The sequence below is a fragment of the Desulforhopalus vacuolatus genome, from assembly GCF_016918505.1.
Classification (GTDB): Bacteria; Desulfobacterota; Desulfobulbia; order Desulfobulbales; family Desulfocapsaceae; genus Desulforhopalus; species Desulforhopalus vacuolatus.
The window spans coordinates 115344-168748 of record NZ_JAFFPZ010000006.1 but is presented as its reverse complement, the minus strand read 5'-3'; the positions used below and the strand labels follow the sequence as shown (position 1 = coordinate 168748).

The 53405-nt window shown below is 49.5% G+C and carries 42 protein-coding genes and 1 tRNA gene; 18 read left to right on the top strand and 25 right to left on the bottom strand.

Going from position 1 to position 53405, the window contains the following annotated elements; translation table 11 throughout:
• Positions 1-192: 192 nt before the first annotated feature.
• On the top strand, positions 193-798 hold the full coding sequence (locus JWG39_RS06100) for a TetR/AcrR family transcriptional regulator (RefSeq protein WP_205218491.1): 606 nt from the start codon (positions 193-195) through the stop codon (positions 796-798).
• Between the two features lie 400 nt (positions 799-1198).
• Here the strand turns inward: JWG39_RS06100 and JWG39_RS06095 are convergent, their stop codons facing one another.
• A complete protein-coding gene (locus JWG39_RS06095; RefSeq protein WP_205218490.1) occupies positions 1199-2569 on the bottom strand; it encodes a transposase in 1371 nt (456 codons plus the stop codon).
• Between the two features lie 445 nt (positions 2570-3014).
• On the opposite strand from JWG39_RS06095, the gene JWG39_RS06090 reads away from it, so the two are divergent.
• Positions 3015-4223 (top strand): MFS transporter, encoded by a 1209-nt coding sequence (locus JWG39_RS06090; protein ID WP_205218489.1) that lies wholly within the window; start codon positions 3015-3017, stop codon positions 4221-4223.
• A 430-nt stretch (positions 4224-4653) separates the two neighbouring features.
• Here JWG39_RS06090 and panD read toward each other — a convergent pair whose 3' ends face one another.
• From panD to JWG39_RS06070, 4 genes are read right to left on the bottom strand one after another with little or no spacing between them, the layout of a single operon-like run.
• Positions 4654-5037: an aspartate 1-decarboxylase gene (gene panD / locus JWG39_RS06085; RefSeq protein WP_205218488.1), complete on the bottom strand. Its 384-nt coding sequence runs from the start codon at positions 5035-5037 to the stop codon at positions 4654-4656.
• Complete coding sequence (panC, locus tag JWG39_RS06080; protein WP_205218487.1) at positions 5037-5897, bottom strand: pantoate--beta-alanine ligase; 861 nt, start codon at positions 5895-5897, stop codon at positions 5037-5039. The genes panD and panC overlap by 1 nt, the downstream gene beginning before the upstream one ends.
• The gene (gene panB / locus JWG39_RS06075) at positions 5894-6736 is read right to left on the bottom strand and encodes a 3-methyl-2-oxobutanoate hydroxymethyltransferase (RefSeq protein ID WP_205218486.1); all 843 of its coding nucleotides are present in this window, start codon (positions 6734-6736) and stop codon (positions 5894-5896) included. The genes panC and panB overlap by 4 nt, the downstream gene beginning before the upstream one ends.
• Positions 6737-6753: 17 nt before the next feature.
• Complete coding sequence (locus JWG39_RS06070) at positions 6754-7644, bottom strand: Rossmann-like and DUF2520 domain-containing protein (protein WP_205218485.1); 891 nt, start codon at positions 7642-7644, stop codon at positions 6754-6756.
• Between the two features lie 1173 nt (positions 7645-8817).
• On the opposite strand from JWG39_RS06070, the gene JWG39_RS06065 reads away from it, so the two are divergent.
• The 5 genes from JWG39_RS06065 (at position 8818) to JWG39_RS06050 (ending at position 14144) form a co-directional block, all read left to right on the top strand.
• On the top strand, positions 8818-10545 hold the full coding sequence (locus tag JWG39_RS06065; protein ID WP_205218484.1) for a 2-oxoacid:acceptor oxidoreductase family protein: 1728 nt from the start codon (positions 8818-8820) through the stop codon (positions 10543-10545).
• On the top strand, positions 10542-11210 hold the full coding sequence (locus tag JWG39_RS06060) for a thiamine pyrophosphate-dependent enzyme (protein ID WP_205218483.1): 669 nt from the start codon (positions 10542-10544) through the stop codon (positions 11208-11210). The genes JWG39_RS06065 and JWG39_RS06060 overlap by 4 nt, the downstream gene beginning before the upstream one ends.
• Before the next feature lie 1255 nt (positions 11211-12465).
• Positions 12466-13350 (top strand): replication initiation protein, encoded by an 885-nt coding sequence (locus tag JWG39_RS06055; protein ID WP_205218482.1) that lies wholly within the window; start codon positions 12466-12468, stop codon positions 13348-13350.
• A gap of 119 nt (positions 13351-13469) precedes the next feature.
• Positions 13470-13592: a hypothetical protein gene (locus JWG39_RS16740; RefSeq protein ID WP_275888968.1), complete on the top strand. Its 123-nt coding sequence runs from the start codon at positions 13470-13472 to the stop codon at positions 13590-13592.
• Positions 13593-13994: 402 nt separating this feature from the next.
• On the top strand, positions 13995-14144 hold the full coding sequence (locus JWG39_RS06050) for a hypothetical protein (protein WP_205218481.1): 150 nt from the start codon (positions 13995-13997) through the stop codon (positions 14142-14144).
• Between the two features lie 167 nt (positions 14145-14311).
• On the opposite strand, the gene JWG39_RS06045 is transcribed toward JWG39_RS06050, so the two are convergent.
• The 12 genes from JWG39_RS06045 to JWG39_RS05990 form a co-directional block, all read right to left on the bottom strand.
• On the bottom strand, positions 14312-14452 hold the full coding sequence (locus tag JWG39_RS06045) for a hypothetical protein (protein ID WP_205218480.1): 141 nt from the start codon (positions 14450-14452) through the stop codon (positions 14312-14314).
• Between the two features lie 348 nt (positions 14453-14800).
• Positions 14801-15367 carry a shikimate kinase gene (locus JWG39_RS06040; protein ID WP_205218479.1) on the bottom strand — a complete coding sequence of 189 codons (567 nt, stop codon included), beginning with the start codon at positions 15365-15367 and terminating at the stop codon, positions 14801-14803.
• A gap of 324 nt (positions 15368-15691) precedes the next feature.
• Positions 15692-16306, bottom strand: coding sequence for a LysE family translocator (locus JWG39_RS06035; RefSeq protein WP_205218478.1), 615 nt, complete (start codon positions 16304-16306; stop codon positions 15692-15694).
• A 418-nt stretch (positions 16307-16724) separates the two neighbouring features.
• Positions 16725-17369: an ATP-binding protein gene (locus JWG39_RS06030; RefSeq protein ID WP_205218477.1), complete on the bottom strand. Its 645-nt coding sequence runs from the start codon at positions 17367-17369 to the stop codon at positions 16725-16727.
• Between the two features lie 12 nt (positions 17370-17381).
• Positions 17382-17735 (bottom strand): response regulator, encoded by a 354-nt coding sequence (locus JWG39_RS06025; protein ID WP_205218476.1) that lies wholly within the window; start codon positions 17733-17735, stop codon positions 17382-17384.
• 47 nt (positions 17736-17782) lie between these two features.
• Positions 17783-19564, bottom strand: coding sequence for a sensor histidine kinase (locus tag JWG39_RS06020; RefSeq protein WP_205218475.1), 1782 nt, complete (start codon positions 19562-19564; stop codon positions 17783-17785).
• A 134-nt stretch (positions 19565-19698) separates the two neighbouring features.
• Positions 19699-20028 (bottom strand): NifB/NifX family molybdenum-iron cluster-binding protein, encoded by a 330-nt coding sequence (locus JWG39_RS06015; protein ID WP_205218474.1) that lies wholly within the window; start codon positions 20026-20028, stop codon positions 19699-19701.
• A 4-nt stretch (positions 20029-20032) separates the two neighbouring features.
• Complete coding sequence (locus JWG39_RS06010) at positions 20033-21376, bottom strand: sigma-54 interaction domain-containing protein (RefSeq protein WP_205218473.1); 1344 nt, start codon at positions 21374-21376, stop codon at positions 20033-20035.
• A gap of 736 nt (positions 21377-22112) precedes the next feature.
• Positions 22113-23588 carry an SLC13 family permease gene (locus JWG39_RS06005; RefSeq protein WP_205218472.1) on the bottom strand — a complete coding sequence of 492 codons (1476 nt, stop codon included), beginning with the start codon at positions 23586-23588 and terminating at the stop codon, positions 22113-22115.
• 108 nt (positions 23589-23696) lie between these two features.
• The gene (locus JWG39_RS06000; protein WP_205218471.1) at positions 23697-24137 is read right to left on the bottom strand and encodes a response regulator; all 441 of its coding nucleotides are present in this window, start codon (positions 24135-24137) and stop codon (positions 23697-23699) included.
• A 91-nt stretch (positions 24138-24228) separates the two neighbouring features.
• The gene (locus JWG39_RS05995) at positions 24229-25458 is read right to left on the bottom strand and encodes a response regulator (RefSeq protein ID WP_205218470.1); all 1230 of its coding nucleotides are present in this window, start codon (positions 25456-25458) and stop codon (positions 24229-24231) included.
• Positions 25459-26190: 732 nt separating this feature from the next.
• Positions 26191-27336 (bottom strand): hypothetical protein, encoded by a 1146-nt coding sequence (locus JWG39_RS05990; protein WP_205218469.1) that lies wholly within the window; start codon positions 27334-27336, stop codon positions 26191-26193.
• A 772-nt stretch (positions 27337-28108) separates the two neighbouring features.
• On the opposite strand from JWG39_RS05990, the gene JWG39_RS05985 reads away from it, so the two are divergent.
• The 11 genes from JWG39_RS05985 (at position 28109) to JWG39_RS05935 (ending at position 42627) form a co-directional block, all read left to right on the top strand.
• Complete coding sequence (locus JWG39_RS05985; RefSeq protein ID WP_338032186.1) at positions 28109-29662, top strand: ABC transporter substrate-binding protein; 1554 nt, start codon at positions 28109-28111, stop codon at positions 29660-29662.
• Positions 29663-29821: 159 nt separating this feature from the next.
• Positions 29822-30799: an ABC transporter permease gene (locus JWG39_RS05980; protein WP_205218468.1), complete on the top strand. Its 978-nt coding sequence runs from the start codon at positions 29822-29824 to the stop codon at positions 30797-30799.
• Positions 30796-31719, top strand: a complete 924-nt coding sequence (locus JWG39_RS05975) for an ABC transporter permease (RefSeq protein WP_205218467.1) — start codon at positions 30796-30798, stop codon at positions 31717-31719. Before JWG39_RS05980 ends, JWG39_RS05975 begins: the two co-directional genes overlap by 4 nt.
• A 57-nt stretch (positions 31720-31776) precedes the next feature.
• Positions 31777-32715, top strand: coding sequence for an ABC transporter ATP-binding protein (locus tag JWG39_RS05970; protein WP_205218500.1), 939 nt, complete (start codon positions 31777-31779; stop codon positions 32713-32715).
• On the top strand, positions 32712-33725 hold the full coding sequence (locus tag JWG39_RS05965) for an ABC transporter ATP-binding protein (RefSeq protein ID WP_205218466.1): 1014 nt from the start codon (positions 32712-32714) through the stop codon (positions 33723-33725). The genes JWG39_RS05970 and JWG39_RS05965 overlap by 4 nt, the downstream gene beginning before the upstream one ends.
• Positions 33726-34225: 500 nt before the next feature.
• Positions 34226-35038: a Cof-type HAD-IIB family hydrolase gene (locus JWG39_RS05960; RefSeq protein ID WP_205218465.1), complete on the top strand. Its 813-nt coding sequence runs from the start codon at positions 34226-34228 to the stop codon at positions 35036-35038.
• Positions 35039-35549: 511 nt separating this feature from the next.
• A complete protein-coding gene (locus JWG39_RS05955) occupies positions 35550-35963 on the top strand; it encodes a hypothetical protein (RefSeq protein ID WP_205218464.1) in 414 nt (137 codons plus the stop codon).
• Between the two features lie 45 nt (positions 35964-36008).
• Complete coding sequence (locus tag JWG39_RS05950) at positions 36009-37322, top strand: outer membrane beta-barrel protein (protein ID WP_205218463.1); 1314 nt, start codon at positions 36009-36011, stop codon at positions 37320-37322.
• A gap of 14 nt (positions 37323-37336) precedes the next feature.
• Positions 37337-38155 carry a polysaccharide biosynthesis/export family protein gene (locus JWG39_RS05945; RefSeq protein ID WP_205218462.1) on the top strand — a complete coding sequence of 273 codons (819 nt, stop codon included), beginning with the start codon at positions 37337-37339 and terminating at the stop codon, positions 38153-38155.
• Between the two features lie 133 nt (positions 38156-38288).
• Positions 38289-40547, top strand: a complete 2259-nt coding sequence (locus JWG39_RS05940; RefSeq protein WP_205218461.1) for a GumC family protein — start codon at positions 38289-38291, stop codon at positions 40545-40547.
• 103 nt (positions 40548-40650) lie between these two features.
• Positions 40651-42627 carry an O-antigen ligase family protein gene (locus JWG39_RS05935; RefSeq protein ID WP_205218460.1) on the top strand — a complete coding sequence of 659 codons (1977 nt, stop codon included), beginning with the start codon at positions 40651-40653 and terminating at the stop codon, positions 42625-42627.
• 330 nt (positions 42628-42957) lie between these two features.
• Here JWG39_RS05935 and JWG39_RS05930 read toward each other — a convergent pair.
• From JWG39_RS05930 to JWG39_RS05895, 8 genes are all read right to left on the bottom strand, one after another.
• A tRNA-Arg gene (locus tag JWG39_RS05930) sits at positions 42958-43034 on the bottom strand.
• A gap of 216 nt (positions 43035-43250) precedes the next feature.
• On the bottom strand, positions 43251-43757 hold the full coding sequence (locus JWG39_RS05925; RefSeq protein ID WP_205218459.1) for a DciA family protein: 507 nt from the start codon (positions 43755-43757) through the stop codon (positions 43251-43253).
• 216 nt (positions 43758-43973) lie between these two features.
• Positions 43974-45302, bottom strand: coding sequence for a type I glutamate--ammonia ligase (gene glnA, locus JWG39_RS05920; protein WP_275888967.1), 1329 nt, complete (start codon positions 45300-45302; stop codon positions 43974-43976).
• Between the two features lie 230 nt (positions 45303-45532).
• Positions 45533-48118 (bottom strand): [protein-PII] uridylyltransferase, encoded by a 2586-nt coding sequence (gene glnD, locus JWG39_RS05915; RefSeq protein ID WP_205218457.1) that lies wholly within the window; start codon positions 48116-48118, stop codon positions 45533-45535.
• 2 nt (positions 48119-48120) lie between these two features.
• Complete coding sequence (locus JWG39_RS05910; protein ID WP_205218456.1) at positions 48121-48459, bottom strand: P-II family nitrogen regulator; 339 nt, start codon at positions 48457-48459, stop codon at positions 48121-48123.
• 779 nt (positions 48460-49238) lie between these two features.
• Positions 49239-50345: an S-methyl-5-thioribose-1-phosphate isomerase gene (gene mtnA, locus JWG39_RS05905; protein WP_205218455.1), complete on the bottom strand. Its 1107-nt coding sequence runs from the start codon at positions 50343-50345 to the stop codon at positions 49239-49241.
• Between the two features lie 25 nt (positions 50346-50370).
• Entirely contained in the window at positions 50371-51798 is a 1428-nt protein-coding gene (locus JWG39_RS05900) for a mannose-1-phosphate guanylyltransferase/mannose-6-phosphate isomerase (RefSeq protein WP_205218454.1), read from the bottom strand.
• A 193-nt stretch (positions 51799-51991) separates the two neighbouring features.
• The gene (locus JWG39_RS05895) at positions 51992-53350 is read right to left on the bottom strand and encodes a phosphohexomutase domain-containing protein (RefSeq protein WP_205218453.1); all 1359 of its coding nucleotides are present in this window, start codon (positions 53348-53350) and stop codon (positions 51992-51994) included.
• Positions 53351-53405: the final 55 nt, after the last annotated feature.

Sequence of the window (53405 nt, the reverse complement as noted above, 5' to 3'; positions counted from 1 at the left end):
TTTTTGTTTATATTACAGTATGTTACTGACTATAATTGTTTATTCATTCGTCAATAATGTAAATACCAAAAGTAGCCATTTTCATAACAGGTCAGGTTGCTTTTTCTATTCTCGGACAGGCTCCTAGGGACTATATATGCTACATTTTACTACATTACAAATGAATCTATACAATACGACTGGAGGTTCATTATGACAACAGAAGAAAAATGCAACCGCGGGAGACCGCGTTGTGCAAAGACCCACCACGCCATTTTACAGGCAACCCTTGAACTGATCGCAGAACAGGGGTACGCCGACCTGCGCATTGACGAAGTGGCAAAGCACGCCGGAGTGGGCAAGCAAACCATCTACCGCTGGTGGAGAAACAAGGCAGAGCTGTGTATTGAGGCGCTGCTGGAAGAGATTCACCACACCCGCCTGCCCGACCACCCGCAGGGCAACACCCTGCGTGATGATCTGCTGGAACTCGCTTCCGCTATCAGCCGTCGCCTCAACACGCCCACCGCACGCAACCTGCTGGTGGGTGTTATCTCCGCCTCACGGGTGGAGGATGGTTCGCTGGCCTCCTTCCGCCTGCAGTTCCTTGAGACACGACGGGAGGCGATACGGGAGATTTTCAACCGCCATGAAAATAATGTGCGTCTGCGCAGCGGGTTCGATCTGGAACTGGCCGTAGACATGCTGCACGGTCCGATGTGGTATCGCCTGCTGATGGATCACGGCCCGCTTGATGAGGCCTTTGTCCGAGCGCTGGTGGAAGGGGTGGTGCGGCTGGCTGTGGAAGAGGAGAGGTAAAGAAGGAGAAAGGAGACGGGAGACGGGAGACGGGAGGCAGGGAAAAGCAAAAACTGGAACAGCGGAAAGACTTTTTGCCAACGAATAACTGCTCGAATAAGGCGAATAAGGGCAAAAGACAAAGAATTTTACCGCGAAGGACGCGAAGGACGCGAAGAGTAAAGACAGAACAACAGCTATTCCCGGCTGGAGCTAAAAAACGGCCTAAAATTGATTTTCGTACCATCGGCTGTGAATTCAGCACAAAACCAAACAGTATAATGAGGTTTTTGACCAACAATATGCAACTCGGGTGGGAACCAGCCGTATTTATGACGTCTTTTCGACACACTAATCCATTTGCCCCTGTCGATATTTTTCAAGCAGGGATCTCATTTTTTATATCAGTCCGATTATACCGTCAGTATTGCAGCGGAACCGGATTGTACACCAACAGGGAACGATATAAATCCTCCATATTTTCGATGTAAAACTCCCGAAATTTACTGCGTACATTTTCCCAGAATAATCTTTTCGTCTTAAAGATCTTGCAGGCAGCCTGAAACAGAGAGCAACATAACTGCAGGATCTGATCAATGAGAAAGGCCAACATCATGAGGAGAACAAAGACTTCAGTCAGGTGTTTCTTGCCGAGGCCAAAATTGTGATCGAAGTGATACCCCTGATTTTTCAAGGTGTTGAATGTTTCATTTTCAATCTTCCACCTGGCACGGGCACCACGCATAAAATGAAAAATATTCTCTTCGGTGATGGTCAAATCGGTAACCCAGGTGAAGTGTTGTGTTTTGCCGGTCTTACTGTTTTCTTCCCAGTATTCGACAAAAGTAACCCTTGTATCCTGGTGTGATTTATTGAGAGGAGCGTTATAAACAACACGAAAGCAATGCGTTAAGTGGGGCGTATTCTGTTTGGTTACTGTAAATTCTATGCCCTCTCCCCTGGCCACGGCATCGTCTACGTAGTGAAAAAGAAACTGATGATCTCCCGGCTTTGCGCCCAGGATATAATGGAGATTATTAGCCTCAAGATCTTCTATATGCGGTGCGTTGGAACTTAAAGCATCCTCGTTGACAATGAACTGAAGGTGTGGATGGTCCTGCCGTAGTTTGCCGAGAAAACGCCGCACCGCATTACGTTCACAGTCCATTTTTTTCTCGCCGTCCTGTTTCCTGATGGTTTCCGGTGGCAGGACAATGACCTCTTTATGATCAGGGTGAACAACAGCTGCGCCGACTGTTTGAAGATAATACGTAATCTTGCCGCTCTTCCGATGTTTTTTTTCGAGGCAGGCATCAGAATGTCGGGAATCCGAAGAAAAATAACCTGTGCCGTCGAGATTGAGGAGATAGCAGCCTTCCATAAAGACAAATTTTTCTAAGATCTTACCGCGCTGCAATTGCCGGAAGGCATCCTTAAACAGTGGCCGGAGATCATTAGGATTGACCCCGTCGAGGATCTCCCGCATTGAGGTATCGCAGGGAATACTGCCCATCCCATAGATGGACATAAGATTCTGACAACTACGAAATCTCCGTTGATCAAAAACGAGTAACGAGGGGTCTTTTAGCGAAAACATGGCAAAACCGGCCATAAGTGAATCGGCAAGAGTGTGGCTAACAGTACCTGTACGATGGTCTCGAATCCCTGCAAAACCGGTGTGCATATCTTTAATAAGCGCGTCGGCATTCAGGTGTTGGCGAAGTTTGATGTCTTCAGTTTGGGCCATTTTTCGTCTGTGGCTTTTTATAGTTTCTTTTATGTGACGGGACATTGCAGCCTCCTTGTAAGGTTTTAATATTGCTTACAAAAAGACGATTACAATCGCATCGATATGTCAAGGGAAATTTTACCTTGATTCCTGAAATGTTTACGAAGACTTTTTTTAAAAACTACGCTATTGCTGGGTTTCAGGGGTGTCCGGGAACCGCTGACAGAACAACAACAGCAAATCTCTGTTTAGTTTTAAAATCTTTTCCCCTTCTCCTGTCCTGCCCGCCTTAATTAAATAAAATCTTTGTCCTTAAATCTTTTTCGCCTTTCTTCGCGTTCCTTCGCGTTCTTCGCGGTAAAAAATCGTCTTACCGTCTTTTGCTTTTCCCTTTCTCCTGTCTCCCTTTTTCCGTCCCTCCTGCCTTTGAATCTGCCAATACAAAATATAAATGGTATAAAACGTTCAAAATCTTTTTTTAACCGAATTTCTTCACAAGGAAGCAGCAATGGCAAATCGTCAGGATATTGAAATAAAGAAACGCCAGATCACGATTCTGGCAGCCGGTCATCTGGCCACAGATCTCAACCAGGGGGCGCTGCCCGCCCTGCTCCCTTTTTTCATATCGACCTACGGTCTCTCCTATACTGCAGCGGCAGCCATAGTGTTTGCGGTCAACATGTCCTCAAGTATTATCCAGCCGATGTTCGGTCTCGCCGCAGACCGCTTTGCCAAACCATGGCTTCTTCCGCTGGGAATGATGCTGGGCTGTCTGGGACTCGGCCTGTCCGGGCTCTGCACATCATACCCTGTGCTTCTGGTTCTTGGGGTCATAAGCGGAATTGGCATCGCAGCATATCATCCACAGGCGGCACGACTTGTTAATCTCGCTGCGGGGGATCGTAAAAATACGGCGATGAGCTTTTTTGGTGTTGGCGGCACAATCGGATTTGCTGTGGGACCGCTTATTGCTTCAACAGCAGTCGTGCACTGGGGCCTTCCTGGAACGCTGGTTCTTCTTATCCCGGCAACGATTATGTCCATTGTCGTAATTTCACAATTTTCGTTATTTGAAGAACTTGAAGCAGCCGGGGCACGACTTAAAAACGCCGCGTCCGCCGTTGTTCTTAAAGAAAACTGGAGTGCTTTTGCACGGATAGGGGCGATGGTGAGCCTTCGTTCCATCGTTTTTTTCGGGCTGAATATCTTTATCCCAATCTACTGGATAAAGGTTTTCGGTCAATCTCACCTGGCAGGAGCGGTTGCCCTCTCCATCTTTTCAGGTTCCGGCATAGTCGGGAACATTACTGGCGGCAATCTCGCCGACCGTTATGGGCAGAGACGGGTGGTCATAATCGGCTTTCTCGGCCTGTCCATTCTTCTCCCGCTTTTTGTTGCCATGGACAGCCTGGTGGCGGCAACGATTTTGCTGATCCCCCTGGGGGCCGTCATCTTTGTAACATACAGTCCCACCATCGTCCTCGGACAGAGATATCTGCCCGGCCGTGTCGGGCTCTCTTCCGGCGTCACCATCGGTCTTGCCGTCGCCGTTGGCGGTGGAGCGGCCCCCCTTATCGGCAAGCTGGCAGACATCTATGGCGTCTGGACGGCGTTCTCCTCTCTTACGCCTCTTCCTGTTTTAATCTTTCTTATCGCCTTAACACTGCCTGCACCCGCATCTGAAGAGGTGCGGATTATAGAGACAAAAAATATTTAGACAGGAAAAGCAAAAAGCGGAAAGACATCTTTTCACCGCGAAGAACACGAAGGAACGCGAAGAAAGGCGAAAAACATTTGAGAACAAAACGGAAAAAGGGAAAAGACAACAAAGCAAAAGACTTTTTGCCAACGAATAAAAGCTCGAATAAGGCGAATAAAAACTTTTGAGACAAAAAGCATAACTTATTAAAAAAGTTATAAAAAAAAATAAAGAATTTCACAACGAAGGACAAATTCCCTGTTTTTTTAAAAAATCTTTGTCCTTAAATCTTTTTCGCCTTTATTCGCCTTATTCGAGCAGTTATTCGTTGGCAAAAAAATCTGTTGTCCTGTCTTTTGCCTTTCTCCGTCCTTTCCGCTTTTCTTCGCGTTCCTTCGCGTTCTTCGCGGTAAATAATTGTCTTACCGTCTTTTACTTTTCCCTTTTTTCAGGCAATCTGCCCATGTTTTTCGTAATGGGTTATCCTGGTGATTTCATTGTCATCGTCAACAAAGACAACCTGGGGCTTAAAGGTTCCGACCTCTTCACTGTCAACTTCGCAATATGCCATCAATATAATTTTGTCACCCACATGCACACAGCGTGCAGCAGCACCATTCAAACAGACTGTTCCAGAGCCTTTTTCACCTGCTATAGTATAGGTTTCAAAACGGGCACCATTGTCAATATCGACAACCTGTACTTTTTCATATTCGTACATGCCACCGGCTTCAAGCAGATCTGAATCAACGGTAATACTGCCCACATAATCCAGTTCAGCCTGTGTTACCGTCATCCGATGAATCTTCGCTTTCAGCATGTGTACTTTCATTATATTCTCCCTGCCTGGATCTTCCAGGTGAAGTTATCAATTAACCGTATTTTCCCGACATACACCGCAATGGCAATAAGGACATCGGCGTTCATTTCACTGACCGGCTGCATAGATTTACTGTCCACAACTTCAATGTAATCCACTCTGGCCAGGGGCCGGGACTCAATCGTATTGCGAATCATTCCCGTAAGAACAGAAATCTGACGTTCCCCGGCCCGCATCGCATCCTCAGCACCAGAAAGTGCGGCATGCAGAACAGTCGCAGCCTGTCGTTCTTCCATATTTAAATAAGCATTGCGGGAACTTTTCGCCAGCCCGTCAGGCTCACGAATAATAGGACAGCCAATAATTTGCACAGCAAAGTTAAGATCCTGTACCATCTGACGTATTACCGCCAGCTGCTGCGCATCTTTTTCTCCAAAATACGCCATATCAGGAGTGACGATATTAAAGAGTTTGCTGACGACAGTACACACACCACGAAAATGGCCGGGCCGTCTTTTCCCGCATAAATTTTCGGTAATCCCTGTCATATCGACAAATGAAGAGAAGTCAGAGCCATACATTTCATCGACATCTGGATGGAAGATACAGTCAGCACCAGCATCCTGCGCTGTTTTTCTGTCATGTTCGATATCACGGGGATAGGCGTCGAGGTCTTCACCAGGGCCAAACTGTATAGGGTTGACGAAATCACTGACAATGACCCTGTCATTTTGTGAACACGCCTCCTTTATTAAACTTGCATGACCTTCATGCAGATACCCCATGGTAGGAACCAGACCAACCCGAAGTCCAGCTCTCTTCCACTCTTGAACCTTTTCCCGTACTTCCTGAACAGTGATCAGAATATTCATTTTTTCTCTCGTTTTTTTAACGTGTCAATCACTTCATCATCAATGGCATAGGTATGTTCCACGCCGGGAAATGTCTGTGCCTGGACATCAGCAATATAGGTCTTGAAGGCCTCTGTCATGCGCTCAGACAGATTTTCATAATGTTTCACAAATTTAGCCGAGACCTCGTTATACATCCCCAGCATGTCCTGATACACCAGAATCTGCCCGTCACACTGTGCACCGGCTCCGATTCCTATGGTCGGGATGGAAAGCTCTGCGGTAACAAGCGCCGCAAGTTTTGCAGGAACACATTCTAAAACGACAGAAAAAGCCCCCGCCTTTTCAACCGCGAGGGCCTGATCAAGAAGATTTTGTGCTGCCTGTTCTGTTTTTCCCTGAACTTTATACCCGCCAAAGGCATTAATTGACTGGGGAGTCAGTCCCAGATGCCCCATAACAGGAATGGACGCACGGGTAATAGCGGTAATGTGCTCGCAGACTTCAAAACCACCTTCAAGTTTTACCGCATTGGCACCGCCCTCCTTAATCAGGCGTCCGGCATTCACCACCGCATCATAGACGCTGGTCTGGTAGGACATAAAGGGCATATCTGTTACGACAAAAACGCTGCTGACACCTCGTGCAACAGCGGCACTGTGATGTATCATATCTTCCATGGTCACAGAGAGGGTATTTTCATATCCCAGACAGACCATCCCCAGTGAATCACCGACTAAAACAGCATCAATACCTGACTGCTCCATAATTTTGGCGGTGGCGTAATCATAGGCTGTCAGCATGGAAATTTTCTTGCCGCTGGTTTTGCATTTCTGTAGTGAAACGATGGTGTTTTTCATCAGATGCCCCTTTCTTCTCAGAGTTGGATATATTCATCAAGCAGGGAAAGTAACGGGGAATAATCCTTATCATTCCCCTTACGGGATTCAGCAAGAGTAACTAATTCTCTGGACAACAGAGCGTATACTTTTCTTCTGTTACCCTTCAGTACAGCGAGATGTTTTTCTACTGTCTTTATATCAGCACGCTCAACAGGCCCGGTAAGACTTTCACGGGGCCCCCGGCTGAGGATAGTATTAATATTGTTTTGAATCAGGGGTGCCAGTGCTTTTCCGGAATCCTCTGGAGAGAAACCACAGTCAGCAAGCAACTCCATACTTTGATTGATAAGTGCCAGGACAAAATTACTCGATATGACAGCGGCCAGATGATATTCAGCCTTCTTCGCTCCGTCTATAATCGTGGTGCTATTACCGCAGGCACTGATTACACCCTGCACGATATTTCGGGTTTCCGGATCACCTTCCAGCGAGAAAAAGGCCTCCTGCAGTTTTTCATACGAGGTGAACGTGTCAGCAAAGGCGAGCATGGGGTGCAGCGAACAGGTATACGCCCCCATTTCAGACAGGACAGTAAGGGCTTCAGCGGTAAGAGAACCACTGCAATGGCAAAAAATCTTATTGTTGAGATCAATGCTTTCATGCCTGGCCTGCCGGGCAATTTCTTCAGCAGCCACAGTGATCTGATCATCCGGGACAGTAATAAAAATCAGCTCAGCGTCAGTGAGCAGGCGGGACAGAGAAAGCACCCGGGTGCTTGTAAAAGCTGCTGCCTCTCTGGCAGAAAGGAGACTCCTGCTCTGGTAGCCGATAACGTTCAGACCATGTAAAGAGAGGTGTTTTCCGAGTGAACATCCAACCTTGCCCGCACCAATAAAAGCAATTTTTACTTTTTGTTTTTTGTCCATAGCTGTTTAACACATAAAAGAGGGGGAGATTAACGACATGAGAACCTTGAAATGAGCGGGATTTTATCTTGATTTTTTGTCATAAGGACAGCTTCAAACAGGGAGCTGAAAACAGCCTGTCGGCCTTTTGCCCATCTTCTTCGTTACAGTCAAAAAATTATCCTCGGAGGGAAACGCCAGACTCCGATATCAAAGGTATCCCTCCGATAAATTTTCTCCTGTGCCTCGAATATAAACAAGATACAAGCTGTTTCAAGGAACCCACAATTGTCCTTACTACGGATAACAACATCCGTCAACAGCTGCTCCCGGCCCGACGTTACAAACGAATACAAAAGCAGGGGGGACAGGAAAAGGGAGACGGGAGAAAGGAGACAGGAGAAGGGGAAAAGCAAAAGACGGTAAAGCATTTTTTTTACCGCGAAGAACGCGAAGGAAGGCGGAAGAAAGGCGGAAAAGACAGGGAAAAGCAAAAGATAGGACAACAGATTTTTTTGCCAACGAATAAAAGCTCGAATAAGGCGAATAGGGCAAAAGACAATTTTTATCGCGAAGGACGCGAAGGACACGAAGAAAGGCAGAAGAAGGAGACGGGAGAAGAAGGAGGCAGGAGACGGGAGAAGGGAGAAGGGAGAAAGGGAAAAGCAAAAGCAAAAGACGGAAAGACAAAGACCGGGTAGCCAGCGGAACACGTTAAACCCGCGAAAGTTTTTATATAAAAAAGTCCTTTCGCTGTTCCGTCTTTCACAAGAACACCTCGAAACATCCTCATCCCATAACGAACCTCCTCAAGTTTTGTTGCCCTGCTTTTTCCTGTCTCCTGTCTCCTTTCTCCCGTCTCCCTTTTTCCCTTTGCCTTATTCGAGCTTTCCTTAGGCAAAAAGTCTTTTGTCGTTCCAGTTTTTGCTTTTTCCCGTCTCCCTTCTCCTGCCTCCCGTCTCCCTTTTTGCTTTGATATAATTGATGTTTTCCGTGTCCTTCCGTGTTTTCCGTGGTAGCAAACAGGGGCTGTTTTCAATCAATTTTTTGCCGGAAAGTCGGTAAATCTGGTAGATTGCACAAAATCAGGGTATCTTGAAAAAATAGGAATTTCTTTCAAATTGGGGGAGGAAATCTGTATCTTCTCTTGACTTCATAATGCAGAAATCAATTTTTTCTCTTCAGCGATTGCCCATGAGCATTAAACGACGCAACGATTTTGTTATCCGTTTCTCTGACAGTGAAGGAGAGTCGGCCCGCACCTTTGGCCATCTCTTTGCCCGTGCCGTCTTTCTCGCCGGGGTACCTGCCAGCCCAAAATTCATATCCTCTGCAGACTGCCGCCAGCCCGGTCTCTGCGATGTCCGGGTTAATGAGCGCTCCTACCTCGCCCGCAGTGAGGCGACAGACATGGCCGTTGCGCTTCATCCGCCGGTCTTCACCAGCGCCTATGAAAAAGTCGCCGAGGGCGGATATTTCCTCTATAATTGCGATTTTCCACTGCCCGGAGAGTGCGAACGGGAAGACATTATCGTTCTGCCCATTCCCGCCACCACCCTGAGCAGAGAGCTGGCCGCCCCCCCCGCCTCTGCTGTTGATCTGATCCTCCTTGGCGCCCTCAGTTTCTTTCTTGACCTTGAGGCCGCCCCGCTTCTCTGTCTCTGCAGAGGGAAAGAATCAGGAGCTGCCATCACCAGGGGCCGCGCCTGGGCAAAAGCCAACTACCCGGTGCGCACCTGTCAACTCTCCATTAAAAAGAGTCGCGCCGTACGCAACGGCATTTTTATCAGCGGGGCCACCGCCACCGCCCTTGGCGCAATCTACGCCGAAGCGAGTTTCCTCGCCTGGCATGACAACCGCACCTTTGCCGACGAGTACACCTCTCTTGTCCATGAATACTGCGGAGACTCCTCCCGCGTTATCTCTCTGCACGCCGGAAGTGGCGGCGATGCGCTCGGCAATGTGCTCGGCGCGACATGGCGGGGCAAACGGGCCTTTACCATTACATCCTCGCTGGCGCAGATGAGTCAGGCACTGGGGTTTGCCTGTTTCGCCGAACTGCCGGCGGTGATCGTTAACGTGCAGACCGCTCCCGGCATGAACCGCCGCACCATGCAGGGCGATATTCTCACCGCAGCCTGCGCCGCCCGCGGCGACACCCGCTACCCCCTCCTCTTCCCCTGTAATCCCCACGAATGTTTCACCATGACCGCCGAGGCCTTTAATCTTGCCGATTCTCTGCAGACACCGGTACTGGTAATGAGCGACTATGATCTGCATAACAGTCTCTCCGTTACGGAACCCTTTCACTGGAATGACAAGGCCGGAACCGACCGCGGCTGGCTGGTGAACACAGAGGATCTGGAGAAGATGAACAATCGCTGGGCCCGTTACGGGAACGGGGAACGGGACGGTGTCTGCCCCCGTACCCTGCCTGGCAGTCACCGCAACCGTGGCGCGTGGGTTGCCTCGAAAGTCGCTCACGACAAGTATGGTGACTTCACCGAAGCACCTGACAACTACGAGGACAACCTTCGTCGTCTGCTGAAAAAATGGGAGAGCTCCAAGGCGCTGCTGCCCGCCCCGCACTCCGCCTTTCGTGATCCGGAGAATCGCCTCGGCATTCTCTTCTACGGCTCCAGCACCCATGCCGCGTACGAGGCCGTGGGCCGTTTCTCCACACGGGATATCCGCTTCAACACCCTGCGCATCCGCTCCTTCCCCTTTCATTATGAGTTGGAGGACTTTATTCGCGACCACCGGAGAGTAGTTCTCGTGGAGCAGAACCGCGACGGCCAGATGCTTCAGCTGCTGGTCAACGAACTGGGTTCTCCGGCGGAGAAGATAGAGCTGCTGCAGAGTTATGACGGCCTGCCGATAAGTGTGGACTTTATTGAGAAACAGCTCGGGAGGATATTGTGAGCGAATATAAAAGGGAAGAGTATGACGGCACCCTCCCCTGCGCCGGAGAGTGCGGAAATCTGCAGGTATATGAGGCACTGATGGAGGCATGCTTTGAGCTGAAGATACCACCCCACCGGGTAGCCCGCTTCACGACCATCAACTGCGCCGCAGCCCCGGCCTGCTTCCTTGGGCAATCCTGCGGCGTCGCCGCCCCGCCGGGACTACTTGCCTCCATGGCCATCGGCTCCTGCACTGCCGGAAACAATCTGCTTACCATCTGCATAAGTGATGGAGAAAACTGCACCCCGGGAATATTACTTAACGTTCTGCAAAGCGGAGTACACCTCGCCTGGATTCACCTTCCCGGCGACGGTGAAAGCAATTTGCCCTCCTGTGAAATAAAGAGTGCCAGCTGCTGCGGTCGGGAGAGCGGCAGACTTGTCGAGGCGATAAAGAGAACCCTGCGTCAGCCCGGTTTCAGTTATCTTGAGATTGTGGCAGGAGATATTTGTGAACTGCCCGCCGACAGGACAAGCGCAGAGGCAGCCGACAAGGCGGCAGTGGAAGATCCCGTCTCTCCAGGCAATGCTGTATTGCAACAGATTAACGAGACGTTCCGCATGGCTGCCTGTCGGCTGCCCCGGCCCGGTTCTGGAAAACCTCTCGGGCAGGAAGACTCCTGAAGGGTAGGTTGAAAAAGGGAGAAAGGAGACGGGAGACGGGAGACGGGAAAAAGCAAAAGACGGAACAGCGAAAGGACTTTTTGCCAACGAATAAAAGCTCGAATAAGGCGAATAAAGGCAAAAAGCGGAAAAGCAATTTTTACCGCGAAGAACGCTAAGGACCGCGAAGGAAGGCAAAAAATATTTGAGAATAAAGAGGTAATTGAAACTAAAACGGGAAGGACGGGAAAAGCAAAAAATGTAATTGGTATGAGTAATCGCCAAAAAAGATGTCTACGCAGTTGCGTTCTCTGGTCAATACAAAATGTAAATAGTATTGTATAGAGAAACTTTAGCGTGTTTCGTGTGTTTCGTTGGCTATCCAGTCTTTTGCTTTTCCCTGTCTCCTGTCTCCAAGCGAGGGAAAACCTTGCTTCACTCGCTGGTTGACGTGCTGATCAAATAAGACCCTGAAACGCAACATGAGCCACCGGAAAAATGGTAATGCACCCCATGCGCCTTTGTTAAAATGTCCCCAAATTCCCGTGGAATGTCCCGTATTAAAAATTTAGGGGATATTTGTTATTGTCCCTTAAAAATAAAAAAGGGACAATAACAGTAAGATTTGATCCAGATTTGTTGCCACATTATCTGCAGTTCCCGGGTACCCCTGAAACGCGGCAATAGCGTAGTTTTTCAAAAAAATCTTTGTAAACATTTCAGGAGTTAAGGTAAATTTCCCCTTGACATGGATTATTGCCTGTTTCCTCCGAATTCTTGCAACGCTGCAACTGAAAGCATCAAAATTGGCCGAGAATGAGTCTATTTTGCCGCCTGAGCCGTTTTTTGGGGAGGTATTGGTAGGAAGAAGGTTGGTAGATTTTAAAAATCAAATACAGGGCGTTTAAAACGCTTTTCCTTCTCAGAAGAGTCTTTAAAAAAATACTGCATAATAACGAATGCTTGTTCTATAAAGACACTAAACTGGTCTTATTTGATCTCTTGCCTGTTCTCGCGTGCGCTTCTTTATATTCATACATTCTCTTTTCTTGCGCGCGCGATCGCGCGTTGATCAAATATAACTATCTGTAATTATTGTATATTTTATACTCCCTTTATTTGTTAAAATGTCCCCAAATTCCCGTGAAATACCCCTAAATTCCCGTGAGATGTCCCCAAAACCCCGTGGGAATGTCCCCAAAAACCCGTGAGAGGTCCCGTATTGAAAATTTAGGGGATATCTGTTATCATCCCTTAAAATAAAAAAGGGGACAAAATGAAAAAAAAGCAACTTTCTTTATTTCCTCCACAAATAGTTAGGAAATCTAATGCTCTTTGCCGTTGTTCATGGTCTGCCGAATCAGTTTGGGAGGCTCGCCTTGTTGCTCTTGTCGCGTCAAAAATAAAAAAGAGTGATGTGGAATTTCAAACTTACGAAATTTCTGTATCTGAAATAATGCAAAACAAAGGGGGATGTGACTATAAAATAGTTGATAAAGCTACCGAATACACTATGTCACGGGTCATAAAAATAAAAAATGCAGAAACAGGTGGGTGGGCGAAATATAATCTTTTCAGTAAATGTGAATACAATCCCAAAAAGGGGACAATAACAGTAAGATTTGATCCAGATTTGTTGCCACATTATCTACAGCTAAATAAAAAATTTGCCCAATATGATTTACTTGAATTTGTTGTGTTGTCAAGTGTCTACAGTCAGCGTCTCTATGAAATACTTAAATCATGGGATGACAAAGAAAGTGTTGAAATAGAAACTAGTGAGCTACATAAAATGCTTAATTCTCCTGTTTACCTTACCAAAAATTTCGGTAAATTTAGAGAGAAAGCTTTAAATAAAGCAAAAGAAGAAATAAACAGAAAAACTGCTCTGAAATTCAGCTGGGAAGCAAAGAAAAAAGGCAGGACTTTTCATTCAATTATTTTTTCATTTGTAAAGATAAAAGAGGAAGGGAAGTCCAAAGAATTAAAAGAGGGAGATATATACCAAACAGTAAAATCACATAATGGAGTATATTGGAAATATAAAGTTGCAAAAGATGGTACAGGATCACCGATACAGGGAGGAATGTACCCTTTAAGCAAATATGAGATTCAACAGCATATCAAAGAAGGTAATCTAAAAAAAATCAGAAAAAAATAAACTTCTCTAAGAAAATGTTATCCATTCCTATTAAATTATGCCCCGTTTAAGGCGGCCCAATCCCGGTTGCATCTGCTATCTGTTCTTAATAATTCTGGGGATTACTACCAGTTTATTCCATGCGTTACAAATCATTCCACCGTTATCGTTACGTTTATCGTCACCGTGTAGACAAGGCATGCCTTGTCTCTACATTATCGCCGGAATCACTGTTGTGCCGATTTTTCACCAATGATGTGTAAGGTCACGGTTATCACCCCGTGGTGACAATGTGGCGTGTATGTTTCGCGGGTTATCGGTGTTCCTGTTCGGTTACGGTTGTACCGTTATTGTTACGTTTATCGTCATCGTGTAGACAAGGCATGCCTTGTCTCTACATTATCGCTGGAATCACTGTTGTGCCGATATTTCACCAATGATGTGTAAGGTCACCGTTATCACCCCGTGGTGACAATGTGGCGTGTATGTTTCGCGGGTTATCGGTGTTCCTGTTCGGTTACGGTTGCACCGTTATTGTTACGTTTACCGTCACCGTGTAGACAAGGCATGCCTTGTCTCTACATTATCGCCGGAATCACTGTTGTGCCGATATTTCACCAATGATGTGTAAGGTCACGGTTATCACCCCGTGGTGACAATGTGGCGTGTATGTTTCGCGGGTTATCGGTGTTCCTGTTCGGTTACGGTTGTACCGTTATTGTTACGTTTATCGTCATCGTGTAGACAAGGCATGCCTTGTCTCTACATCATCGCTGGAATCACTGTTGTGCCGATATTTCACCAATGATGTGTAAGGTCACGGTTATCACCCCGTGGTGACAATGTGGCGTGTATGTTTCGCGGGTTATCGGTGTTCCTGTTCGATTACGGTTGCACCGTTATTGTTACGTTTATCGTCACCGTGTAGACAAGGCATGCCTTGTCTCTACATTATCGCTGGAATCACTGTTGTGCCGATATTTCACCAATGATGTGTAAGGTCACGGTTATCACCCCGTGGTGACAATGTGGCGTGTATATTTCGCGGGTTATTCGGTGTTTCGTATTCGGTTACGGTTGCACCGTTATTGTTACGTTTATCGTCACCGTGTAGACAAGGCATGCCTTGTCTCTACATCATTGCCGGAATCACTGTTGTACCGATTTTTCACCGATGATGATGTAAGGTCACGGTTATCACCATTGCGATCAATTTTACATCCTGTTTATTCATTTGTAATCGCCAAGAAAGATGTCCACGCAGTTGCGTTCTCTGGTTAATACAAAATGTAAATGATATAACAACAGCAATTCCCTGTTTAATTTAAAAAATATTTTTCCTTAAATCCTTTTTGCCTTTATTCGCCTTATTCGAGCTTTTATTCGCTGGCAAAAAAATCTTTTCGCTGTTCCACCTAAATGTTTCTGCCTTTCTTCGTGTTCCTTCGCGTTCTTCGCGGTAAAAAATGCCTTACCGCCTTTTGCTTTTCCCTTTCTCCCGTCTCCTTTCTCCCGTCTCCTTTCTCCCCTTTTCCAGCATTTTTTTGAGAATTTCTTCCGCCACCGCGCTGACACTCCTGCCGTCGGTGGTAATGCGAGAAAAACGGCCGTATCCTGCCTCTCGCTCAGCAAGCAGAGTGCGAATCTTCTCTTCAGGATTTTCCACGTTGAGCATGGGCCGTTTCTCAATTCCCCTCGCCAGCACTCGCCGAAGGATCTCCTCCGGGTTGGCAACAAGAGTAAAAATACAGCTGTTTGTGCCAAGGGCCTCAGCACTGACCGGATCCAGCAGCATCTTTCCGCCGGTGGCGATCACCAGCTCCTCTTCCCGTGCCAGCTCGACAGCGGTCTGCTGTTCCAGCTTACGGAAAAAAGCTTCACCCTCAGTGGCGAAGATGTCAGCCACCGACTTTCCCTGCCGTTCTACGATCAGGTCATCAGTGTCGATAAAACGGCGTCCCAGTTTTTTTGCCAGCAGATGCCCCACCGTGCTCTTGCCGCAGGCCATGAATCCGGTAAGGACAATATTTTTCTTCATTACACTCCTTTAGGGTCTTTGAATATGAACAAGATATAAGGTTCTTTAAGGTATTATGGTGAAAGACGGAACGACAAAAAGGGAAAAAGAAAAAGAGGGAGAGGGAGAAAGGAGGCGGGAGACGGGAGGCGGGAAAAAGCAAAAGCCGGAACAGCGAAAGGACTTTTTTGCCAACGAATAAAGGCTCGAATAAGGCGAATAAAAGCATTTTATATATAAAAATCTTAGTATGTTTAGCGTGTTTCGTTGGCTGCCTGGTCTTTCGCTTTTCGCCTTTTGCTTTTCCCTTTCTCCCGTCTCCTTTCTCCTTTTTTCCGTCTCCTTTTAGAAAGAAAAAACAATTTTCACGGCGACGACAATTAGTACCACCCCGGTGATACGGTCGATAAGCACTGCCCGCGCGCGCAGCATCTCGAGAATTTTCCCGCTGGAGATAATGACAACCACAAAGGTATACCAGCCGCCATCGGTAATGACCGGCGTGAGAACGGTGAGGAATTTACCGGCAGTAGTAGTCTCCTGGCTGACGACCTGACTGAAAAGAGCGAGGAAAAAGAGGCCGATTTTGGGGTTGAGAGCAGAGATCATGATGCCGTCCCGCATTGCCTCAAGCGGCCGCTGCTGCTTCCCTTCAGTGAGTGTGGCGGAGATTCCTCCCCTTGAATGGAGAGCCTTCCAGCCGAGCCAGGCGAGATAGCAGGCTCCGGCGATACCGATACAATGGAAAAGGATCGGTATGTTTTTCAACACAATAGCAAGACCAAGCACGGTGAGCAGGGCATAAATGCAAATGCCGCAGGCGTGACTCCAGGCAGTAAGCACTCCGTTGAGACGACCGCCGCCGAGAGTGTTGCGCACCACAACAGCGAGACTTGGCCCAGGCGACATGGCACCGAGAAGGGCAACAGCAAAAAGTGAGAGCCAGTCTGAAAAGGTCATTTTCTTCCTTGAATTATTGATAAAACAGACATGTTACACATACAAAAAAACAAAGACAAGGGAAAGGGGAGACAGGAGACAGGAGACAGGAGAAAGGGAAAAGCAAAAGACAGAACAGCTAAAAGATTTTTTACCAACGAATAACTGCTCGAATAAGGGCGAAAAGCGGAAAGTAAAGATATAACAACAGCAAATCTCTGTTTAGTTTTAAAATCTTTTTCCCTTCTCCTGTCCTGCCCGCCTTAATTAAATAAAATCTTTGTCCTTAAATCTTTTTCGCTTTTATTCGCATTATTCAAGCTTTTATTCGTTGGCAAAAAAATCTGTTGTCTTGTCTTGTCTTGTCTTGTCTTTTGCTTTTTCCTTTCTCCCGTCTCCCGTCTCCCGTCTCCTTTCTCCCTTCTTCTCTCTCCTGCAATCAGGCAGCAACACTGCCAAGCTTCAACACAATTCCCTTCTCTTCAGAAAGACTGCCGCCGAGCAGAGAGAGGGCCGCCGCCTCTTCTTCGTTGGGGAAGTCGGCAAGAAGCAACGTGCCACCACTTTCCATGCGCAACACCGCCGCACCATCCACCCCGGAAGTCTCAAGAGTGAGCGTATCACCTTGACCAAGCTGATCCAGACAGTGCATGTAAAGACGGTAGAATAAAAATTGCAGCAGTGTGGGAGAGTTGAGCAGCACCGCGTCGGCGTTGTTTTTCAGCTCCAGTTTCACCTGCCTGAGACGGGCTGGCCGTTCAACAAAGGCAGCCATCTCCGCGACCACCTCACTGAGGGAAAAACTGGAGATTGGGGTATCCAGGCGGTGGGCAAAACTGCTCAGATGGTGGAACAGCCCGGCCGAAACGACTACTCGATTTTCAATGAGATCGGTTGTTTTCTGGAACCGTTCCACAAGAACGGGATCCATCCCGGCAGCATTTATCTCCACAAGATCCGCAATCAGCCCGGCAGATTCACGGATAATACTGAGGTGGTTTTTCATATCATGAGAGAAACCGGCCAACAGCTGTCCATAAGACTCAATCTGACTCTCACACAGTTTTTGCTCGTCGCCTGCCATTGTCTTCTCCCCTCAGTTTTCCAGCGTTTTCAATTTTGCCAGCAGCTCTTTGAGCTCCACCGGCTTCATCAGATAGTCTATCGCGCCGAGGGCCAGCCCCTCCTTCCCGGCCTCCCCCGAACCGTGTCCGGTAAGCATGATGGTACGGGTCTGCGGCAGATCTCTGCTGATGACCTTCAAGACGTCAAAACCGCTCATATCCGGCATCTTCATATCGAGCAGCACGACATCCGGGACAGAAGCGCTGAGCGCTGCCAGCCCCTCTGTGCCGCTATGCGCCTCAGACACATCAAATTTCCGCAGTTTTAACCGCTGGCAGAGAGTTGTGGCAAATTCAACCTCATCATCAATAATCAAAATCTTCATGGAGCCTCCTTGTCTATTTTCTGCACAAAACTGCTCTGCGCATCACCTTACACATCCGTTTTTTCTTTCCCTGCTTCTTTGTTCCGAACCGGCAGCAGAAAGGTAAAGGTGGTCCCTTTTCCTTCCTCAGAATCAACCTTGATACGGCCGCCGAGTTTGTTAATGATGCCGTAGGTAATTGACATCCCCAGTCCAGTCCCCTTGCCAGTAGGCTTGGTGGTGTAGAAGGGCTCAAAGAGACGTTCGAGAGTCTCTTTGTTCATGCCGCAGCCGGTGTCGGCGATTTTAACCTCTACATGACCGGGATCCATCTGACGGGTAGATATGTTAATTTCCCCATCTTTGCAAATGGCGTAGATGGCATTGTTGAGAATATTAAGGAAGACCTGTTGCAACTGCCCGCGGTCACTGACAATGGGTGTCAGGTGTTCGGCAAAGTGGAAATTGATCCCCACCTGATTGTAGCTTGCCTCTCGGTCAACAAAGGAGGTTACTTCCTTAAGCATCTTGTTGATCTCAATCTCCTCCTCGGTCACATCGGTATGCCGGGCAAAGCCAAGCAGACGGTGGGTGATTGTCTTGCAGCGTTCCACGCTCTCGTCGATCCCGCTTAACGCCCCGCTCAGCTCTGTTTTATATTCAAAGTCTCCGGTCATCTCCATGTAGTCTTCCATCAATCCCGCCTTCTGATTGATGATTGCCAGGGGATTGTTGATCTCATGTGCCACACCGGCGGCCAGCCGTCCGATGGAGGCGAGTTTATCGTTGTTTTCCGCCTCTCGCAGGAACTGTTTCCGCTTGAGATCACTCGCGCGAATATATTCGGTAATGGCCCGACTGATGCTGATGATAATAAGAATCGACAGCACTCCGCAGGAGACCAGGTAGAAAAAGAGGTGATTGCGAAAATTGATCCATTTGGCCCCTCGGCGGTAGTCTTCCTTAACCATCACCAGCCGCCACGGAGTCCCGATCACCGGGCGGATTACCCGCAGCATGGCTTTACCGTCGGTCATCTGCCGGTCAATGAGAAATTCCCCGCCCACCGCCTGCCGGTGTCGTTCCACTTCTGCGTCAAGCCGGCGGTTAAGAGCTCCGCCACCGATGAAGATGGAGGGCTTTCCGCGCTCTCCATATTTTTTGGGGGTGGTCTGCAGGATTGCTTGTTGATCGACGAGAAAAAGATCATCCACTGACGTCGCCGCCACCGCATCTACATAGCGCTGCAGGGTCTTGCCATCAATGTTTACCCGCATCACCCACTGTCCGCCACCCTTAAGTTTGCGGGAAACAGCCACGACAAAGTGAGGGACACCACGAAAGCCGGTGAAAATGTTACTGATATAGAACCCCTTGTTCAGAGTTTCATCATACCAGGGCTGACCAATATAACTCTGTCCCTTACTGACATAGTCCCCCTCCCAGGCGGCGGTGTGCCCGTCCGGGCCAACCACCTCAATATCGGTATAATCGGGAAAGGAGTTACGCAGACGGAGAAAGAGGTTTTGGAGAACACCCGGCTGAAGCAATTCGTCATAGCGATCCTCATGGCCGGCAAAGTTGATGATGGAGCGCAGTTTGACAACAAACAGCTCGACGGTATTCTCTGCCTGCTCCGCGTTGAGCAGCAGACGTCCGACCTCTTCCTCTTCCAGCATCCGTTTATACTGAGAATGGGCAAGCACAGAGATGATAAACATGGGAATCAGTACCAGTGCCAGCAGTATGCAGGTGAGGCTGCTGGAGAATTGCCGATAGCGACGTTCCAGCGCCTCCGGCGACTCAATATCGCCGGAGAGGGAAGGCATGATCTTCGAGATGATGTTCATGGGGGCTCCTTGTGAGTTCTCTTCCGTGTTCTTTCCCTTCAAGGGAACATTGAATAACCAGTCTTTCGTCTCTCTTCTCCCGTCTCCTTTTTCTTTTGCGTTCTTCGCGGTAAAAAATAGTCTTACCGTTTTTTCTATACCCGCAGGATATCCCCGGCGGACAGTTCTCCGCCGACGGCAAGGTCAAGAGCCGGTTTCCAGCGGCCGATTACAGAATCGATCACGGTTATTTTTTTCCACTTGAGAAAACGGTAATGCTCCTCCTCAATGCCACAGCAGACCACACACTTCACCTGTTCCTTGAGAATCATGTCACAGAGTCCCTCCGCAGAGGGATTGGCGAGAAGAATAAATCGCGGTTCTTCGAGGAGCTGCCGGTCATAGCAGGTGGCGATAAGCACTTCAGTCGCGTTATCAAAACGGGGAGCCACATGGTTACCACAGGTAGGAATGAGAAGTTTCATTGTTTCACTCCAGATTATAATCTTTTATCTTTCGCCACAGGGTGGTGCGTCCCATGCCGAGCAGCTCTGCCGCCCTGCCCCTTCGGCCGCCCGCCTGCTGCAGAGCGTTGAGAATACGCTGCTGTTCCAGCTCCGCCCAACCCGTGGCGGGAGTGACGGGGGCCGGTGCAGGTTGATCAGGCCGGGGGGCGGAAGACGCCCCGTCTGTCCGCACTTTAAGCGGCTCAAAGAGATAATCCGGCAGGTCACCACAGCCAATGCGGGTGCCGCGACACATATTTACTCCATACTCCACGGTGTTGCGCAGTTCGCGAACGTTACCCGGCCAGCGATAGCCAACCAGCCGCCGTATTGCCTCAGTGTCGAACCCCTCTACCCGAGAGTGGTTGAGGCGTACACTGCGCCGTAGAAAATGGTCCAGCAACAGCCGTACGTCCCCTGCCCGATCCCGTAACGGCGGCACCCGCAGGTGGAGAACATTGAGACGAAAGAAGAGATCTTCGCGAAAACGTTCCTCAGCCACCTCCCTCCGCAAGTCTCGATGAGTGGCGGCAATAAGACGAACATCTACCGTCACCGAGCTGGAACTTCCCACCGGATAAAAGCGGCTGTCATCCAGCACTGACAACAATTTCACCTGCAGAGACAGGGAGAGGTCACCAATCTCTGTGAGAAAAAGGGTTCCGTGATCGGCGAGACGGAACATGCCGGGATGGTCTTTTACCGCGCCGGTAAAAGCACCGCGCTGGTGACCAAACAGTTCGGACTCCAGCAGTGCCTCTGGCAGCGCGCCGCAGTTCACCTTGATGAAAGCGCGTCCAGCGCGGGCGGAGGCCTCGTGCAACTCTTCGGCAATACGATCCTTGCCACTGCCGGTCTCCCCCGTAATCAGCACTGAGGCGTCGGTACGGGCAAGAATGGCCATTCGTTCAAAAACATCCTGCATCTGCGGACTGTGACCAACCAGGGTTGAACTGCTCCGTCCTCCGCCACCCGGTTCCGAGCGTTCTGCCTTCTCCACCACGAGCACCAGCCCCGGTCTGTCTTCCGTTTCTCCATCAATGGAATCGACCCGGCTGAGAGTAAACTGCACCCACTGACTGATTCGCCTGCGGTTGAGCAACGTCCCGTTCCGACAAACTCTCTCCCCACTTTCCAGCACCTTCCCGGCAAGAGAACTGCCCGCGCCGATACTGGAACGAAGGATAAATTCTGCGCCAATGCCGCACGCCTCACCGGCACTGTAGCCGGTCATCTCCTGCAGTCGGGAGTTGATGCCGCGTACCAGCAGACTGGCGTCGAGAAGCATCACCCCGTGAGGAATAGCATTGAGGATATCGTCGAGCATTATTATTGGCCCCCTGTTAAATCCTCATCGGGTATGGCAACACCCTTTTGGGCACATCGAATACTCGCCCATTTCCCTGATTACAGTTAAAAAAGGAGAAAAGACAAAGAGGGAGAAAGGAGACGGGAGACGGGAGACGGGAAAAAACAGGGCAACAAAATCTGATGATGTCCGCTGTGGGAGGGAGTGTTTCAAAGTATCCTTGTGAAAGACGGAACGACAAAAGACTTTTTGCCAACGAATAAAGGCTCGAATAAGGCGAATAAAGACATTTTAAACAAAAGCATAACTTCTTAAAAAGCTATGAAAAAGACAAAGAATTTTACCGCGAAGAACGCGAAGGACGCGAAGAGTAAAGACAGACCAACAACAGCAATTCCCTGTTGAGTTTAAAAAATCTTTGTTCTCAAATGCTTTTTGCCTTCTTCCGCCTTTTTCCGTGTGTTTCGTTGGCTATCCAGTCTTTCGCTTCCCGCCTTTTGCTTTTCCCTGTCTTTTCCGCCTTTCTTCGTGTCCTTCGCGTCCTTCGCGATAAAAATTGTCTTTTGCCCTATTCGCATTATTCGAGCTTTTATTCGTTGGCAAAAAAATCTGTTGTCTTGTCTTTTGCCTTTCCCGTCCTTCGCTTTTTCCTGTCTCCTGTCTCCTGTCTCCTGTCTCCTTTCTCCCTTTTCCTTCCGGGAACCTTGAAGAATCAAAAATTCAACAGTCTTGATTCTTCAAGATTCCCTTTTCCTTATACGTATATTTTCATACCCATCAGTGGCCAGATAACAACAACGGCAAACCAGATAACTGCCATAAGCATGACACTGGCAAGCGCACCGTATCTGAAAAATTCCCCTGGAGTAAACTGCTTCGAGCTGTAGGCGATAGCGTTTGGTGCCGCTCCGACCAGCAGCAGGAAGGGCATACCTGCAGTAACGAGGGAGCTGAAGAGGATAACTTCACCGCTCACACCAAGGTAAGGTGCGATAACCAGCGCCACCGGTAGAGAAATCGCGATAGCCGCCACATTCATGATGAAGTTGGTCATTATCAGGACAAAGAAGGCCATCCCCAGGATAAAGACGATGCCGGGGGAGGATTTAAACAATGCCAGCCAGTGAACAGCCATCCATTTCGCAGCGCCCGTATCCCAGAGACAGAAACCGATAGACATGGCACCGGCAAAGAGCAGAATAATGTTCCAGGGAATCTCCTCAAGGTCGTCCACAGAGAGGATGCTGAGGATGAAAAAGGCGATGGTGGAAAGCAGCAGTATGGCTGTTTTGTGCAGCCCGGAAAAAGCCGGGACAAAGTTTTTTAGAGCAATGACGAGAATGGTGATAAAGACAATACTGAGCGCCAGGATCTCATTACGGCTCCATTTTCCGAGGTTGCTATACATGGTCTTCGAGCGTGCCTGCAAACCCGGTACGCTCTTCTGTTCCGGCTTGAAAAAAAACATTATAAAAAGCCAGAGAAGAAAGACCATCAGCCAGCCAACCGGGAACATGTATGCGGTGAGGGTGAAGAAACTGATATCAACGTGCATGATATCTTTATAAAAACCGAGAGCCACAGCACCACGGGCGGCACCAAGCAGAGTAATGATAGAACCGGCACCGGCCACCCAGGCCATGCCGATGAACAATCCCTTCCCGAAACGGGTGGGATGATCGCCATCCGCGTAAAGTGCATGGATGGTCATCAGCAGCGGAAACATAGTGGCAGCAACTGCCGTATGCGCCATGAGATGGGTCATCGCGGCGGTCATCACAAAACAGCCAAGGTAAATGTTCGAGGTCTTCTCGCCTACGATGGAAAGCATTTTGTAGGCGATACGTTTTGTCAGGCCCGTCTTGGTAAAAACCATTCCGAAGACAATGGAACCAAAGATAAAGAGAACTGACGGGTCCATGAAATCATTGAAGGCAACTTTCGGATCACGGATCATGAAGAGGGCCTGCAGCGCTCCGATGGCAAGACTGGTGATACCGATGGGCACCACTTCAAAAACCCACCACACGGCAGCGAGCAGAAATATGCCGATCGCCCCTTTGGCCGGCGTGCTCAGCTCAAAATGTTTGCCGAGCGGATCAATGGCGTCCGGCCACGGCGGGCAGTAATAGACAAAAAGAAAAAGCCCAATTCCGAGCAGGATGAAAAACCACCGCTTCAGGTCAATACCTTGACCTTCTACCGCTTCCGCGGTCTCTGCTGCAATCATGATTAACCTCCGTAAATATGTTTAAGGACCGAAAACGCACCTTTCCCTTTCGCGCCGTTGGCGCCAGAAAGCATCCTGCCCCTGTTTCACATCAGGAATATTCTCTCCTTACCAGCTCTTACTCTTCAGAATATGCTGAATCTCCTCTTCCGAGCGCTCCAGCAGACGGTCCATGCGTGCCTCTTTGGCCGCACGAATGGCCGCCATCAAAGCCTGAAGATCCACCGGTTTTTCGAGATAATCGGTAGCCCCGCTCTTCATCGCCTCAATACCGCTTTTTACTGAGGAGTGTCCGGTGAGCATGATAACTTCAAGGTCAGGCCGTTTCTCCTTCACCTGACGCAGGGTTTCAAGGCCATCGATACCCGGCATGGAAAGATCCACCACAGCGACATCAATGGAGTGATCATCAACCGCTTCCACCGCTTCCTCGCCATTAACTACAGGAACGACATCCAGCCCGCGGGCCTCAAGACGCCGGGTCATAAGATCGACAAAATCTGTTTCGTCATCAACAATTAATACTTTGGTTGCCATCAGGCTGGTCATATTGTCTCCTTGTTTTCTCTACGGGAAATCATCTTCCCTTTTCGTTCATCCATCTTTTTGAGCTTTGGATTCCTTGAGAGCTCCCTTGAAGTCAGACGCCTCCCTCAATACTTTTAAGCTTCTCATCGGCCACCTTTTTATACGCTTTATCAATCACCTCGGTAAGCTGCTTGATATCCACAGGCTTTTGCAGGTAGTCAAAGGCTCCCATCTTGAGGCAGGTGGCGCGGTCATCTTCGGAACCATGACCGGTGAGAACGATGATCTCAATTTCCGGCTTCGCCTTTTTCGTCTTTTCAAGAACCTCAAGGCCCTGGACTCCAGGCATCTTGAGGTCAAGTACCATCACGTCCGGAGTTTCGGTTTCAAGACACTCCAGCGCCTGTTCACCATCAAAAACCGGATAACTCCCATATTGACGGGTAACAAGCCGCTCGGAAAGTGTTTGGACAAAATCCCTTTCATCATCCACCAGCAGTACCTTCGGTGGCAGGGAAAACTGTTGATCACGGATGATAGAGACAGCAGAGTCGCCACTGGCGAGCACTTCTATGCTCTTTACTCCATCCACCGATGAAATGATCCCGCGCATGGTCTCCGCGAGGCGCGTGAAATTGAAAGAGGATTTATTCACCTTGAGCGTGACACAGCCGTTTTCGCAGAGGACGGTTGGGGTATAACCTTTCAATACCAGTGCCAGTTCGGCATCCGCCGCGATGCCGAGATCTCTGGCAGCCTGTCGGGAGGCCTCAGTGGCGAGGATTCCGGGCCGGTGATAGTGCTCAAGGATGAGCTGGGCCATCTCCCGTGCGGTCAATTCACCGGCGGGAATGCTGATATCATAAAAAGAGGTGTCGCTAAAGGGTTTACCATGGACCAGCATGGAGAAATCAAGCGCCTCATCATCGCATTTTTTCAGCAGCTTCTCAGCACCCTTCTCCGTCATTCCCTCTTCAAGCGCCCGCTGAATACGGTTTCTTTTCTCATCAAACACCGCCACCCGTAAAACATGGGTAACCGCCGATGGCACCAGCAACGCGGAAAGACCGCAAAGAATGATACCATCCCCCAGCAGCACGTTAGCAACAGCTGTCTTCAGCCAGGCCTGCGCCCGCTCTTTCTCAAGGGTAAATTGATTAAAAACCGATTTTGCTCCGAAAACTGCCCGTTGCACCTTTTTCAAATCCATACCAGAACGATGTGCCACATCTTCAAGGAGATCTATATCGCATACAATGGTATAACCCGTGGTCGCAGCAAGCTGCTTTTTCAACTCTTCTTCCAGAACAAAGTTACAATAAAACAATGCTATAGATGACATTCCATACTCCTGTGCTGAGGGTTAGAGGGAAAACAGCGACCGACGTTCACTGTCTCAGAATATTTTTAAAGCACAAATCATGCCAGAAACGGCAGGCACAAAAAAACACTTCTCTTTTCAGGATGTTAACGCGGAAACACAAGAAAAGAGGTTTCTCTTTTTCTTTAGAATAACAAGGGGTAAGAGGGGGAACAATACAATTTGAAACATTTAGAAACAACCTCGACTCTCCTTTGAAACAAAAGGAAACATCAATGTGTGAAACAGTATGAAGATAAAAGGGATATGATGAAACAGGGAGACAGGAGACAGGAGACGGGAAAAAGCAGGACAACAAAACCTGATGACGTTTGTTATGGGATGAGATTGTTTCAAGGTTCCCTTGTGAAAGACGGAACAACAAAAGATTTTTTGCCAACGAATAACTGCTCGAATAAGGCGAATAAAGGCAAAAAGCGGAAAAGCAATTTTTACCGCGAAGAACACGGAGTAAAGATATAACAACAGCAATTCCCTGTTTAATTTTAAAATCTTTTTTTAAAGTTTTTTGCCTTTATTCGCGTGTTTCGAGCTTTTATTCGTTGGCAAAAAAATCTGTTGTCCCGTCTTTTGCTTTTCCCGTCCTTTTAGCTTTTCTTCGCGCTCCTTAGCGTTCTTCGCGGTAAAAAATTGCCTTACCGTCCTTTGCTTTTTCCTTTCTCCCGTCTCCTGTCTCCCTCTTCCTCCTTTTTCCTACTCTCCGTTCAACGTCTCCGTCAATTTGCGAAACTCCTCCTTCATCTGCGCATTCTCAAAGACCATTAACTCCGGGGTCTGCATCGCCGAGAGATGGCCAAGCATAGTTTCGGCATTCTGCATCAGAGTAATGAGATCACGCGCCGCCTGCACCGTCTCCCACGTATTCATCGCCGCCATATATTCGTGATTCACCTTTTCCCTGGCCTCAGCGATACGCTCGCGGTTCCTGCGCAAACAGCCGCCGTAGACTTGCGCCGTACGGATTGTAAGACGCTGGGCGGCAAGGTTGGTGCGGTAGATTGCACGAAACTTTTCCGGTTCGGCGGCCATCTTCGTTCTGGTCTCCTCAATAAGCTCGCTCTGTCGGCTGACTATCTCCCCGATCCGCTTGAGATACTCCTCATCAATGCGCGTTTCACATTGCTGATAAAAATTAATCAATGAGCGCAGCAACAGGGCATGCATTCCGTAGTAGCGGCGAGCCATTTCCGGGTTTTCCCTCGACTCAAGGGTAAGCCGCTGCAACTCAACAGTGATCACTTTGATATTATTGAAAACGGCAATGCGATGAATATCGTCGTCGCCGGAAACCGAATAGACCAGGGTCTCCACCTGGTCGCGATTGATCTGAATTCCAAGACGAACAAGAGCGGCAGTAAGGGCATCAATCTTCAGTTCAAGCTGCTGCCGGGCCTCTTTCAACCGCACGTCGAGAGCGATAACATCCTCGTCAATCTCCACCTGATCCTTCTTCCACACCTTCCAGCTTTCCACTTTTTCCGGTGCAGCAATCCGCCTGGTTCTCAAGCTTGCCTGTTTTTTTTGAATGGTGCGGATATCCTCCTGCAGTTCATCAATATCCTTCTTGATCTGCGAGATATCTGCTGCGCCCAGCAGTTCAACAACATCATCGAGGATATCATCAATATCGGAATCAACACTCACCTTATCGGAAGTGAAGGGATTCCAGCTTGAATCGGGCACTCCGGAGCGTTCCTCCAGCTTCCCCACCGCATCTGAAAGATCGCCGTGCAGCTTTCCCCAGATATTTTCCAGCTCGTCCGCAGATGCCGTCCCGGCAAGAAGTACAGCAGACAAGATGGAGACAATGCTGCATATCACCATTATTTTTCGTATCATCACACCCTCCTTTTTTTTACAAATAGTCTTGAATAACGAGAGTTTTCCATCAGTTTCCAACTAATATAATACATTATGGAGACTACATGCGAAAAAGCTGCCCTGGAGAAATACTTGTTTCCACTTTTTTTATTTTTTTTGTACTATGGATATCTTGAATACGCTTGTATTTCGTTCATATTCGAGGCACAGGGGGAAGAAGAAGGCAGGAGACGGGAGAAAGGAGACAGGAAAAAACAAAGGACGGTAAGGCAATTTTTTACCGCGAAGAACACGAAGGAAGGCGGAAGAAGGAGACAGGAGAAAGGAGAAATCAAAAGACGGAACAGCGAAAAACTTTTTGCCAACGAATAAAAGCTCTAAACACGCGAATAAAGGCACAAAACTTTAAAAAAAGATTTTAAAATTAAACAGGGAATTGCTGTTGCTCTATCTTTATTCTTCGCGTTCTTCGTGTCCTTCGCGGTGAAATTCTTTGTCTTTTTTATATAAAATGTCCTTATTCGAGCAGTTATTCGTTGGCAAAAAATCTTTTGTCGTTCCGTCTTCCACAAGGATATTTTGAAACACTCCCTCCCACAGCGGACATCATCAGATTTTGTTGCCCTGTTTTTTCCCGTCTCCTGTTTCCTGCCTCCTGCCTCCTTTCTCCCTCTCTGTTGCAAAGAAAAATTTTGCAGCCGGCAGACCAGCCTTCCGTTTTCGTCAACAGTCACGTGGTCGGCACGTGTACTGTATAGAATTAACCACTCTTCAACCAAAGGTGATTTCTGTGAAGAAAAAGTTTATCTCCCTCTGTCTCGCCGGTGCCCTTGTGCTCACCGGCAGCTTCGTCAGCGCAAAAACACTGCGCCTCGCCATGGACGCAGATCCGGTCTCCCTTGATCCGCTTGTTCAGCTCTCCGGCGGCATGCTGCAGTATTCCCATATAGTTTTTGATCCACTTGTGCGCTGGTCTTCAACGATGGAATTTGAGCCACGGCTGGCCACATCCTGGGAACGCATCGATCCACTTACCCTGCGCATGCATCTGCGCAAAGGGGTGAAATTTCACTCCGGTAACGACTTCACCGCCAAAGATGTGGCATGGACCATTGACCGTCTGAAAAAGAGTCAGGATTTCAAGGGGCTCTTCGAAAGCTTTACTGCCGCTGAGATTATCGACGACTACACTGTCGACATCAAAACCAGCGTCCCCTATGGCCTGACCATGAACATGTGTACCTACATTTTTCCGATGGACTCAAAATTTTACACCGGTAAAGACGAGAAGGGGCAGCCGAAAGATGCCATTATCAAAACCGACTACTCCTTCGCCAACGTCAACGAATCCGGCACCGGCCCCTTTCAGGTCATTGAGCGTGAGCAGGGACAGCGCTGGCTGCTCAAAGCCTTCCCCGGTTACTGGGACAAGAACCACGGTAATATTGATGAGATTGTGCTCACCCCGATAAGTGAAAATGCAACCCGGGTGGCCGCCCTGCTTGCCGGAGATGTAGATTTCATCATGCCGGTTCCCCCGCAGGATTTCGATCGTATCGACAGTGATAAAAAAATCGATCTGATCACCATGCCGGGGACCCGTATCATCACCCTGCAGCTGAATGGCAAGAGATGTCCGCCTCTGGCCAACCCAAAGGTGCGTCTCGCTATTGATTATGCCATCAACAATCCCGGTATCGTCCAAAAGATCATGAAGAACCGTGCCACCGTTGCCGGTCAAAACTCCCCGAAGGGATATGCCGGTTACAACCCGGCACTCACCCCGCGCTATGACGTCAACAAAGCAAAGGAACTGATGAAGGAAGCCGGGTATGAGAAGGGCTTCACCGCCACCATGATCGCCCCGAACAATCGTTACGTCAACGACGAGAAAATCTCGCAGGCAATCGTGGCCATGCTTTCCAAAATTGGTATCAAGATCAATCTGAAAACCATGCCCAAGGCGCAGTACTGGGATGAGTTTGACAATCAGGTCGCCGACATCCAGCTCATTGGCTGGCATTCCGATACTGAAGACTCCGCCAACTTTTTCGAGTATCTTTACCTCTGTCCAGACAAAGAGACCGGCAAGGGCCAATACAACAGCGGCAACTACTGCAATCCCAAAGTTGACGAGCTGACCCTCGCCTCCAACAGTGAAACTGATCTTACGAAACGGGCGAAGATGCTGCAGGAAGTCGAGCAGATTCTCTACGATGATGCTGCCTTTACTCCATTGCACTGGCAGATGCTCTCCTGGGCTGCCAGCACGAAACTGAGCAATGCGAAAGACATTGTCAACGTTATGAACTTCCCCTACTTTGGGGACCTGAACATGGAGTAAGCCTCACGTGCTGTTCCAGTGTTCCAGTAAAGGGTACCTTGAATAATCGCCCGTCTCCTTTCTCCCTTCTCCTGTCCCTCGAAGATGAACGGAATACAAGGTTCTTCAAGGTCCCCGGAGCACTCTTTTTTAACCTCAACCCGCCCATAAACCGCGCCCATGTTTGCATTTATTATTCGTCGTATTACCCAGGCCATTTTCGTGATGCTGGTTATCAGCGTCATCGGCTTCGCCATTAAACAGAGCGTGGGCGACCCGGTGCGCGAAATTACCGGCATCTCAGTCTCTGTGGCGGAACGTGATGCCCTCCGGGACAAACTCGGCCTGAATGATCCCTTCCCCGTTCAGTGGTTCCGCTTTGTCAAAGGTGCTCTGCATGGCGATCTCGGCAATTCGTTTAAATATAAAAGACCGGCGGTACAGGTGATTCTCTCCAAAGCCCCGGCCACCCTTGAACTGGTTCTCACCACATCAATTCTCGTTGTCCTGCTCTCTATTCCGATTGGAATCTACGCCGCGATTCACTCGAAATCATGGTGGGCACGCCTGGCGATGGGCGGCAGTATAATCGGCGTTTCCATCCCGGTGTTTCTCACCGCAATTCTACTGATTTATGTCTTTGCGGTGTGGCTGCAGTGGCTGCCCTCCTTTGGCCGAGGTGAGCTGGTGGAGATCTTCCCCGGCTGGAAATCAGGCTTTTTCACCTGGAGCGGCCTTGCCCATCTCTTCCTGCCCACCATCTCCCTCACCTCCATCATGCTGCCGCTCTTCATCCGCCTGATTCGTGCGGAGATGACGGAAACCCTGCAGACGGAATATGTAAAATACGCCCGCGCCAGGGGACTGAAGGAAAACAGGATTCTCTACGTCCATGCCTTCAAGAACACCCTGCTGCCAGTCATCACGGTGGGCGGTGTGCAGCTTGGGACGCTGATCGCCTTCACGATCCTTACGGAGACGGTCTTCCAGTGGGGAGGCATGGGCTCGATGTTTATTAAAGCGGTGGAGGACGCAGACACCTCCCTGATGGTCGCCTATCTTGTCTTCGTCGGGCTTATCTTTGTGGTGGTCAACACCGTGGTGGATGTGATCTACGGTTACGTCAACCCGATGATCAGAACCGGAGGAGGGAAATGAGATTCTTCAAAAAGATTACCGGCTCCAACCTTTTCTACAATTTTCTCCGCGATCCGATGGCCATCGGCAGTGCCACTGTGCTGCTCTTTCTTATCGTGGCCAGCTTTGGTGCACCGCTCTTTGCCCCGCACAATCCCTATGACCAGACCACCATCGACATCATGGATGCGGAACTGCCGCCAATCTGGACTGGAGCTGCTGATGCCGACAGCCGCTTCCTGCTCGGCACCGACCCGCAGGGACGCGGCATGCTCTCCACCATGCTCTACGGCATGCGGGTCTCCGTACTCATCGGCGTGGGGGCAGTAGTGCTGCAGTCGCTGATCGGTATCATTATCGGATTGATCGCAGGCTACAAGGGCGGTCGTCTGGAAGCCCTGCTGATGCGCCTCGCCGACGTGCAGCTCAGCTTCTCCACTTATATGGTGGCAATCTTTATCAGTGCCGTGTTTCAAGGAATCTTCGGAATGGGGGTGTACTCGGACTACGCCCTCGGTCTGCTGATACTGGTCATCGGCTTCGCCGAATGGCCACAGTATGCCCGTACGGTACGCGCCTCGGTGATGGCGGAGAAGAACAAGGAGTATGTGGAGGCGGCACGGGTTATTGGTCTTCCCCAGTGGCGTATCATGTTCCGCCATATTCTCCCCAACACGATGACCCCGGTACTGGTTATTTCCACGGTGCAGGTGGCCAACGCCATTATGAGTGAGGCAGCGCTCTCCTTCATCGGCCTCGGCATGCCGCCGTCCCAGCCATCTCTCGGCTCACTGATTAAATCGGGCTTTGACTATATCGCCAGCGGCTCATGGTGGATCAGCCTCTTTCCCGGCATTGCCCTCGTGGTACTGATCCTCTCCATCAATCTCCTCGGCGACTGGCTGCGGGACTACCTTAATCCCAAACTCTACAAGGACTAAACCGTGCAGAAACAAGAACCTCTCCTTTCGGTTCGTGAGCTCAGCGTCGCCTTTAAAATGCGGGACTGCGTGCTCACCGCAGTAGACGGCGTCAGTTTCGATCTGGACCGCAGCCAGCGGCTCGGTCTCGTGGGAGAATCCGGGGCGGGTAAATCGGTAACCGGTTTCGCCATCATCAACCTCGTCAGCAGGCCCGGTTATATCTCTGGCGGGCAGGTCTTTTTTGAGGGACGTGACCTTGCCACGTTCTCCGAAGAAGAGATGCGCAATATCCGTGGCAACCGCATCTCCATGATCTTCCAGGATCCGATGATGACTCTCAATCCGGTGCTGACCATCGGCCAGCAGATGATTGAAACCCTCAAGGCCCATCGCCACATCAGCAAACACGAAGCGGAGAAGCTCGCCCTGAGCAAGTTGCAGAAAGTGGCCATTCCCTCCCCGGAGAAGCGACTCACCCAGTATCCCCATGAATTCTCCGGCGGCATGCGCCAGCGCATCGTCATCGCCATCGCCCTGCTTACCTCGCCCTCGCTGATTATCGCCGATGAGCCGACCACCGCACTGGATGTCACCATCCAGGCGGACATAATGGAACTGTTGCTCAAGCTCTGCGAAGAAGAAGAGATGGCGCTGCTTCTCATTACCCATGACCTTGCCGTCGTCAGTCAGGTGGCGGAGCGCATCGCGGTGATGTATGCCGGGCGAATCGCCGAACTCGGGTCCACAGAAGCAATCGTCAACACCCCGCAGCACCCTTACACACAGGGACTGCTCAAGGCGCTGCCGCAGAAGGTGGAGCGGCGGAAACGCTTGAATCAGATTCCCGGCAACATGCCGAGCCTGCAGGAGCGCCCGCCGGGCTGCGCCTTTTATGATCGATGTGAACTGCGCGGAGAGATCTGTCACAGAGAGATTCCCCGCCTCGAAGAGAAAAACGGCGGGCTGGTGGCCTGCCACATGGTCAAGGACGCCGCAGGAAAGGAAGAAAAATGAGTGATTTCATAGAGATAAAGAACCTCGTCAAACGCTTTGACATCTCCGGCGGCCTGCTGGAGGAGATCCGTTTCAAGGGGGGAATCCACCGAAAAAAGACGGTAGTGCATGCGCTTAATGGAGTAAGTTTTGGCATAAAAAAGGGCGAGACAGTGAGTGTGGTCGGCGAGTCCGGCTGCGGAAAATCGACCCTCGCGCGCTGCGTGATCCGCATATATCGGCCGGAAAGTGGCGAGGTGCTCTACAACGGCACACGGGTGGACAACCTCTCCTCATCGGCCATCAAACCCTGGCGCGCGAAGATGCAGATGGTCTTCCAGGATCCCTACGCCTCGCTCAATCCACGCATGACGGTCTATCAGACCCTGCTGGAGCCGATTCGCTTCCACTTCCCGAATGTCTCACGCTCCGAGGCGGACGATCGGGTGGCAACAGTGATGAAACAGGTGGGCGTTGATCCCGACTGGCGCAAACGCTATCCTCATGAATTCTCGGGCGGGCAGCGGCAGCGAATCTCTCTTGCACGGGCGCTGGCGGTGAAGCCGGAGTTTATTATCGCTGACGAGCCCATTGCCGCACTTGATGTCTCTATTCAGGCACAGATCCTCAACCTCTTCATGGACCTGCAGGAAGAACAGGGGCTCACCTATCTTTTTATCAGTCATGATCTTTCCGTCGTGGAACATATCTCCAACCGGGTGGTAGTGATGTATCTCGGTTCACTGTGCGAATTTGCCGGAACGGAGCAGCTCTATACAGACCCGAAACACCCCTACACCCGTGCCCTGCTCTCAGCCATTCCCAGGTTTGGCAGTGAAGGATTTAACCATCTGCGGCTGCCTGGAGATGTCCCGACACCAATCAACCTGCCTACTGGCTGTGTCTTCCACGGTCGCTGTCCCCACGCCGACGAGCGATGCCGCCGGGAGGTTCCCGCACTGATTACTGCGGCGGACGGCCGTGTGGTGGCCTGCCACGGAGTGGAAGAGGGTCGCCTTGAATGGCTTTGAAGAAATAGGAAAGAGGGAGAAAGGAGACGGGAGAAAGGAAAAAACAAAGGCGAAAGACGGTAAGACATTTTTTTTTACCGCGAAGAACGCGAAGGAAAGCAAAAGCATTTGAGAATAAAGATTTTTTTGTATTAAAACAGGTAGGACGGGAAAAGCAAAAGACGGAACAGCGAAAAACTTTTTGCCAACGAATAAAAGCTCTAACCACTCGAATAAAGGCAAAAAACTTTAAAAAAAGATTTTAAAATTAAACAAGGAATTGCTGTTGTTCTATCTTTACTCTTCGCGTTCTTCGTGTCCTTCGCGGTAAAAATTGCTTTTCCGCTTTTCCGCTTTTTGCCTTTATTCGCCTTATTCGAGCAGTTATTCGTTGGCAGAAAAATCTTTTCGCTGTTCCGTTCTTTTGCTTTTCCCTGTCTCCTTTCTCCCTTTTCCCTTCTGCTCCTCGAATATGAACGAAATACAAGATTCTTCCAGCTACCCTTCAGACAAGGCCAGACATGACAACTCTCAAAGTTTTTGCCGTCGATATGGATGGCACTTTTCTCGACGACCACAAACAGTACGACAAGCCGCGCTTTCTGCGGCAGCTTGCCACCATGCGGCAGCAGGGAATTCATTTTGTCGCCGCCAGTGGCAACCGGCTCGCCACTCTGCACCGCTATCTCCCTGAAGTGAAAAAAGAGATCGGCTTTGTGGCAGAAAACGGCGGCTATGTTCTTGATGGTGAGAAGATACTCCTCACCGCAGGCATGAGTCAGGAGCAGCTTGCCCCGATTTTCGCCCTTCTGCCTCGATTTCCCCGAATTATCACCGTGGCCTGCTGCCGGGACGAAGCTTTTTGCCTGAGTTCTCTCTCCGAGACCACGCTTAACGCACTCCATCCTTACTATGTTTCTCCTGCCAGGATTGCAGCTTTTACGGAGATTAAGGAGCCCATCCTGAAACTCGCCATCTGGATTCCCCCACAGGACAGGGAGAATCTCATCACCACTCTGACCCTTCCGGCACGGGGCAAAAGCCTGCGCCTCGTGGACAGCGGCAACTGCTTCACTGACCTGCTGCGTAATGATGTCTCCAAGGCCGCCGGCCTTCGCCACCTGCTGCAGCACTGGCAGGTACGAGACGGGGAAGTCGCCTCTTTTGGCGACAACAGCAATGATGTTGAGATGCTGCGCATGACGCCATTCAGCTTCGCTCCTGTCAATGCCAAAGAAAGTGCAAAGAAAGCTGCACGAATTATCATCGGTAACAACAATGATAATGCCGTGCAAAATACAATAGACTACATCCTGATCGGAAACCCTCTCTGAATGCTCCCCCTTTCTTCAACATGACGACAAAGAAGCTGAAGTTGGCCAGATATCCCCTTGACTTTTCTTCCAATAATTGCGTATATAAAAATTGATGCGAGCAGGGCAGGCAATAAAAATAACATCTTTCCTGATACAGGATACACGGGGAAATTCACCTGTTTCCAGCGCTATTGACATCAGGTGGGTTAACATGCTAATTTATTTGCTTTTTTTGTTAAAAAACAGTTAAAAAACGCGAAAAAAGCTTTAGAAAGGCTGCTTTGAAAAAGCTATTCATTTTTTTGAAAAAATTGTATGATAGTGGTTATTTCAAGTAATTTTGTATTTCGTTCATATTCGATGTACAGGAGAAAATATACAGTATTTATAGCTTTGATATCGGAGCATGGCACCTGCCTGCGAAGATATCTTTTTTGACTGTAACGAAGAAGAGGGACGATTACTCAATGTTCCCTGATGATATTTGAGAAGAGGGAAGTTAAGTCTTATTTATAAAAAGGAGAAAATTATGCTGAGAAAAATTTGTACAATTTTTGTTGTTCTTATGCTTTCCAGTTCGCTTGCTTTTGCTGCCGATTGGAATCAGGATGCTCAGAGTACATTCGCAGATAAAGTGAGCAATGAAAGTCCGTCTGCTGCGGTAACCTGGGCTCTCAGCGAGGGATTTTCTCCCGCTCAAATCCTGAAAGGAGGGGTTGATGCCGGTCTTAATGATCAGCAGCTTCAGGATATTGTATATGCCATGTATGTAGCTGATATTTCGGGCGAGGTCATCCAGGCTGCGGCAGAGGAAGCTGGGATTGATATGACTATTGTTAACGCTGCCTCCGCACAGTTTATAGAATCGGGCGGAACCCCCAGCACCTCTACAGGCAGCGTTGATCCTCCCGAGTCAGAGTCAGTAAGTCCTTACACGTTCTGATCTAAATTGCATCTATTTTTCATTTTTCGCTTAAAGAGGAGCATAATGAATATATTTAAAAGAAAAACAGTACATTATACACTTGTTGCACTCACTCTGGCAGCCCCGGTTTATGCAGCGGAAGCAGTTACGAACGACGACAGTCTCCTGATTGAAGAGAAAACCTCTTCAACGGAGACTCTATTCGGCATGGAAAGCGGTTATGTTCACCCCTTCTTTCGAGTTGAAGAATCCTGGACGGACAACCTTTTTTATGACAATGATAATGAGGTAGACAGCTGGAAAACCCGCTTCAACCCAGGTATCTGGCTCACTTTGCCAGGTTCGAAGAAACTGCCGGTAGCAATTACCCCAAACAACACCTCCCCCGCAGGACTGCAGAGTCAGATCAAGGATAATCAAACGGGTACTGAACGATACCAGGCCTTCGCACTGGCCGATATTAATGCCTTTTCCTATTCGGAAGATTCTGATCTCAACTCCGTTGGAGGGGATGCCCAGGGCCTTTTTCGCTATAATATGCGCGGTGGGCTCTCCCTGCAGGTACTTGATGCCTATAAGGCCTCCAGTGATTCTTTTCGTGATACCAGCTCCTCCGACCGATCTGTCCGTGAGTATGATTCCAACCTTGCCATGGCCACTGCGGATTACCGGATCAGTGAAAAATTTCGTCTCAAGACGGACTATTCCAATTTCTATCTTGATTACGATGACAGCGTTGACAATGATCTCAACCGAAGCGATAACGCTGTAGATCTTTACACCTACTTTGATTATAGTGTGAAGACTTCTTTTTTCCTGGAATATAAATTTGTCGATGTCGCCTACGATACAGCCTCAGAAAAAGACAGTAATCAACACTTTGTTTACGCAGGTATGAACTGGAAGAAGTCCGACAAAATTAAACTTCATGCGAAAGCCGGTTATCAAAGACGAGAGTATGATGATGCTGTAACTTCAGGGGATGATTCGAACAACCTGGCTTTTGAACTCGGAGCCGATTACCGGATATCTTCCAAAACAGGCTTTACCCTCAGCGGCCACAGGAGCAGCGACGAATCAGGCTCTCTCACTTCTCTTAACACAACCGTCACTGGTATTAACGTCGGTTTCCGCCAGGATATTTCCGATAAATTTGCGGTCATGATTAACGGACTCTGGGAAAATTCTGACTATACAAACTATGATGACTCGGACCGTACGGATAACCGTTATTCGATGACACCATCCCTTCAGTATTCCGTGTATGACTGGATGATGACGGAACTGACCTACTCATGGGATTATCGGACCTCTGATTCTGATATTTACGAGTACACCACAAATACAGTGATGCTCAGTTTGAACATCAGCATGTAAGGAGCACAAAAACTGTGAAAGTATTGCTTCACGCTATGCGCACTGCAGGCAGCATATTACCTGCAGTGCTGTTTTATTTGTTGCTGGCAGCGTCCCCGCTGCTGGCCGGAAATAATTATATTGTCGGCCCCGGAGATGTTCTTAACATCTCTGTATACAACAATGACGATATGACAACCACCGTACAAGTTTCCCTGGACAGGACCATTGTCATGCCTCTTCTCGGACGGGTAACAGTAAAGGATCTCACAGTCTCTCAGGTGGGTGAGAACTTGACCCGCCTGCTCGCCGATGGTTACCTTGTCAACCCGCAGGTAAACGTTTTCATTAAAGAATTCCGCAGCAAGAAAGTCTTTGTTCTGGGACAGGTCCGCCAGCCTGGATTGATTGAACTGAGCGGCCCGATCACTCTTCTCGAACTGCTTTCCAGGGTTGGGGGAATTGAACAGGATGCCGGTGATACAGCAACCATAAAACGTACACTGGAGGGAAAAGACCAGATTATTTCCGTCAATCTCCACAATCTCAGAACCGGCAAAGATTTCAGCCAGAACTATGCCATTCAGGACGGAGATACGGTCATGGTCTCCAAATCGGCCATGTGTTATATCACCGGTGAAGTCTCCCAGCCGGGCTCTTACCCCTGTGGCAAAAAATCCACTGTATTGCAAATGATCGCTCTTGCCAACGGCTTCAATGGCAAGGCCGCGAGGGGCAGTGTCCGCATTGTTCGAGAGGTGGACGGTCAGAAAAAGATCTACAAAGATGTTGACCTGAACAGCACCACTGTCGAGGACAATGATGTAATTGTTGTTCCAGAAAGCTTTTTTTAGAGACCTTTAACTGAATGCGCGGAAATCCCCGCCGTTCAGGACGAGGATGTTGTAATCCTTTCTTATCAGCCAAACCTCAGCCAAACCAATAGAAAACATCGGAAACTCAGAACAGTCTTCTGACAGGAAAAATATGCAACAGCACGAAACTCAACAGGAAAACAGCACTGAAGATGAAATAGACCTCCGCGGCCTGCTTCAGGTCGTCCTCAAGAGGAAAGGTCTTATCACCATAATTTTCTTCATTGTCCTCCTGATGGCAACCATTGCCAATTTTACCATGACTCCCCAGTACACCGCCAGCTCCAACGTACTGATTGAAAGAAACCATGGAACCCAGGGGCTGGACATACAGACGTATGCCGGTGATTCTGATTTTTTAGAAACCCAGTCAGCGATTATCAAGAGTCTCAACGTTGCCCGCCGGGTAGTGAAGGATCTTGATCTCACAGGGAAGTATCACACATTCTTTTTCAAGAAAGAGAGTGCCCCCTCCTTCGTTGACACAATGGCAAAGGGGTTGAGAAGCCAGATCAACAGGATCACTGATTTCATGGGTGGACATGACAGTCTTCATGCCAGCCAGCTCCTGCAAATGTCCGCAGAAAGCGGCATCGCGACCTCTCTTTCAGAAGAAGACATTCTTGCAAACCAGTTAAGCGAGGAGTTGCAGATTCAACCGATCCGCAACACAAGGATTGTTACCATCAGCTATACCTTCAAGAACCCGCTGCTTGCGAAGATGATTACTGAAGCGGTGGTAAAGGCGTATAAAGACGAGATGATGGAGATCAAACTCGCTGCCGCCAACTACTCGCTGACATGGATGACGGACAAGGCGGAAGTTGAAAAGATAAAGCTGGAGGACTCCGAGCGGGCTCTGCAGAAGTATATGAAAGCGAATGGACTTGTCAGGGTTGAGGAAAGCATAGCAGTCAACCCGCAGCGAATGCGGGAGTTTGTCCTGCAACTCTCCCGCGCTGAGGCGCAGCGTAAAGAGACAGAGGCAGTTCTCGCACAGATTAAAAAAGCAGGGAAAAGTTCCAGGCAACTTGAAAAAATTCCAATCTTTGCCAACAGTCTTGTATTGAAAGATATGCGTGTCAATATTTATAAGGCGAAGCAGAAACAGAAAGAACTCTCTAAAAAATATGGCCCCCGTCACCCGCAGATGATCCAGGCAACGGATGAACTGGCAGTACTCTATAATGAGCGTCAATTCGAGATTCAGCGAATTATCGATTCCACAAGGAATACATACTCCCTTGCGAAATCGCAGGAACAGAATATTCGTGATCTTCTGAACAGCGCGAAAGACGAGGCTATCAATTCCAGTGAAAAATATATCCAGTATACCAGCCTCAAGCGCAAGGTGGAAAGCAACCAGATGTTTTATGACACGTTACAGGAAAACATCAAGAAAACCGGTATCACCGATCAATCACAATCAGTAAATATCTGGGTAGTGAAAAAAGCGGAAGTTCCCGTGTACCCATCTCAACCGAATGCCAAAAAGCTCCTTGCACTTGGTGCAGTTCTGGGTCTCGCCCTCGGATTCGGTATGGCTTTTTTTCTGGAATTTCTCGATAACACGGTGAAAGCTGAGAGCGAGCTGGAAAAGAGATACGGTCGCACCGTGCTCGGCACAGTGGAGTTCGTCAATCAGAAGAAGCAAAATATCAAAACTTTTCTGAAAGATCACCCACTCTCCCCCTTTGCTGAAAGCTATCGATTGATCCGCTCCGGCCTTCTGCTCTCCTCAGCAGACAAGCCTCCAAAAAAGATTCTCATCACAAGTATGGATCAGGGAGAGGGAAAGACTACTACGGCAATCAACATCGCAAAAGTATTGTCCCAGGACAATAAAAAAGTATTGCTGCTTGACTGTGACATGCGCAAACCAACGACCCATATCCGCCTGAATGTGGAGAATGAGAGCGGCTTGAGCGACTACCTCACCGGAAATACCGCTGAAATCAACGTACAGGATGTTGATGACGAAAATATCCTTCTGGTTACCTCCGGCCCGATACCTCCCAATCCTGCGGAGTTGCTTGCCTCAGAGAAAATGAAGCATTTGCTGGCTGCTCTCAGTGAAAAATATGATTTTGTGATCCTCGACTCCCCGCCTGTTCAGCCTGTCAGTGACAGTCTTGCTCTTACCGCAATAGTCGATGGGACCATCGTGGTTGTTCTGTACGAGAAAACCACCTTTGACACGCTCAACGTGGGAATGAAAAAAATGAAGGACATAAAAGCCCATATCCTCGGTTTTGTCCTCAACTCTTTCAATCCAGGAACAGGCAAGTCTTACTACGCCAGCTACTCCAGTTATTACACTGATGATTTTGGAGAAAAAAAGCCTGACGGCAAAAAGGAAGGCAAAGGCTGAAATACCCACAGCTTACACTGTCCCTCCCGGTAAAAAGGAAGGACAGTGTAAGAGTTTTATAGAACCAGAGCCACAAGTCATCTGATTCAGCCCCTGGAGACTCATGCAAAGTATCTCAAAAAAGCTGTATCTTCTCCCCCTTCTTTTCGCGCCTCTTGCCTTTGGGACTGTTGAATTCTGGTCTCTTTATATTCTTGAAGTGCTCATCCTCATCGCGTTTTTTGCAACAACATTTTCATTGAAAAAGCACGGGGACCCCTGGCTGAAAGTCCCTGGAATTACACCCCTTTTTCTTATTTTACTCTTCATGCTGATGCAGATGATCCCCTTACCACCCGGGATCATCAAAGCCCTGTCTCCAGCTGTCTGGCATGCATATTCACCTCTTTTCCAAACGGGTTATGAGGGATGGATTCCGCTCAGTATAAACCGGGCTAAAACCCTTGAAGAGTTTTTCCGCTATGCCTGCTACACACTTTTCTATATTACTACCATTCAACAAATGCGCAGCGGCAACCGCATAAAACCCACGCTTCTGCTGATCATTTATTTTGCCACCGGCATCGCTGTTCTCGCCATCCTCCAGCAATTCACCAGCCATGGAAACATCTACTGGTTTCGCCATTCCCCTGGTGGACACCCCGGCGGTCCCTGGGTCAATATCAATCAATATGCCGCATTCATTGAGGCAATATGCCCGTTTGCCCTCGCGCTCTTCCTGCTCTACCGTCCGCGAGGAAATAGTGACACCTTCAGACAAAAGCTCGTCACCTTTTTCTCCTCGCCGCGGACGAATCGCTATATCCTCCTCGGGACATGCTTCATAATCCTCTTCAGTTCTGTATTGGTAACCCTTTGCCGCGGGGGAATCCTTACCCTTACCCTTTCTCTCATCCTCTTCACTCTTCTTTCTGGCCACTTGCGCAAAGGAGTATCGCGGCGAAAAGAGATTCTCGTTATCGTGGCCCTTGCGACACTTGTCTTCGGATGGTTTGGCTGGGATCAGGTTTTAAATGAATTGGGCAAAACCATAAATACAAAGGGACAGATTTATGATAGTCGTTTTTCGATATGGCAGGATACATTTCAGATAATAAAAGACTATCCATGGTTTGGTGCCGGATTTGGCTCTTACATGGATCTGAACCCCTCCTACCGCAGTGTTGTCACCCCAAACATGGTCGACCATGCCCACAATGAATATCTTGAGCTTCTTACGGATGGAGGAATACTAACATTTCTTTTTGCAGCCTGGTTTGTACTGACAGTTCTCACAGGAGGATGGAAATGGCTCAAAAGACGTCATGATACCTTCGCCCGGCTGCTCGGTATCGGTGCCATCACCGCTATCTGTGCCATGTTAATGCACTGCATAGTCGACTTTAATCTGCACAATGGCGCCGATGGTCTTTATTTCTTTTTCCTCTGCGGCCTGCTTGTTTCTATTACCCGCGCACGCTTTCACAGAGTTGAAGTCGCATCACTGCTGGAGGAACGTACCCGTGTTTCCACCGGATTTACACTGCTCTGCACCCTCCTGCTGACCTGCGCTCTTCTATCAGTCCAAACGGGGAAACTGCTCGCGAACAGCGAATACACAAAAGTCCAGAATATCTACATCAGCAGCTGTCTGAATACAGAGAAACAGGCAGAGGTGCGAACGGCACTGGTCCAGGCTGCCCATCTTGCACCCTTTGAAAGTTTTTACCCTGCAGCCCTTGCGAATCTTGAAAGAGTTGTCGGTAACCATGCAGCAGCGGGGAAAGCATGCTTGCAAGCTGTTGCACTCCGTCCACTCGCAGGTCATTACCTCATGCAATGGGCAGCGCAACTCCCGAAAGAGCAGAGTGATAAGGCCGTTGCATTTATGCAGGAGGGGTATAAACGTGCCCTGAACAAAAATGCTCTTGTGTTCCCCTGGTGTGAATGGTTGTTACGGAAAGGAAGGCGGGAAGAGGCAAAGCAGGTTCTGCAGGACCATTTTAAAAGATATCCTTCCCGTGTCAGACAGGCCAGACCACTCCTGAAAAACTGGAAGTTCTCCAAAGCTGAAATGGAAGACATTCTGCCCCATAGGTAATACCCATTTTGTATTGACGGATTCACAGGCAGGGGAATGGGAGAAAGGAGACGGGAGACGGGAGACGGGGAAAAGCAAAAGACGGAACAGCGAAAAACTTTTTGCCAACGAATAAAAGCTCTAATCATGCGAATAAAGGCAAAAAACTTTAAAAAAAGATTTTAAAATTAAACAGAGAATTGCTACTACATTTTTATTAGTGAAAATTCGTGTCCATTCGTGGTTACAAACGACAAAAGGAATACCCGGGAGTCTGTCAGGTTTGTGGGTAGAGTGTGGGGAATAAAGAAGGCACTTACAGAGAAATATTCTGTAAGTGCCTGAATTTTTTGGTACGCCCAGCAGGATTCGAACCTGCGACCTACGGCTTAGAAGGCCGTTGCTCTATCCAGCTGAGCTATGGGCGCATAAGCGAAAACGAATAATAACCGAACTTTTACGAAAATCAACCTTATTCTGATCTGAGACTCTCAGAAGGATATCTTGAATAATCTTGGATTTCGTTCATATTCGAGGCACAGGAAGAAATTTACCGCAGGTATATGATTGATATTCCAAGGATAATTTTTTTACTGTAACGAAGAAGATGGGTGAAAGACTGATTATTTAAGGCAGCCAGAATCTTATCCCCTCTGTCTACTGCGCAGCATATACCAGCAGCTGATGAAGCTCTGGCGGCAGACTTCATCGGTAATACTTGCGGCCCGGGCACAGAACAAATCCTGTTCTTCTTTCGAGGGCGGGATGATATCCACCTGTGGAGGCCGGAGGGTACGCTGGGGGATATATTCTTTCCCCTTCCTCGGCAACGCCATGCGCACCTCACGGATGCGGCCCATAGTAAGTGCACGATTTACCGCATCTTCAATCTCTATTTTCCGATATTGGAATTCGGTCATCCAGGAGGAATTTTCCACCTCAAGCCAGAGAATATCCCGATCGATACGCACCGGAGCAGCGTGGTCGGCAATCTCCTCCTCCACCAGTTCAGACCAGCGGGTGAAGATAGAATAGAGATCAAGCTGCTTCTCCCAGCGATTCGCCTTGATAAGGGAGGCCATCACCTTTCCCACCTCATCCCCGTCCGGTTCAAATCTATTTTTTTTCTTCTCGCTGTTCATAGCATCCATAATATGTAACTTCTCAAAAACCAACAGGAAAAAAGGGAGACAGGAGAAGGGAGTCTCCCTTCTCCCTCTTTATCTTTGTTCATAACTTTTTGAGGAATTACGAAAATCTCCACCTCAGCAATACCATATTCCCTGCAGAATAAAAATGCCGAACCGACTCCTCCAGGGAGTCGATTCGGCAAAGATCAAACAAAAAGTCTGCAACCGTTCTAAAAATCAATAAATGTTGAGATAGTTATCAAGTTCCCAATCAGTGACAGCGATACGGTAACTATCCCACTCTTTCTCTTTTGCAGTGATATATTTTTCATAGATATGGGGTCCGAGGGTGGTCTTCGAGAGAGGATTGGCTTTGAGCTGCTGCACCGCCTCGTAAAGGTTGGAGGGAAGAATCTTAATTCCTTCTTCTTCCATCTCGGCGAGGGTCATCTTGAAGATGTCTTTTTTCGTCTCGGGAGCAGGCTTGAGTTTGCTTTTCACGCCCTCAAGACCACTGTTCAGCATCATGGCGAATGCAAGATAAGGGTTGCATGCCGGGTCTGGGGAACGAATCTCTGTCCGAGTAGAGAGCCCGCGGGAAGCAGGAATACGGATGAGAGCGGAACGGTTGGATGCCGACCATGCACAATAAACCGGTGCTTCATAGCCGGGGACAAGACGCTTATAAGAGTTGACGAGCGGATTGGCTACTGCGGTGAAGGCAGCCGCATTCTTCAGGCAACCGGCAATGTAAGAGTAGGCGACCTCAGAGAGCTGCAGTTCGTCAGACTCGTCAAAGAAAGCGTTGGTCCCGTCGAGGTTAAAGAGCGACTGATTGGTGTGCATGCCGGATCCGTTGATACCGAAGATCGGTTTCGGCATGAAGGTAGCGTAGAAGCCATAGCGGGCAGCAACAGTCTTTACAACCCACTTGAAAGTAACCGTGTTATCGGCAGCAGCAAGTGCATCCGCATATTTGAAGTTGATCTCATGCTGCCCCTCGGCAACCTCATGGTGAGAAGCCTCAATTTCAAAACCCATCTTCTCAAGGGTTTCAATAATCTCGCGGCGGCAATCATTCCCGGTATCTTCCGGATCGACAGAGAAGTAGTTGGCAACGTCGTTGGTGATGGTTGTAGGGGTACCATCTTCATCTTTTTCAAAGAGGAAAAACTCTGCTTCGGTCCCGACGTTCATTGTGTAGCCAAGCTCTTTCGCTTCGGCCAGAACCCGCTTGAGGTTTACCCGCGGGCAACCTTCGAAGGGAGTGTGATCGGATTTATAAACATCACAAATCACCCGGGCTGCAGCTACACCGTGCTTGTTCCGCCAGGGCAGAACAGTAAAGGTATCATAGTCCGGCTTGAGATACATGTCAGATTCATTAATCCGGGCAAAACCATCAATAGAAGAACCGTCGAACATCATCATCCCGTCCAACGCTTTCTCGATCTGGCTCTTGGGGATAGCCACGTTTTTCATAAAACCGAAGATATCGACGAACTGGAGGCGGAAAAAACCAATATTTTCTGCCTCAATAATTTTCATAATCTCTTCTCTGGTCATATCCATACTCCTTTTTTAGTTGTCTCCGGGAGAACTCTCCCTATAATTTCGCTGTCATTCACTGTCAAACAGTCTTCAAAAAGTACGTCGCAATTCCGGGAACTCCTCTACTTCCATCAGTATTGAAAGAAACATAACATTTAGAGTATAAACTGCAATATAATTTTAAATTATAGAACATATTTGTTATTTCCACAACTCGAAAAAAAACCCAGAATAACCCCGCGACTTTAATCATCCTCTCTGTCGCCCATATCTCCCAGCACCATAGTCTCAATTTTTTCCTTCAGCGCTGTATCCGTCACTTTGCCACCGGATGCATCAAGAACATAAAAGACATCAATCAGCAACTCCACCTCCGTGGCAATATAGGCACGGTGGATGTGCAGACCTAAATCAGCCAGACGCTGAGTGAGACGATACAGCTGACCGGGCAGCTCCGGCGCATGCACCTCAATAACGGAATATCTGTCTGAAGAGGTATTGTCGATCATCACTCTGCTGCGCACCTCTCCGACCAGTTTGCTGAGTGTTTTCCTGCGGACATCCTCAAGCATGGTGTAAAGCTTTTCAGCAAGGGGAAAACGATGAGAAAAAACCTGATTAAGCTGCTCGCCAAACGCATCCCAGTCCACTTCATCCAGCATCAAACCTTCCGGCGGCATGACATCGAGGACATCGACTACCGTACCATCCTCCCAGGTAAAAATTCGGGCACGACTCACCGTCAGTCCATGAAGAGTGAGCAACCCGCAGATTTTGGCCAGTACGCCGTGAGCATCTGCGGTCATGATCAAAACCTTCCACCCCTTCTCCTCAGGCATCGCAGAGATAAAAGAACGCTGGCGAATTCGCTGATAGTTGTCCCGGTGAGCACGCAGGTGAGAAACGACAACTCCGGTGGAGAAGGTGCTGATGTAATCACCACTGAGTGACGCCACGGGCATGCGCACCGATTCGTCCCCCAGGGCCTCGATCAGCTGACCACGCAGCCATTCCACGCCCTCCTCATCACGATCGGATCCCACAGGGACCACTCCACCGCTGAGCGCACTGCCTGCCCGCAGATACATTTCCTCGAGCAGCGTTGCCTTCCATTCACTCCATGCAGAGGGACCGGTCGCCCGGGAATCGGCAATAGAGAGACAATAGAGCATGGCCAGGCGGTCGGGGGTGCCAATCAGTTTTGCACAGCGCTCAATAAATTCAGGATCATCAAGGTCGCGCCGCATGGCGCTTTCCGGCATAAAGAGATGATAGCGGATCAGGAAATCGAGATCATCAACCTCTTTATTCGTGAAGTTGAGCCGTTTACCGATACTGCGGGCAACATCTGCTCCCTCGATGGAGTGGTCCCGACCACTGCCTTTACCAATGTCATGGAGAAGTGCAGCGAGATAGAGCACTTTCGGCTCGGCGATCTTTTTAGTAAGCTTCAGTGCCTGCATGCCGGTAAGTCCGGCATGTACCTCGCTTACCGTCTGCAGAGAGTGCCGGTCCACGGTATAGATATGATAGAGATCATACTGGGCAAGGCGATGAATGCGCTTGAACTCGGGAATTACCCTGTCGAGCATTCCCGTCTCCAGCATGGTAATCAGTACGCTGAGAACATCTTTTGCCTCCATCATGCAGGCGAAAAAGGCTTTGGCCAGTCTTGGTGAATTGCGCTCCTTATCACCGAAAAGGGGAAGCATCCGCATTACCTGCTGACGGGTGCGGTGGTGCATGGGAAGACCGGTACGGGCCATGGCGAGGTAGACACGGATCAGCAGCTGCGGTTTCTTCTTCACCTCTTCCGGCGACGCAGTGAGCTGGATGCGGCCTCCCTTGATCTCAACACCCTTCTCCAGAACCTTGTCAGCGGCTCTGCCACTGCGGTCAATAAGTCCCAGGACATCATCGACATGCTCGAAAAAAAGATTGGCTGCGCGATGAATAGTCTCCAGCGCACCATAGACATCAGCCATGAAGAGTTCGACGGCACGCCCGCCTTCGCTGTCGGTATAACCTGACAGTTCCGCAAGTTCAGATTGCTGCTCAAAATAGAGAAGATCAATCTTACGGTGGCTGAGATAGTGGGCATGACAGCGCAGTCGGCAGAGGAAGGACTCAGCATCGGCCAGTTCCTTTCGTTCACTGGAAAGCAGCAGGCCTCCATTTTCGAACTCCTCAAGCCCGCGCAGGCCGAAAACGACCTGGCCGGTCCACAACATGGCCTGAAAATCCCGCATGCCACCGCGGCCATCTTTGATATGCGGCTCAAGGAGCCAGGCATCACTGCCGTAGCGGGCGAGTCGGGAGTCGCGAAATGCCTTCATCTGGCGGACAAACCCCTCCCGGTTCCCTGCAGTAAATTTGGACCGAAAGGCCTCCTGCAATTTGTCAAACAAATTCTGTGACCCACAGAGCAGACGGGCATCAAGCAGGGCAACCTGGAAAAAATACTCCTCTTTCGCATGCGCAATTGACTCCTTCACCGTGCGCACACCGTGCCCGAGCTCCACCCCGCTGTCCCACAGCGGATAAAAGAGTGCATCGGTCACGTCAGTAATTTTCTTCTTTGCCGCCGGGGAGTAAAGCACCATCAGATCCACATCGGAGCAGGGAAACATCTCCCGCCGTCCGTAGCCGCCGAGGGCGACCACCGCCACATCCTCCGACGTCTCTCCGTCCCAGCCACTGATACAGAGAGAGAGGATAAATTCATCCATGACATCACTGTACGCATGGGTAAAGTCAGCGCAGCTGGTTATCTGTCCTGCATTCCACTCCCGGTGCAGTCGTTCTCGTTCTTCTTTAAATCGATTGAGCATAATTACACCGCAGCCTCACCCTCTTCTCCAGTACGAACCCGAATCACCCGTTCTATCGGAGAGACGAATATCTTGCCGTCACCAATTTTACCCGTGTTGGCCGCCTCCCGGATACGCTCCACCGCCTCATCGACGAGAGAGTCTGCCACCACCGTTTCGATCTTTACCTTCGGCAGGAAATCAACGAGATACTCCGCCCCGCGATAGATCTCGGAATGCCCTTTCTGGCGTCCATATCCCTTTACTTCGCAGACCGTCATCCCCGCAATACCGAGTTCACTGAGAGCTTCTTTTACGTCATCAAGCTTGAAAGGCTTGATGATTGCTTCGATTTTTTTCATGACAGACTCCTCAAAAAATTTCACAGTTGCGTAACAAATTTTCTTTACTCTACATAAAATTGTGTCATTTTTGTAGTCCAATTTTTTCATGATCTCAGGTTGCAGCAGTCTCAATGTAATTTCTCAAGAAGTTATGGAAAAAGATAAAAAGGGAGAAGGGAGAAGGGAGACGGGAGACAGGAAAAAGCAAACAGCAAACAACGGAAAGGCAATTTTTACCGCGAAGGACGCGAAGGAACGCGAATAAAGGCGAAGAAAGGCGAAGAAAGGCGAAAAGCAAAAAGATTTTTACCAACGAATAAAGGCTCGAATCATGCGAATAAGGGCAAAGGCAAAAAGGGAGAAGGGAGAAAGGAGACGGGAGGCAGGAAAAAACAGGGGAACAAAACCTGATGAGGTTTGTTGCGGGATGAGATTGTTTCAGGAGGGTTATTGTAAAAGACGGAACATCGAAAAAGGCGGGAAAAAAGCATTTTATGTAAAAAAGACAAAGAATTTCACCGCGAAGGACACGAAGAACGCGAAGAGTAAAAATATAACAACAGCAATTTTCTGTTTAGTTTTAAAATCTTTTTTTCAAGGTTTTTTGCTTTCTTTCAAGTGTTTAGCGTATTTCTCTGGCTATCTGTTTTTTGCCTTTTCGCCTTCCTTCGCGTTCTTCGCGGTAAAAAAAAAAGGTCTTACCGTCTTTTGCCTTTGCTTTTCCCTTTCTCCCGTCTCCCGTCTCCCGTCTCCTGTCTCCTGTCTCCTGTCTCCCTTTTCCCGTCCCCCTCGGCAATTTATCTGCCAAAAAGAGCATGAATTGACTCCTGGTCTGCCGCAGTTACTCCCCGTTCCGTAATAAGTGCGCTGACGAGTCTTGCCGGCGTTACGTCAAAGGAGTAGTTAAGAGCCTCTGTTCCCTCAGCGGCAATGCGCAGGGTCTGAATGCGGCTGGCGCTGTCTACGCCCATCACCGAGGTAACCTCTTCGGGAGAGCGCTTTTCGATGGGAATTTGACTGCCGCTGTCCATCTCCCAGTCAATGGTGGAGGAGGGCAGGGCGACGTAAAACGGAATGTTATTGTCCCGGGCGGCGAGTGCCTTGAGATATGTGCCGATTTTGTTGGCTACATCACCGGTGTGGGTTGTGCGGTCGGAGCCGACAATCACCATATCGACCATGCCGCGCTGCATGAGATGACCGCCGGTGTTGTCACAGATCAGGGTGCAGGGAATTTCCTCCTGCTGCAGCTCCCAGGCGGTGAGCCGTGCGCCCTGATTCCACGGACGGGTTTCATCTACATATACATGCAGGTCAATACCAGCGTCGCGGGCGGCATAAATTGGAGCGGTAGCACTGCCATAATCCACGAAGGCAAGCCAGCCAGCGTTACAGTGGGTGAGAATGTTAACTCTCTCTCCCTTTTTTTTCTCGCTTATTGCGCGAATCAATTCTCTGCCATGAAGACCGATACGGCGGCAGAAATCCGCGTCTTCATCTGCAATCTCTCCGGCTGCCTGGCGGGCCGCCTGCTGTTTCTCTTTTGCTCCCACAGCGGGGCGGATTGCCGCAAGCATCCGGTCAATCGCCCATTTCAGGTTTCGGGCCGTGGGCCGGGCGGCATTGAGCTCTTCGGCATAACCTTGCATATAGTTCATGAATCCGGCATCGTCGTTTACCGGAGCGGCCAGAGTCGCAAGGTACATACCATATCCGGCGGTTGCCCCTATCAGGCCAGCCCCACGAACATACATTTCCCTTATGGCGCGGATGGCATCTTCAGGGCGGCAGAGGGGTTCTTCCACGATCTTCCATGGAAGCAGCCGTTGATCAAAGACACGTACGATGTGCGGGTCCTGCGGGTCTATCCAGATGGTGCGACGGTTTTTTTTATTTACCTTCATGTTCCTTCTCCTGTCTCCCTTTTTCTCACTGTTCACCCTTCCGCCCATAGGCATCTTCAAAACGGACGATATCATCCTCTCCCAGATAGCTGCCAAGCTGGGTCTCGATAAGCTCCAGTGGAATCACCCCTGGATTTTCCAGCCGATGGACATTTCCCGCCGGAATATAGGCCGCCTCATTCTCATACACCAGTTTCACGGATTCACCGTTGGTCACCCGCGCAGTACCGCTCACCACAACCCAGTGTTCATTGCGATGGTGATGCTTTTGCAGGGAGAGACTGGCCCCGGGGGTAACAGTGATGCGTTTGATCTGGAAGCGCGGCTGAATCTCCAGCACGGTGTAGCTGCCCCAGGGACGGTAAACCGTAGTATGGACGTTATATTCACTGCGTTTTGCTTTCTTCAGGATGTTGACCACCTTTTTCACGTCCTGAGCGTGGGACATGGGGGCAACCATCACCGCATCATCGGTCTCAATAACGAGGGTATCTTCAAGGCCAACGGCGGCAACAAGATGCTTGTGGGATTCAATGATACAGTTTTTTACTCCTTCCAGGATCACGTCACCACTGGTGACGTTACCGTTCTCGTCCTTCTTCTGCACATCCCAGAGCGCCTTCCACGACCCGATATCGCTCCAGCCGATGCTCGCTGGCACGACTGCGGCATTCTGCGTTTTCTCCATCAGTGCATAGTCGATGGAATCCTCCGGTGATTCGGCCATGCTCTCCGCGTCGAAGCGGAAAAAGCGATCGTCACGGGTGCCCCGCACAACAGCCTGTCCCATTGCGGAAAGGATCTCCGGCGCATAATGCTCCAGCTCAGTGAGGATGGTGCCAAGGGTAAAGGCGAACATCCCGCTGTTCCAGAGAAAATTTCCCTGCTGCAAATAGCGGGCGGCAGTCTCTTCATCAGGCTTTTCCTTAAAGGAGAGAATTGCAGAGTCCTCACCCTGTTCAATATAGCCATATCCGGTCTCGGGTGCTCCAGGACGAATACCGAAGGTAACCACCGCCCCTTTCGCCGTGAGAACCACTGCTTCCTCTACAACACGGGAAAAAGCCTCCGGTTTGCTGATGACATGGTCAGCTGGCAGCACCAGCAGTACCACCCCGTCATCATCCCCGCGCTGCCTGCAGAATTGAGCCACCCCGGCGACGGCCGGAGCCGTATTACGCCCGGACGGCTCCAGCAGGACACTCATCTCTTTCGCCTGTACCACAGCCCCAAGTTCATCTATCTGAGCAAGAGTGACATGGCGGTGTGACTCGCCCACCACGACGATCGGCGGTAACACATCGGGCAGATTGCAGGCCCGCAACAGGGTGTTCTGCAACAGGGAAAGCTCTCCGGTGAGGCACAGCAGCTGCTTGGGGTAAAGTTTACGGGAGAGTGGCCAGAGACGAGAGCCGGAGCCACCCGCGAGAATTACAGGTTGGATTTGTGTCATTTTTTTCCCTTTGGAAATATTGAATAAGGGAGAAAGGCTTTGTCTTACTGTCTTTCGCTTTTCCCGTTTCAATTAAAAAAAAATCTTTGTTCTCAAGCTTTTGTCTTTCTTCGTGTTCCTTAGCGTTCTTCGCGGTAAAAATTGCCGTACCGTTTTTCGCCTTTCCCGTCCCTCCCCTTTTAGTTACGAATTTTCAACCCCGTATAATTGCCAGAAGTTCTGCTGTTTTCCGCTCCATCAGGGCCCGATCGCCCCGGCTCTCCACGTTAAGACGCAGCAGTGGTTCGGTATTGGATTTACGGATATTAAAGCGCCAGTCGGGAAAGGCTGCAGAGAAACCGTCCACTTCGCTCTTTTCGCCGTCGGCAAAGCGTTTCTCAACCTCAGCGATCACCGCATCGGCATCGGCCACTGTGCTGTTTATCTCCCCGGAGACAGGAAATGCGGCAACCCGCTCCGCCACCAGTTCGCTGAGCCGTCTGCCGGTGCGGCTGACCAGGGAGGCAATAAGCAGCCAGGGAATCATCCCGGAATCACAGTAGCCAAAATCCCGAAAATAATGGTGAGCAGACATCTCCCCGCCGTACACCGCATCTTCCCTGCGCATCCGCTCCTTGATAAAGGCATGCCCGGTACGGGTGATAATCGGCTCTCCGCCTGCGGCGGTAATTATCTCTTCGCTGTTCCAGGTCAGGCGTGCATCATAGAGAATCCTGCTGCCCGGCGCACCCTTCAGCATCTCCTGTGCCAGCAGACCGACAATATAATACCCCTCAATAAATTCGCCCCGTTCGTCCCAGAAAAAGCAACGGTCAAAATCGCCATCCCAGGCAAGCCCGAAATCAGCACCGGACTGGCGCACCGCTTCGGCGGTCTCTTCTCTCCTCTCCGGCAGCAGCGGGTTGGGTACACCCTTCGGAAAGGTACCGTCCGGCTGATGGTTAATCTTAACGAAGGTGACCGGAAGGACCTGCTCAAGGCGATCAACAATGGCTCCGGCGCAGCCGTTACCGGCATTCGCAACAAGGGTCAGTGGCTTCAGTTCCGCGACATTCACATACCCGAGCAGATGTTCGATGTAGTGAGACTTGTTGTCACAGGCGGTAATTGTTCCCCGGCGGCCCTGCGGAAGGGGTTCGCGTCCCTCCTCCAGCAGACTTTTCATCTTCAGCAGGCCGGATTCGCCAGTCACCGGTTTCGCCCCGCGCACCACAAATTTCATGCCGTTGTAGTCCTTCGGGTTATGACTGGCAGTAACCACTACGCCGCCGTCAATCCCATCTTTTTCGAGGCTGAAAGCAGCGTGATAGATTTCCTCTGTACCGCAAAGGCCGAGGTCAAGGACATCAACTCCCATCTCTGTCAACCCTTCCATCAGCGCCGTCGTCAGTTCCCCGCTGGAGAGCCGTATATCCCGTCCGACGACCACCTTTGTCACACCATAGACCCCGGCGAAGGCTCGTCCGATTCGGCGGGCAAGCCCGGCATTCAGTTCGGACGGCACTCTGCCGCGGATATCGTAGGCGGTAAAACATGCAAGTCTGTCAGCCATTTGCCATTCCTTTTCATTGTAATTTCGTATATATTGGCGCCTTATAAATGTGCAG

Excerpts from the sequence above, each read along its gene's own strand:
- JWG39_RS05940 (WP_205218461.1), top strand. The coding sequence starts at position 38,289 with ATGCAACAGCACGAAACTCAACAGGAAAACAGCACTGAAGATGAAATA.
- glnD (WP_205218457.1), bottom strand. The coding sequence starts at position 48,118 with ATGCTCAATCGATTTAAAGAAGAACGAGAACGACTGCACCGGGAGTGG.
- JWG39_RS05910 (WP_205218456.1), bottom strand. The coding sequence starts at position 48,459 with ATGAAAAAAATCGAAGCAATCATCAAGCCTTTCAAGCTTGATGACGTA.
- JWG39_RS06030 (WP_205218477.1), bottom strand. The coding sequence starts at position 17,369 with ATGGCAGGCGACGAGCAAAAACTGTGTGAGAGTCAGATTGAGTCTTAT.
- panB (WP_205218486.1), bottom strand. The coding sequence starts at position 6,736 with ATGAAAAACACCATCGTTTCACTACAGAAATGCAAAACCAGCGGCAAG.
- JWG39_RS06020 (WP_205218475.1), bottom strand. The coding sequence starts at position 19,564 with ATGAACATCATCTCGAAGATCATGCCTTCCCTCTCCGGCGATATTGAG.
- glnA (WP_275888967.1), bottom strand. The coding sequence starts at position 45,302 with ATGACCAGAGAAGAGATTATGAAAATTATTGAGGCAGAAAATATTGGT.
- JWG39_RS05960 (WP_205218465.1), top strand. The coding sequence starts at position 34,226 with ATGACAACTCTCAAAGTTTTTGCCGTCGATATGGATGGCACTTTTCTC.
- JWG39_RS05970 (WP_205218500.1), top strand. The coding sequence starts at position 31,777 with ATGCGGGACTGCGTGCTCACCGCAGTAGACGGCGTCAGTTTCGATCTG.
- JWG39_RS16740 (WP_275888968.1), top strand. The coding sequence starts at position 13,470 with ATGCGTTACAAATCATTCCACCGTTATCGTTACGTTTATCGTCACCGT.
- JWG39_RS05975 (WP_205218467.1), top strand. The coding sequence starts at position 30,796 with ATGAGATTCTTCAAAAAGATTACCGGCTCCAACCTTTTCTACAATTTT.
- JWG39_RS06035 (WP_205218478.1), bottom strand. The coding sequence starts at position 16,306 with ATGACCTTTTCAGACTGGCTCTCACTTTTTGCTGTTGCCCTTCTCGGT.
- JWG39_RS05965 (WP_205218466.1), top strand. The coding sequence starts at position 32,712 with ATGAGTGATTTCATAGAGATAAAGAACCTCGTCAAACGCTTTGACATC.
- JWG39_RS05990 (WP_205218469.1), bottom strand. The coding sequence starts at position 27,336 with ATGATACGAAAAATAATGGTGATATGCAGCATTGTCTCCATCTTGTCT.
- JWG39_RS05995 (WP_205218470.1), bottom strand. The coding sequence starts at position 25,458 with ATGTCATCTATAGCATTGTTTTATTGTAACTTTGTTCTGGAAGAAGAG.
- JWG39_RS06070 (WP_205218485.1), bottom strand. The coding sequence starts at position 7,644 with ATGGACAAAAAACAAAAAGTAAAAATTGCTTTTATTGGTGCGGGCAAG.
- JWG39_RS05895 (WP_205218453.1), bottom strand. The coding sequence starts at position 53,350 with ATGGCTGACAGACTTGCATGTTTTACCGCCTACGATATCCGCGGCAGA.
- JWG39_RS06010 (WP_205218473.1), bottom strand. The coding sequence starts at position 21,376 with ATGCTCGACGATATCCTCAATGCTATTCCTCACGGGGTGATGCTTCTC.
- JWG39_RS06100 (WP_205218491.1), top strand. The coding sequence starts at position 193 with ATGACAACAGAAGAAAAATGCAACCGCGGGAGACCGCGTTGTGCAAAG.
- JWG39_RS06065 (WP_205218484.1), top strand. The coding sequence starts at position 8,818 with ATGAGCATTAAACGACGCAACGATTTTGTTATCCGTTTCTCTGACAGT.
- JWG39_RS06025 (WP_205218476.1), bottom strand. The coding sequence starts at position 17,735 with ATGAAGATTTTGATTATTGATGATGAGGTTGAATTTGCCACAACTCTC.
- JWG39_RS06055 (WP_205218482.1), top strand. The coding sequence starts at position 12,466 with ATGAAAAAAAAGCAACTTTCTTTATTTCCTCCACAAATAGTTAGGAAA.
- JWG39_RS05925 (WP_205218459.1), bottom strand. The coding sequence starts at position 43,757 with ATGGATGCTATGAACAGCGAGAAGAAAAAAAATAGATTTGAACCGGAC.
- panC (WP_205218487.1), bottom strand. The coding sequence starts at position 5,897 with ATGAATATTCTGATCACTGTTCAGGAAGTACGGGAAAAGGTTCAAGAG.
- JWG39_RS06015 (WP_205218474.1), bottom strand. The coding sequence starts at position 20,028 with ATGAAACTTCTCATTCCTACCTGTGGTAACCATGTGGCTCCCCGTTTT.
- JWG39_RS06005 (WP_205218472.1), bottom strand. The coding sequence starts at position 23,588 with ATGATTGCAGCAGAGACCGCGGAAGCGGTAGAAGGTCAAGGTATTGAC.
- JWG39_RS05950 (WP_205218463.1), top strand. The coding sequence starts at position 36,009 with ATGAATATATTTAAAAGAAAAACAGTACATTATACACTTGTTGCACTC.
- JWG39_RS06090 (WP_205218489.1), top strand. The coding sequence starts at position 3,015 with ATGGCAAATCGTCAGGATATTGAAATAAAGAAACGCCAGATCACGATT.
- JWG39_RS05900 (WP_205218454.1), bottom strand. The coding sequence starts at position 51,798 with ATGACACAAATCCAACCTGTAATTCTCGCGGGTGGCTCCGGCTCTCGT.
- JWG39_RS06040 (WP_205218479.1), bottom strand. The coding sequence starts at position 15,367 with ATGAAGAAAAATATTGTCCTTACCGGATTCATGGCCTGCGGCAAGAGC.
- JWG39_RS06095 (WP_205218490.1), bottom strand. The coding sequence starts at position 2,569 with ATGTCCCGTCACATAAAAGAAACTATAAAAAGCCACAGACGAAAAATG.
- JWG39_RS05980 (WP_205218468.1), top strand. The coding sequence starts at position 29,822 with ATGTTTGCATTTATTATTCGTCGTATTACCCAGGCCATTTTCGTGATG.
- JWG39_RS06000 (WP_205218471.1), bottom strand. The coding sequence starts at position 24,137 with ATGACCAGCCTGATGGCAACCAAAGTATTAATTGTTGATGACGAAACA.
- mtnA (WP_205218455.1), bottom strand. The coding sequence starts at position 50,345 with ATGAAGGTAAATAAAAAAAACCGTCGCACCATCTGGATAGACCCGCAG.
- JWG39_RS05935 (WP_205218460.1), top strand. The coding sequence starts at position 40,651 with ATGCAAAGTATCTCAAAAAAGCTGTATCTTCTCCCCCTTCTTTTCGCG.
- JWG39_RS05955 (WP_205218464.1), top strand. The coding sequence starts at position 35,550 with ATGCTGAGAAAAATTTGTACAATTTTTGTTGTTCTTATGCTTTCCAGT.
- panD (WP_205218488.1), bottom strand. The coding sequence starts at position 5,037 with ATGAAAGTACACATGCTGAAAGCGAAGATTCATCGGATGACGGTAACA.
- JWG39_RS06045 (WP_205218480.1), bottom strand. The coding sequence starts at position 14,452 with ATGCCTTGTCTACACGGTGACGATAAACGTAACAATAACGGTGCAACC.